General features: G+C 66.8%; 41 protein-coding genes. 24 read left to right on the top strand and 17 right to left on the bottom strand.

Going from position 1 to position 43,093, the window contains the following annotated elements; genetic code table 11:
* Nucleotides 1–751: HNH endonuclease signature motif containing protein (locus E3T33_RS12540; protein ID WP_166784489.1), on the top strand; the 751-nt coding region annotated here is incomplete at its 5' end.
* 115 nt (nt 752–866) lie between these two features.
* Here the strand turns inward: E3T33_RS12540 and E3T33_RS12545 are convergent.
* Entirely contained in the window at nt 867–1,856 is a 990-nt protein-coding gene (locus E3T33_RS12545; protein WP_241982939.1) for an NADP-dependent oxidoreductase, read from the bottom strand.
* Between the two features lie 34 nt (nt 1,857–1,890).
* Nucleotides 1,891–2,472 carry a YqaJ viral recombinase family protein gene (locus E3T33_RS12550; protein ID WP_241982942.1) on the bottom strand — a complete coding sequence of 194 codons (582 nt, stop codon included), beginning with the start codon at nt 2,470–2,472 and terminating at the stop codon, nt 1,891–1,893.
* A gap of 150 nt (nt 2,473–2,622) precedes the next feature.
* On the opposite strand from E3T33_RS12550, the gene E3T33_RS12555 reads away from it, so the two are divergent.
* Both E3T33_RS12555 and E3T33_RS12560 read left to right on the top strand, forming a co-directional pair.
* The gene (locus tag E3T33_RS12555; RefSeq protein WP_092324602.1) at nt 2,623–3,366 is read left to right on the top strand and encodes a response regulator transcription factor; all 744 of its coding nucleotides are present in this window, start codon (nt 2,623–2,625) and stop codon (nt 3,364–3,366) included.
* Nucleotides 3,366–4,889, top strand: a complete 1,524-nt coding sequence (locus tag E3T33_RS12560) for an ATP-binding protein (protein WP_092324604.1) — start codon at nt 3,366–3,368, stop codon at nt 4,887–4,889. Before E3T33_RS12555 ends, E3T33_RS12560 begins: the two co-directional genes overlap by 1 nt.
* 93 nt (nt 4,890–4,982) lie before the next feature.
* Here E3T33_RS12560 and E3T33_RS12565 read toward each other — a convergent pair whose 3' ends face one another.
* Together E3T33_RS12565 and E3T33_RS12570 are read right to left on the bottom strand one after the other, a co-directional pair.
* The gene (locus tag E3T33_RS12565; RefSeq protein WP_092324605.1) at nt 4,983–5,420 is read right to left on the bottom strand and encodes a MarR family transcriptional regulator; all 438 of its coding nucleotides are present in this window, start codon (nt 5,418–5,420) and stop codon (nt 4,983–4,985) included.
* Nucleotides 5,417–7,063: an MDR family MFS transporter gene (locus E3T33_RS12570; RefSeq protein ID WP_092324658.1), complete on the bottom strand. Its 1,647-nt coding sequence runs from the start codon at nt 7,061–7,063 to the stop codon at nt 5,417–5,419. Before E3T33_RS12570 ends, E3T33_RS12565 begins: the two co-directional genes overlap by 4 nt.
* A gap of 217 nt (nt 7,064–7,280) precedes the next feature.
* Here E3T33_RS12570 and E3T33_RS12575 point away from each other — a divergent pair, with 217 nt between their 5' ends.
* The 7 genes from E3T33_RS12575 to E3T33_RS12605 all read left to right on the top strand — a co-directional run bounded on the left by E3T33_RS12575 (nt 7,281) and on the right by E3T33_RS12605 (nt 14,711).
* Complete coding sequence (locus tag E3T33_RS12575; RefSeq protein ID WP_241982940.1) at nt 7,281–7,898, top strand: HAD hydrolase family protein; 618 nt, start codon at nt 7,281–7,283, stop codon at nt 7,896–7,898.
* 251 nt (nt 7,899–8,149) lie between these two features.
* Nucleotides 8,150–8,665: a 50S ribosomal protein L10 gene (gene rplJ / locus E3T33_RS12580; RefSeq protein WP_092324607.1), complete on the top strand. Its 516-nt coding sequence runs from the start codon at nt 8,150–8,152 to the stop codon at nt 8,663–8,665.
* 51 nt (nt 8,666–8,716) lie between these two features.
* Nucleotides 8,717–9,100, top strand: coding sequence for a 50S ribosomal protein L7/L12 (gene rplL / locus E3T33_RS12585; protein ID WP_092324608.1), 384 nt, complete (start codon nt 8,717–8,719; stop codon nt 9,098–9,100).
* 307 nt (nt 9,101–9,407) lie between these two features.
* On the top strand, nt 9,408–10,748 hold the full coding sequence (locus E3T33_RS12590; RefSeq protein WP_092324610.1) for an ABC transporter substrate-binding protein: 1,341 nt from the start codon (nt 9,408–9,410) through the stop codon (nt 10,746–10,748).
* A gap of 90 nt (nt 10,749–10,838) precedes the next feature.
* Nucleotides 10,839–11,810 carry a sugar ABC transporter permease gene (locus E3T33_RS12595; protein ID WP_092324611.1) on the top strand — a complete coding sequence of 324 codons (972 nt, stop codon included), beginning with the start codon at nt 10,839–10,841 and terminating at the stop codon, nt 11,808–11,810.
* Nucleotides 11,807–12,799 (top strand): carbohydrate ABC transporter permease, encoded by a 993-nt coding sequence (locus tag E3T33_RS12600; protein WP_092324613.1) that lies wholly within the window; start codon nt 11,807–11,809, stop codon nt 12,797–12,799. Before E3T33_RS12595 ends, E3T33_RS12600 begins: the two co-directional genes overlap by 4 nt.
* Nucleotides 12,800–12,848: 49 nt before the next feature.
* Nucleotides 12,849–14,711, top strand: a complete 1,863-nt coding sequence (locus E3T33_RS12605; protein WP_134575446.1) for an ABC transporter ATP-binding protein — start codon at nt 12,849–12,851, stop codon at nt 14,709–14,711.
* 113 nt (nt 14,712–14,824) lie between these two features.
* Here the strand turns inward: E3T33_RS12605 and E3T33_RS12610 are convergent, their stop codons facing one another.
* Both E3T33_RS12610 and E3T33_RS12615 read right to left on the bottom strand, forming a co-directional pair.
* Complete coding sequence (locus E3T33_RS12610) at nt 14,825–15,475, bottom strand: DUF305 domain-containing protein (protein WP_241976999.1); 651 nt, start codon at nt 15,473–15,475, stop codon at nt 14,825–14,827.
* A gap of 10 nt (nt 15,476–15,485) precedes the next feature.
* The gene (locus E3T33_RS12615; RefSeq protein ID WP_241982941.1) at nt 15,486–16,181 is read right to left on the bottom strand and encodes a DUF3105 domain-containing protein; all 696 of its coding nucleotides are present in this window, start codon (nt 16,179–16,181) and stop codon (nt 15,486–15,488) included.
* A gap of 222 nt (nt 16,182–16,403) precedes the next feature.
* On the opposite strand from E3T33_RS12615, the gene E3T33_RS12620 reads away from it, so the two are divergent.
* The 13 genes from E3T33_RS12620 (at nt 16,404) to nrdF (ending at nt 32,615) form a co-directional block, all read left to right on the top strand.
* Complete coding sequence (locus E3T33_RS12620; RefSeq protein WP_134575448.1) at nt 16,404–17,765, top strand: cystathionine beta-synthase; 1,362 nt, start codon at nt 16,404–16,406, stop codon at nt 17,763–17,765.
* Between the two features lie 18 nt (nt 17,766–17,783).
* A complete protein-coding gene (locus tag E3T33_RS12625) occupies nt 17,784–18,938 on the top strand; it encodes a cystathionine gamma-synthase (RefSeq protein ID WP_134575450.1) in 1,155 nt (384 codons plus the stop codon).
* A gap of 184 nt (nt 18,939–19,122) precedes the next feature.
* Nucleotides 19,123–20,142, top strand: a complete 1,020-nt coding sequence (locus tag E3T33_RS12630; RefSeq protein WP_092324622.1) for a LacI family DNA-binding transcriptional regulator — start codon at nt 19,123–19,125, stop codon at nt 20,140–20,142.
* Between the two features lie 260 nt (nt 20,143–20,402).
* Nucleotides 20,403–22,058 (top strand): ribulokinase, encoded by a 1,656-nt coding sequence (gene araB, locus E3T33_RS12635; protein WP_241982943.1) that lies wholly within the window; start codon nt 20,403–20,405, stop codon nt 22,056–22,058.
* The gene (locus tag E3T33_RS12640; RefSeq protein WP_092324625.1) at nt 22,055–22,765 is read left to right on the top strand and encodes an L-ribulose-5-phosphate 4-epimerase; all 711 of its coding nucleotides are present in this window, start codon (nt 22,055–22,057) and stop codon (nt 22,763–22,765) included. The genes araB and E3T33_RS12640 overlap by 4 nt, the downstream gene beginning before the upstream one ends.
* Nucleotides 22,765–24,282 (top strand): L-arabinose isomerase, encoded by a 1,518-nt coding sequence (araA, locus tag E3T33_RS12645; protein WP_092324626.1) that lies wholly within the window; start codon nt 22,765–22,767, stop codon nt 24,280–24,282. Before E3T33_RS12640 ends, araA begins: the two co-directional genes overlap by 1 nt.
* Before the next feature lie 71 nt (nt 24,283–24,353).
* Entirely contained in the window at nt 24,354–25,472 is a 1,119-nt protein-coding gene (gene chvE / locus E3T33_RS12650; protein ID WP_241977001.1) for a multiple monosaccharide ABC transporter substrate-binding protein, read from the top strand.
* A gap of 125 nt (nt 25,473–25,597) precedes the next feature.
* On the top strand, nt 25,598–27,127 hold the full coding sequence (gene mmsA, locus E3T33_RS12655; RefSeq protein ID WP_092324628.1) for a multiple monosaccharide ABC transporter ATP-binding protein: 1,530 nt from the start codon (nt 25,598–25,600) through the stop codon (nt 27,125–27,127).
* Between the two features lie 27 nt (nt 27,128–27,154).
* Entirely contained in the window at nt 27,155–28,378 is a 1,224-nt protein-coding gene (gene mmsB / locus E3T33_RS12660) for a multiple monosaccharide ABC transporter permease (protein ID WP_092324629.1), read from the top strand.
* Between the two features lie 338 nt (nt 28,379–28,716).
* Nucleotides 28,717–28,950: a glutaredoxin-like protein NrdH gene (nrdH, locus tag E3T33_RS12665; protein ID WP_092324631.1), complete on the top strand. Its 234-nt coding sequence runs from the start codon at nt 28,717–28,719 to the stop codon at nt 28,948–28,950.
* A 48-nt stretch (nt 28,951–28,998) separates the two neighbouring features.
* On the top strand, nt 28,999–29,403 hold the full coding sequence (gene nrdI, locus E3T33_RS12670; protein WP_092324632.1) for a class Ib ribonucleoside-diphosphate reductase assembly flavoprotein NrdI: 405 nt from the start codon (nt 28,999–29,001) through the stop codon (nt 29,401–29,403).
* 32 nt (nt 29,404–29,435) lie between these two features.
* Nucleotides 29,436–31,541: a class 1b ribonucleoside-diphosphate reductase subunit alpha gene (gene nrdE / locus E3T33_RS12675; RefSeq protein WP_092324662.1), complete on the top strand. Its 2,106-nt coding sequence runs from the start codon at nt 29,436–29,438 to the stop codon at nt 31,539–31,541.
* Between the two features lie 99 nt (nt 31,542–31,640).
* Nucleotides 31,641–32,615, top strand: a complete 975-nt coding sequence (gene nrdF / locus E3T33_RS12680) for a class 1b ribonucleoside-diphosphate reductase subunit beta (protein ID WP_092324634.1) — start codon at nt 31,641–31,643, stop codon at nt 32,613–32,615.
* Here the strand turns inward: nrdF and E3T33_RS12685 are convergent.
* The 6 genes from E3T33_RS12685 to E3T33_RS12710 all read right to left on the bottom strand — a co-directional run bounded on the left by E3T33_RS12685 (nt 32,612) and on the right by E3T33_RS12710 (nt 37,285).
* Entirely contained in the window at nt 32,612–33,031 is a 420-nt protein-coding gene (locus tag E3T33_RS12685; protein ID WP_092324635.1) for a DUF1801 domain-containing protein, read from the bottom strand. The two genes, nrdF and E3T33_RS12685, sit on opposite strands and share 4 nt — an antisense overlap.
* A gap of 155 nt (nt 33,032–33,186) precedes the next feature.
* Nucleotides 33,187–33,630, bottom strand: a complete 444-nt coding sequence (locus E3T33_RS12690; protein ID WP_092324637.1) for a VOC family protein — start codon at nt 33,628–33,630, stop codon at nt 33,187–33,189.
* A 37-nt stretch (nt 33,631–33,667) separates the two neighbouring features.
* Nucleotides 33,668–34,654 carry a C-terminal binding protein gene (locus E3T33_RS12695; RefSeq protein ID WP_134575457.1) on the bottom strand — a complete coding sequence of 329 codons (987 nt, stop codon included), beginning with the start codon at nt 34,652–34,654 and terminating at the stop codon, nt 33,668–33,670.
* A gap of 5 nt (nt 34,655–34,659) precedes the next feature.
* Entirely contained in the window at nt 34,660–35,424 is a 765-nt protein-coding gene (locus E3T33_RS12700) for an amino acid ABC transporter ATP-binding protein (protein ID WP_277870645.1), read from the bottom strand.
* Nucleotides 35,421–36,371 carry an amino acid ABC transporter permease gene (locus E3T33_RS12705; RefSeq protein ID WP_134575452.1) on the bottom strand — a complete coding sequence of 317 codons (951 nt, stop codon included), beginning with the start codon at nt 36,369–36,371 and terminating at the stop codon, nt 35,421–35,423. Before E3T33_RS12705 ends, E3T33_RS12700 begins: the two co-directional genes overlap by 4 nt.
* On the bottom strand, nt 36,371–37,285 hold the full coding sequence (locus E3T33_RS12710; RefSeq protein ID WP_092324642.1) for an ABC transporter substrate-binding protein: 915 nt from the start codon (nt 37,283–37,285) through the stop codon (nt 36,371–36,373). Before E3T33_RS12710 ends, E3T33_RS12705 begins: the two co-directional genes overlap by 1 nt.
* A gap of 115 nt (nt 37,286–37,400) precedes the next feature.
* On the opposite strand from E3T33_RS12710, the gene E3T33_RS12715 reads away from it, so the two are divergent.
* Complete coding sequence (locus E3T33_RS12715) at nt 37,401–39,044, top strand: thiamine pyrophosphate-dependent enzyme (protein WP_092324643.1); 1,644 nt, start codon at nt 37,401–37,403, stop codon at nt 39,042–39,044.
* Nucleotides 39,045–39,063: 19 nt separating this feature from the next.
* Here the strand turns inward: E3T33_RS12715 and E3T33_RS12720 are convergent, their stop codons facing one another.
* The 5 genes from E3T33_RS12720 to E3T33_RS12740 all read right to left on the bottom strand — a co-directional run.
* Nucleotides 39,064–39,747, bottom strand: a complete 684-nt coding sequence (locus E3T33_RS12720; protein ID WP_166784490.1) for a GntR family transcriptional regulator — start codon at nt 39,745–39,747, stop codon at nt 39,064–39,066.
* Nucleotides 39,748–39,757: 10 nt separating this feature from the next.
* A complete protein-coding gene (locus E3T33_RS15455) occupies nt 39,758–39,964 on the bottom strand; it encodes a hypothetical protein (RefSeq protein ID WP_092324647.1) in 207 nt (68 codons plus the stop codon).
* Between the two features lie 212 nt (nt 39,965–40,176).
* Nucleotides 40,177–40,965: a hypothetical protein gene (locus E3T33_RS12730; protein WP_134575454.1), complete on the bottom strand. Its 789-nt coding sequence runs from the start codon at nt 40,963–40,965 to the stop codon at nt 40,177–40,179.
* 297 nt (nt 40,966–41,262) lie between these two features.
* Entirely contained in the window at nt 41,263–42,126 is an 864-nt protein-coding gene (locus tag E3T33_RS12735) for a universal stress protein (RefSeq protein ID WP_092324650.1), read from the bottom strand.
* A gap of 37 nt (nt 42,127–42,163) precedes the next feature.
* Nucleotides 42,164–43,093 (bottom strand): hypothetical protein (locus E3T33_RS12740; RefSeq protein WP_347233209.1); only part of this gene is annotated, 930 nt, incomplete at its 5' end.

Here is a 43,093-nt window from a genome sequence, read left to right on the forward strand (position 1 = left end):
GCTGCAGCGCCTCTTCGACGCGTATCTCTCGCCCAAGTCCGCCCCGGTCGCGTTCCTCACCCCGGAGCAGGCGCAGGAAGAACTCGAACGGTCGGTGCTTGAACGGTCGGTGCTGGAACGGTCGGTGCTTGAGCGCGACGATCGCACCTTCGACCAGCGGCGGCACGACGTGCTCGCTGTCATCCTCGACGTCGCGGCGCGCAGCGCCGAGGCCCCCACCATCGGAGGCGCCGCCCCCACCGTTCTCGTCACCGTCCGGCAGAAAGACCTTCTTCAGGAGCAGGGAGTGGGCTGGATCGACGGCATCGAGACGCCGCTCTCAATGCGGGCCGTGAAGCAGAAGGTCTGCACCGGCGGCATCCAGCCCGTCGTCTTCGGCGACGAAAACGCGATCTGCTCGCTCGGTGTGCCCGACCGTTGCTTCAATCGGGAGCAACGCCGGGCGATCTCCGCCCGGGACGGTGGCTGCATCATCCCCGGCTGTCAGATCCCGGCCAGCTGGAGCGAGATCCACCACGTCATCCCGGATGCTTGGGGCGGCGACACCCACACCGATAACGGGGTGCTTCTCTGTTGGTTCCATCACAGAACGATCGAGACCTCCGGCTGGAAGATCCGCATGCTCCGAGGCGTTCCCCAGCTCAAGGCACCCCCCTGGCTCGACCCCGGCGGCGGCAAATGGCGCTACGTCACCACCTCCCGCACAAGGATCGCGGACGCACTCGATCTCCGCCTGGACCAATCGGACTAGGTGCCAGTCGGACTAGGTGCCAGTCGGACTGAGTGCCAGCCGGACCAGGTGCCAGCTGGACTTGGTGCTAGCCGGACCAGATGCTAACCGGACCAGGTGCCAGCCGGACCAGGTATCAGCGATCCGGCGAAACCCTCAGCACGATCTTGCCGCGAGTGTGTCCTTGCTCGAGCAGCCGGTGCGCCTCCGGACCCTCGGCGAGGTCGAACACTCGGTCGACATGCACGCGCACGGCTCCCTCGTCGATCAGCTGGGTGATCAGCTCCAGGGTGCGCGCGTCGGCGGCGACCTTGTATCCGGTGGCGCGGATGCCTGCGGCCGCGGCCTCGGCCATCATCGTCGGCCAGCTCCCGGTCGGCGCATTCACCAGAAGGCCGCCCGGCCGCAGCACCGCGAGCGACCTGCTGCCGGTCTGGTCGTGCACATTGCCGACCAGGTCGATCACGGAGTCGAGACCGGACAGCACCTCGTCGAAGCGCTGGTTCGTGTAGTCGACGACTTCGTCCGCGCCGAGTTCCCGCAGGAATTCAAGGCTCCTGGCCGAACCGGTCGCGATCACGTGGGCACCGAAGGCCTTGGCGAACTGCACCGCGAAGTGTCCCACGCCGCCGCTGCCGGCGTGGATGAGCATCCGTTGCCCCGGAGCGGCGGCAGCAACGTCGACGACCATGCCCCAGGCCGTGAGCGCGGCGAGCGGCACGGCCGCGGCTTCGATGTGGCTCAGGCGGGCGGGCTTCCGCGCGACGCTCATGCTCGACACGGGCACGTACTCGGCGTAGGTTCCCGGGGTGCGGGGCACCCGTGCCATCCCGTAGACCTCGTCGCCGGGCTGCAGGGGGAACGACTCGTAGGGCGCGCGCACGACCACGCCGCTGAAGTCGTTGCCGAGAATCGTCGGGTAGGCGGCGATGGCGGCCGAAGCGCCCTTCCCGGCCCTGGTCTTGGCATCGATCGGGTTGATCCCGGCCGCGATGACGCGCACGATGAGCTCGTCGCTGACCGCGATCGCCATCGGCACCTCCGCGAGGCGCAGTTCGTCGGGGTCGCCGGTTCGGTCGATCACGAGGGCGCGCATGGATGTAGGCAGGTCGGTGGCATGTCCCATGCCCCCAGTCTGCTCCATGGAGGGTGCCGGCGCCCTACCGAGCGGCCTGGCGGTTGAGCACGTCGATCAGGTCGTTGGCGAAGCCGACCAGGATGGCGATCTGGTCCTCGTCGCGTTCGATCCAGCGGCACTCCGGCTCCGCGCTGACGGGCACGAAGTCCAGGTGCTGCTCCCAGACGAGGAGCGTGCGTTCGGCGCCGAGCACGTACTGCTGCCACCAGACCTGGCGGAGGTACGAGCGCGGGATGCTCCGCCAGGGCTTGCTCGTCGTCTTGATCTCCGCAAGCTGAAGTGAGCCGTCGGACGAGTGCCCCACGCCGTCCGGCGTTGCGAGGTGCCGGGTCTGGCCGGCCGCATGGAAGAGGTTCGTGCTGGGTTCGATCCCGTGGTTGCGCAGCACCCAGGCGGCGATCTCCGGTTCCCGGGCACGTCCGTGGTCGGTGAAGGTGTTGCCGCTGAAGCCGGTGCCGTGGGTCTTGTCCCTGGCCGCGTTCCGCACGGATGCCGGGGTCGCCAGCTTGGCGGCATCCGTCGCCGTGATGCCCTGGCTGCGTGCCCGCAGCCAAGCGACCCGGTCGGTCGAGTCGGCCACGATTCGGGACAGGTGAGGGGCGATGCGGGGCCCCCGGGGTGACGGCGGCTCGGCCTCGTCGAAGAGGGAGAGCACCTGGACCGTCACCCCCCTATTCTGCACGCTCTCCGCTCACAGCGTGGGCGCGGGGCGCTCAAAGCTGATTCATAGAAAACTCTGGATACTAAGAGGATCATGACCACGCCCGCGAAGAACCCGTCCCATGGCCCGCGCCTGACCAAAGCCGACGGCAGCCCGATCCGGGTTCTCGTGGTCGACGACGAACCGATGCTGACCGACCTGCTCTCGATGGCGCTGCGCTACGAGGGCTGGGAGGTGCGCACCGCCGGAGAAGGGCGTCAGGCCCTGACCATCGCGCGGGAGTTCCGGCCCGACGCCATCGTGCTCGACATCATGCTGCCCGATATCGACGGACTGCAGGTGCTGCAGCGGGTGCGGGCCGACGGCCACGAGACGCCCGTGCTGTTCCTGACCGCGAAGGACGCCCTCTCCGACCGCATCGCCGGCCTCACCGCCGGGGGCGATGACTACGTCACCAAGCCGTTCAGCCTCGAGGAGGTGGTGGCCCGCCTGCGCGGGCTGATCCGCCGGTCCACCCTCTCCGTGACCGACTCCAGCGACCCGCGGATCACCGTCGGCGACCTCACCCTCGACGAGGACAGCTACGAGGTCTTCCGCGCGGGTGAGCCGGTGGAACTGACCGCCACCGAGTTCGAGCTGCTGCGCTTCCTCATGCGCAACCCCCGGCGCGTGCTGAGCAAGGCGCAGATCCTCGACCGGGTGTGGAGCTACGACTTCGGCGGTCGGTCATCCGTGGTCGAAATCTACATTTCCTACCTGCGTAAGAAGATCGACGCCGGCCGAGAGCCCATGATCCACACCGTCCGCGGCGCCGGCTACATGCTGAAGACCGCCTGATGGCGACGCGCAAGCCGCGCACGCCCTGGACACTGCGCCGGAGGCTCGTCCTGGCCGTCGTCGGCCTCCTGGCGCTGGTGAGCCTGGCCATTGGGCTGGCGAGCGTCGCGATCCTGCGAGCCTCCCTGCTCGACGGCCTCGATGGGCGCCTCGCATCCGCCGCCGACCGGTCGAGCGCTGTCCTCGGCAGCGACGGGGACGGCGACGAAGACCACCCGCGGCCCACGCCCTCGGCCGAGGTCATCCTGAACGGTCCGGCCCAACCGCCAGGGACGCTCGCCCTGGTCTTCGACGGCAACACGATCACGGCCGGCTACACCAACGACGAGAGCGGCGAAATCGAGTCGCTGACCGCCGAGCAGATCAAGCTCCTCGGTGAGAACCTCGACCAGTCGGCGCCGGTCACCATCGACCTCGGGGGAGGACTCGGGGACTATCGGGTCGTCGCGCAGACGAGCAGGACGGGCACGCTGTACATCCTCGGCTACCCGCTGTCCACGGTGAACGGCACGGCCGCCCAGTTGGCCGTGATCATCGGCGTGGTCTCGCTCATCGGCCTGCTCGTCGTCGCCGTCGTGGCGGCCTGGATCGTGCGGCTGGCGCTTCGCCCGCTCGACCGGGTGACCGACACCGCCGCGCGGGTGGCCGAACTGCCGCTCGACCGGGGTGCCGTCGACCTCGTCGACCGGGTGCCGGCCGCCGACACCGACCCGCGCACCGAGGTCGGCCGCGTGGGATCCGCGCTCAACCGGATGCTCGACCACGTCGACCTCGCCCTGGAAACGCGCCACGCCAGCGAGAGCAAGGTGCGCCAGTTCGTCGCGGATGCCAGCCACGAACTGCGCACGCCGCTGGCCTCCATCCGCGGCTACGCCGAGCTCACCCGCCGGAGCGGTCAGGAACTCCCGCCCGACGCCATCCGCTCGCTGGACCGGATCGAGTCCGAGTCCATCCGGATGTCCGGCCTGGTCGAAGACCTGCTGCTGCTGGCCCGCCTCGACGAGGGCCGCGAGCTCGAACGCGAGCCGGTTGACCTCACGCGCATGCTCGTCGACGCGGTCAGTGACGCGCACGCGGCCGGGCCCGAGCACAGCTGGAATCTCGACCTGCCGGAGGAGCCGATCGAGGTGACCGGGGACGCGAGCCGGCTGCACCAGGTGTTGGCCAACCTCCTGGCCAACGCCCGCGTGCACACGCCGCCGGGCACGAGCGTCACGACCGCGCTCGCCGCGGAGGGCGACCGCGCCGTCGTGACGGTGACGGATGACGGCCCCGGCATTCCCGAGAACCTGCGGTCGACCCTCTTCGAGCGGTTCGCCCGCGGCGACAGCTCACGCTTCCGGGGGACCGGCAGCACCGGTCTGGGGCTGGCCATCGCCCGGGCCGTCGTCACCGCGCACAGCGGCGAGATCACCGTCGAGAGCCGCGAGGGGTTCACCCGGTTCCGGGTGACGCTTCCCCTCGACCAGACGCAGGTCGGCAACCCCGATCTGCGGACCTCGGGCGCCTCGCATCACAACTGAGTTGCGGACAAACACCCTTCCCCGGGCCAGGGAAGGTACATTCTCCGCAACTCAACCCCTGGCGCACGCGGCCTTGGCTAGCGCGGCGCGGTACTACTGCGCGTCGGGCGCGTTCAGCCGGGCGATCAGCGCGGCGAACTGCCGGAGGTCCGCTTCGGGCCAGGTGCCCAGCCGCCGGTTCACCACGGCGATCTTGCCGGCGCGCAGCTCGGCCAGCTTCTGCTCCGCGGCGGGCGTCAGAGCGAGGAACCGGGCCCGGCCGTCGCTGGGGTCCGCCTGGATCTCGAGCAGGCCCAGCTCCTGGAGCTGAGCCGCCTGCCGGCTGACGACGCTGCGGTCAACGGTGAGGGCCTCGGCGACGGCGCTGGCATGGGTCGGGCCGCTGCGCGAAAGCAGACGCAGCAGCTTCAGCCCGAACGGCTGCAGGGCCGGGTCGATGCTCAGCGCGGCATCCCGGATACTCCTCCGGATGAGGCCGGCGAGGATGTTCATCTGCTCCTCGACCTCCGCGAGTGCCTCGGCCGTGGTCATTTCACGACTTCGATCGACCCGGTCGGGTGCGCCTCACCGACCGGGGGCAGGGCTGCGGCCGCGGCGCTCACCTCGATCAGGATGTCTTCCGCGTCTTCGATCTCGCGCTGGTGCACGGATCCTTCGGTCTGTGCGAGTTCAATCGCGTTCTTGCGCCCGAGCGGAAGGTTGGGCAGGAGCGCGACCATGATCAGGGTGACCACGGCCAGCGGGGCCCCGAGCAGGAAGACGGTGCCGACGCCCGAGCCGTACGAGGATTCGACGAGCACGCGGATGGCGTCCGGAAGCTCCGACACGTGGGGGATCGCCCCGCTGCCGAGGGCCTTGCCCGCGGCGACCTGGTCGGCGGGGCTGAGCGAGCCGATGCCGTCCGTGATCGTCGAGGCGACCGTGCTGCCGAGCACCGAGCCGAGCACCGAGATGCCGATCGTGCCGCCGATGCTGCGGAAGAACGTCACGGCGCTGGTGGCCACGCCGAGGTTCTTCACCTCGATGGCGTTCTGCACGACCAGGACGAGGTTCTGCATGAGCATCCCGAGGCCGGCGCCGAGGACGAACATGTACATTCCGACGAGCACGAGGTTCGTGTCGTACTGAAGCGTGCCGAGAAGCAGCAGGCCGGCGATGACGAGCACGCTCCCCCAGACCAGGATCGCCTTCCATTTGCCGGTGCGGCTGACCATGCTTCCGAAGACGGTCGACGAGATGAGCAGGCCGCCCATCATCGGGATGGTCAGCAGGCCCGACTGGGTGGGGGTCGCGCCGCGCGCAAGCTGCATGTACTGGCTCAGGAACACCGAGGTGCCGAACATGGCGACGCCCACCGACAGGCTGGCCACGGTGGCCAGGGTGAAGGTGCGGTCCTTGAACAGGTCGAGCGGGATGATCGGCTCCTTCGCCCTGAACTCCACGAACACGGCGGCGATCAGCAGGGCAGCCGCGCCGGCCACCATGACGAAGGACTGGGCGGATGCCCACTCGAACTGGTTGCCGGCCTGGGTCACCCAGATCAGGAGCAGGGAGACCCCGGCCGCGATGAGCACGGCGCCGAGGTAATCGATGCGGGCGACGCGCCTGGGCCGCTTGGGCAGGTGCAGCGTCATCTGCAGCAGGATGATGGCGATCATGGCGATCGGCAGCGCGATGAAGAAGTTCCAGCGCCAGCCGAACGCATCCGTCACAACGCCGCCGAGCAGCGGGCCGCCGACGGTGCCGAGGGCCATCACGCCGCCGAACAGGCCCGCGTACTTGCCGCGGTCCCGGGGGCTGATGATGTCGGCCATGATGATCTGGCTGAGCGCCGCGAGGCCGCCGGCGCCGAGGCCCTGCAGCACGCGGAATCCGATCAGTGTGTTGGTGTCCTGCGAGAAACCGGCCAGGGCCGACCCGATCACGAAGATCGCCAGCGCGAGCTGGATGAGCAGCTTGCGGTTGAACAGGTCGGCGAATTTACCCCAGATGGGCGTGCTGACGGCAGTGGCGAGGAGCGTCCCGGTGACGACCCAGGTGTACGCGGACTGGTCGCCCCCCAGATCCGCGATGATGAGCGGCAGTGACGTGGCCACGACCGTGCCGGCCAGGATCGCGACGAACATGCCGAGCAGGAGGCCGGAGAGGGCCTCCAGAATCTGGCGCTGGGTCATGGTTCCGTCGGTGGTGACGGGGTGCGTGGGGGCCCGGCGGACCTTCTGCGTTCTGGGTGACATCTTGCTCCTGCTGATAATTGACAAGAGTCAACCATAACCATGTAGTGGACCTGTGTCAACTACATGGCCGGGTCGGCGGCGGCGCCCCGAACGGCATCCGCTCGCCCGGCCCGCGTATGCTGTAGGCCGTTCTATTTAGCCGGAGGAAGCCCCTGTGACGAACTACCCCCGCCTGGTGGCATTCGACCTGGATGACACTCTGGCCCCGTCGAAATCACCGCTCGACCCGCGCATGGCCGCGCTGATGCTGCGCCTGCTCGACGTGGCGGAGGTCTGCGTGATCTCCGGCGGGCAGCTCGCGCAGTTCCGGATGCAGGTCGTCGACACCCTCGAGGGTGCCACCGCCTCCCAGCTCGAACGACTGCACCTCATGCCCACCTGCGGCACGCAGTACTACCGCTTCTCGGACGGCGTCCTGGCGCAGGTCTACGCGCAGAGCCTCTTCGCTGACGAGAAGAAGAACCGGCTGCGCGCGGCCGTGCAGGCCCTGTTGCCCGACCTCGAGGTGCGCTCCGGCGGGTCGACGTCCGTCGACATCACTCGGCGCGGCATCGACAAGGCCTACGGGATGACGCAACTCGCCGAGCTGACCGGCGTGCCCCTGGATGACATGCTCTTCGTCGGTGACCGGCTCGACCCGGACGGAAACGACTACCCGGTGAAGGCGCTCGGCGTCGCATGCCACTCGGTCCGCGACTGGCAGGACACCGCGGGATACCTCGAGACGCTCATTCCCACCCTCCTGGCAACACCCGCCCGGGCCGGAGCCTGAGCCGGAGCGGCGGCGGGGTGCCGATTTGCACCCGGGCCGCCGCATCCGGTAGCGTGGGCAACAGCCAAAGACCGCCGGTTATTGCCTTGCCCAGAGATGGACAGAGCAATCGAAGGTTCATTCACGTGAACGGCCCGCGCAGGAATCGAAGTAGAAGTGCAGTGAAAGCTGCTCCCGCTCCGGCCTTGCGCTGGAGCTTTTTTCATGTCTGCGCCCCGGGCTACCGGCACATGAAAACTAAGAGGAGCGCCATGGCGAACAAGGAAGCAACGGTCGCCGAGCTTACGGAGAAATTCGAGAGCTCGACCGCCGTTCTGCTCACCGAGTACCGCGGTCTCACTGTTGCGAAGCTCAAGGAGCTGCGCACGTCCATCAGTGAGGACGCCACGTACGCCGTGGTAAAGAACACGCTGACCAAGATTGCGGCCAACAAGGCCGGCATCTCGTCGTTCGACGACGAGCTTGTCGGTCCGTCCGCAATCGCATTCGTGCACGGAGACCCTGTCGCCGTCGCGAAGACCCTGCGTGCCTTTACCAAGGCAAACCCTCTCCTGGTGGTTAAGGGCGGTTACTTCGACGGTAACCCGCTGACCGCCGCAGAGGTAGGCAAGCTCGCCGACCTCGAGTCCCGTGAGGTGCTGCTGGCCAAGCTGGCCGGCGCCTTCAAGGCCTCGCTGTTCGGAGCCGCATATCTGTTCAACGCACCGCTGTCGAAGGCTGTTCGCACCATCGACGCGCTGCGTGAGAAGCAGGAGTCCGCGAACTAGGCATCGGCCTGGCATCGCGGTGAGTAACTAAGAAACTATAAGGAGAAAATCATGGCAAAGCTTTCCACTGAAGAACTGCTTGAGCAGTTCAAGGGCCTGACCCTCATCGAACTCTCCGAGTTCGTCAAGGCGTTCGAGGAGACCTTCGAGGTCACCGCCGCTGCTCCGGTCGCCGTTGCCGGCGCTGCCGGTCCCGCCGCCGCTGCTGAAGAGGTCGAAGAGCAGACCGCTTTCGACGTCATCCTTGACGCCGTCGGCGACAAGAAGATCCAGGTCATCAAGGTTGTGCGCGAGCTCACCGCCCTGGGCCTCGGCGAGGCCAAGGCAGTCGTCGACGGCGCTCCGAAGGCCGTCCTCGAAGGCGTCTCGAAGGAAGCAGCCGAAAAGGGCAAGGCTGCCCTCGAGGCTGCCGGCGCCACCGTCATCCTCAAGTAGTCACGCCCCGCAAGGGGTACTGATTGAGGCGTGACCGGCGTTAGCCGTGTGAACGCCGAGGGCGTCACATCCGTATGGATGCGGCGCCCTCGCTTCGTTAACCGGTGCCGGCCCTTCGGGGGAATCGGGCGCTGATCGGGCGATCCCCTGCCCCCGCTCGAGGGTATCGATTTGGCATCCACTCGCCGCAGGCCTTGCCGCGCTCGCGCGCCGCCTCTAGGTTGGTGGGCGAAAGGCTTGCCATGCGTTCGGCAGATCCTTGAGGCCACGTGGAAGCGCTTTCTTATACTCAACGAGGAGGAATCGCATGAGCGTGAAGAATCATCCCCGACTCATCATCCCGACCGCCGCTCTCGCCGCCATCGGGCTCGCCCTGACCGGCTGCACGGGCGACACCGCCGGGGGAGACAAGGCGAACACCGAGTGTGCCGACTACGACGCCTACGGGACGTTCGACTCCGGCACGGAGGTCAACATCTACGGCACGATCCTCGAGGTTGAGGCCGACCGCCTGCAGGCGTCCTGGAAGGACTTCGAAACCTGCACCGGCATCGACGTCGTGTACGAGGGCAGCGCCGAGTTCGAGGAGCAGATCAACGTTCGGGTCCAGGGCGGGAAACCGCCGGACCTCGGGATCACGCCCCAGCCCGGACTCGTGGCCGACCTGGCCCGGTCAGGCGCGCTGTTGCCGGCGCCGAAGGCCGTCGCGGACAACGTAAAGGAGTTCTGGTCCGAGGACTGGGCCGGTTACGGCACGGTCGACGGGGAACTCGTCGGTTCGCCGCTGATGGCGAGCGTCAAGGGCTACGTCTGGTACTCGCCCTCCACGTTCAAGGACAACGGCTGGGAGGTTCCCACCACCCTCGACGAGCTCAGCGCCCTCACCGACAAGATCGCCAAGACCGAGACCAAGCCGTGGTGCGTCGGCTTCGCCTCAGGAGTCGCAACGGGCTGGCCCGGAACGGACTGGGTGGAGGACATGGTGCTTCGCCTGTCTGGACCCGAGGTGTACGACCAGTGGGTCACCCACGAGATCCCGTTCAACGACCCGGCCATCGCCGAGGCCTTCGACGAGGTCGGTGGCTTCATCAAGGACGAAGCCAACGTGAACGGCGGCCTCGGCGCGATCAACTCGATCGCGACAACGGAGTTCGGTGACGCCGGGCTGCCCGTGCTCGAGGGAACGTGCGCCCTGCACCACCAGGCCACCTTCTACGAGGGCTTCTGGCCCGATGGAACAGAGGTCGCACCGGATGGTGACGTGTGGGCGTTCATCCTCCCCGGAACCGAGGCGGACGCGAACGCGGTCACCGGCGGTGGCGAGATCGTCGCAGCCTTCAGCGACTCGAAGGAGACCGTCGCGGTGCAGACCTACCTGTCGAGCGACACCTGGGCGAACAACCGGGTGAAGCTGGGCGGCGTGATCAGCGCCAACAAGGGCCTCGACCCGGACAACGCGAGCAGTGAGCTGCTCTCGACCAGCGTCGAGATCCTGCAGAACCCGGACACGACGTTCCGCTTCGACGCGTCGGACCTCATGCCAGGCGCCGTGGGTGCCGGATCGTTCTGGAAGGGAATGGTCGACTGGATCGGCGGCAAGAGCACCGCCGCGACCCTCGACTTCATCGAGGGAACCTGGCCCAAGTAGCAGCCCGGACCTCGGGGGCCGTGCGGCATCCGCCACGCGGCCCCCGAGGGCAACTCGCGTGACAGCACTCAATGGGGAGACGGATTTCTCGTGACCACAACCGATCTCATCGGCAAGATCATCCAGGTCCTCGTGGGCCTCGCCGCCTTCGCGGCGGTCCTCGGGCTCGTCCTGTTCTTCATCGACCGGGCGCCCAAGAAGGGCCGGGACGTCATCCAGCTGGTCGCGTTCCTGCTGCCGGCCATGATCCTGGTCGCCATCGGGCTGGTCTACCCGGCGATCCGAACGACCATCACCGCCTTCGGCGACAAGTCAGGCAACTTCATCGGCCTGGACAACTTCGTCTGGATGTTCACCCAGCCCGAGGCGCTGATCACCCTCCGCAACACCGTCATCTGGGTGATTCTCGTCCCGCTGGTGTCCACGATCGTCGGGCTCGCCTACGCCGTCTTCATCGACAAGTCGCGGGGGGAGAGGATCTACAAGGTCCTCGTCTTCATGCCGCTGGCCATTTCGTTCGTCGGCGCCGGCATCATCTGGAAGTTCGTCTACGAATACCGTCCGGCCGAGCGGGACCAGATCGGCCTGCTCAACCAGTTCCTCGTCTGGTTCGGCCAGGAGCCCGTGCTCTGGCTGCAGACGGAGCCGGTCAACACCCTGCTGCTCATCGTGGTGCTGATCTGGGTGGAGACCGGGTTCGCCATGGTCGTGCTGTCGGCCTCGATCAAGGGCGTCCCGGTCGAGCAGGTCGAGGCTGCGGAACTCGACGGGACGAACGCGTGGCAGCGCTTCCGCAACGTGACGCTGCCCAGCATCCGCGGCGGCCTCGTCGTCGTTGTGACGACCATCACCATCGCCACGCTGAAGGTCTTCGACATTGTGCGGACGATGACCGGCGGCAACTTCAACACCAGCGTGGTCGCCAACGAGATGTACACGCAGGCGTTCCGCGCGGTCCAGCCGGGCCGTGGCGCCGCGCTGGCCCTCATCCTGTTCGTGATGGTCCTGCCGATTGTGATCTACAACGTTCGCGTCATGCGTCAGCAGAAGGAGATCCGATGAGCGACAACGTGGTCGACCTGCCTCTTCCCGGCGCCGCCAAGCCCCGGGACACCACCTTCGAGGTCGCCGCCGCCGACCTCACCAAGGCCGGCCGGGTCAAGCGACGCCTCACCTCCCGGACCGCGACCATCGCCTCCCTGGTGATCGCCGTCATCTGGACGATCCCCACCTTCGGTCTCCTGCTGTCCTCGTTCCGGCCGGAGGAGCTGATCCGGACGACGGGATGGTGGACGATCTTCCAGAATCCCGGTTTCACCCTCGACAACTACCGGGACGTGCTGTTCTCCTCGAGTTCGTCGGCGCCGCAGCTGGGCAGTTACTTCGTCAACTCCCTGGCGATCAGCATCCCGGCCACGATCTTCCCGCTGGTGCTCGCCTCGATGGCCGCGTACGCCTTCGCGTGGATCAAGTTCAAGTGGAGCGGCGCGCTCTTCGTGTTCATCTTCGCGCTGCAGATCGTGCCGATCCAGATGGCGCTGATCCCGCTGCTTCAGATGTTCACCACGGCGCTCCAGCCGATGCAGGACCAGATTCACGCCGTCATCCCGATCATCCCGGAAGACACCTACCTGCAGGTCTGGGTCGCGCACACGATCTTCGCCCTGCCGCTGGCCATCTTCCTGCTGCACAACTTCATCTCGGATATTCCCTCGGAAGTGATCGAGGCTGCCAAGGTCGACGGGGCGAGCCACAGCCAGTTGTTCTTCCAGATCGTGCTGCCGCTGGCCCTGCCGGCCATTGCCTCCTTCGCGATCTTCCAGTTCCTCTGGGTCTGGAACGACCTGCTCGTGGCGCTCGTCTTCTCCGGCGGCACGGCGGATGTCGCGCCGCTGACCCAGCGATTGGCCGAGCTCAGTGGAAACCGAGGCCAGGACTGGCAACGCCTGACGGCTGGGGCATTCGTGTCTCTCGTGGTGCCGCTGATCGTGTTCTTCAGCCTGCAGCGATACTTCGTCCGCGGCCTGCTCGCGGGGTCGACCAAGGGGTAGCTCCCCGGCGGGGGAATGGCGGGTCGGCCATCGCGCTTAGGGTAAGCGTATGAGTGGAATGCACGGCGGCGGCAGGTCGCGCTCCCGCGTGAGCGGCGGGGATGTGGCGGCCCAGCGCGCCGAGAATGCCGAGGCTCCGCGCATCCCGAATCTGCTCCGGCGGATACTCGGACTGTTCGCGCCGCACCGCCCGGCCCTCATCGTCACGATCGTGCTCGTGCTCATCGGCGCCGCGATGTCGGTGCTCCCGCCGCTGCTCACCCAGCGCGCCTTCGATGAGGGGCTCTTCCCTCAGGACGGCCCGCCGGACCTCGAGCGGCTGGCCTTCCTCGTCGGGCTGATGATCGCTGTCTACCTCGGCAGCGTGCTGCTCGGCGTCTGGCAGACCTGGCTGACGTCCACCGTCGGCAACACCGTGATGGGCGCCCTCCGGGTGCGCCTGTTCACCCATCTTCAGGCGATGGAACTCAGCTTCTTCACGAAGACCAAGACCGGCGTCATCCAGTCGCGCCTGCAGAACGACGTCGGCGGCGTGGCCGGCGTGCTCACCAACACGATCTCCAGCGTGCTCGGCAACATCGTCACCGTGATCGCCGCGTTCGTGGCCATGCTGCTGCTCAACTGGCAGCTGACGATCGTCGCCGTCATCCTGATGCCCATCCTCGTGATCGCGCAGCGCCGGGTGGGCCAGGTGCGTGCCCGGATCGCCTCGAAGACGCAGGAATCGCTCTCCGACATGACCGCGATCACCCAGGAGACCCTGAGCGTCTCCGGCATCCTGCTCTCGAAGAGCTTCACCCGGCAGCAGACGGAGATCAGGCGCTACGCCGACGAGAACGACAACCAGATCCGGCTGCAAATCAGCCAGCAGATGAGCGGCCAGTGGTTCTTCGCGATGGTCAGCCTGTTCCTCTCCAGCATCCCGGTCATCGTGTACCTCGTGGCCGGCGCGCTCATGGTCAACGGCCAGACGGACGTCACCCCCGGCACGATCGTCGCCTTCACGACCGTGCAGGCCCGGCTCCTGTTCCCGCTCCTCGGGCTGATGCGGGTCGCGCTCGACCTGCAGACCTCGAGCGCGCTGTTCGCCCGGATCTTCCAGTACCTTGACCTGGTTCCGGCGATCAGCGACGCACCGGCGGCGGCGGCCGTGCCGGCCGAGGGCCCGGATGTCGGCCGGGTCGAGTTCGACCGGGTCACCTTCCGCTACCCGGATGCCGCCGCCGACTCCCGCCCCACCCTCGACGACGTCTCCCTCACGATCGAGCCCGGCGAGTTCGCGGCCTTCGTCGGACCGTCCGGGGCCGGCAAGACCACCGTCTCCTATCTCATCCCGCGGTTCTACGAGGTCGCGGCCGGGCGAGTGCTGTTCTCCGGCGTCGACGTGCGGGAACTGGAACAGAAGTCGCTCGTCTCCCACATCGGCATCGTCAGCCAGGAGACCTACCTCTTCCACGCGACAATCGCCGAGAACCTGCGCTACGCGAAGCCCGACGCGACACCTGAAGAGCTCGAGACGGCCGCGCGGGCCGCGAACATCCACGACACGATCGCATCCTTTCCCGACACCTACGACACGGTGGTGGGTGAGCGCGGCTACCGCCTGTCCGGCGGCGAGAAGCAGCGGATCGCGATCGCGCGGGTGCTGCTCAAGAACCCGGAAGTGCTCATCCTCGACGAGGCGACGAGCGCCCTGGACTCCATCTCGGAGCGCGTCGTGCAGGAGGCGCTCGACACCGCCAGCCGCGGGCGCACCACCATCGCCATCGCGCACCGCCTCTCGACCATCGTCACCGCCGACGTCATCTTCGTCGTCGACGGGGGCCGGATTGTCGAACGCGGCAGGCACGCCGAGCTGCTCGCGGCGAACGGCGTGTACGCCCGCCTCTACTCGGAGCAGATCACCGACTGACGCTCTCTCCATGCCAGCGCTCCGAGCGGGTTGAGTTGCGGAAAAAGTACCTTCAAAGTCGCCACGAAGGTACTTTTTCCGCAACTCAACCAGGGTGGCGCGCGGGAGCCCGGCTAGGCGCGGGCGGCGAGCATGCTCGTCATGAGCTCGATCTCGGAGTTCTGGCTGGTGACCACGGCCTGCGCGAACGACCGCACCGGCCCGTTGTCGCTGCGGTCGAGCACACCCTCGGCCATCTCGACCGCCCCCTGGTGGTGAGCGATCATCAGGGTCAGGAAGATCCGTTCGGCCTGCGTCCCGGATGCCGCGGTCAGCTCGGCAACCTGGGCGTCGGTGGCCAGCCCCGGCATGGCCTGGCCCTCGCCCGCCGCCGCCGAATGACCGTGCTCCTCGCCGGAGCGGCCCGCGCGGGTCATCCACATCATCGCCGGCTCGCGGCCGGCCTGGGGCAGGCCCCACTGGGTGAGCCAGCCGAAGAGCTGGCCGGACTGCTGCGCCTGGGTCGCGGCGATGTCGTAGGCGAGCAGGCGCACAGCCGGGTCATCCGTGCGGTCGCGCACGACCAGCGCCAGCTGGACGCCCTGGTTGTGGTGCACCTGCATATCGCGGGCGAATCCGGCCTCCGCGCTGGTGCCGGAGGGCGGGGCGTCGGCGAGCGTGCTCAGCCGGCCGAGCGAGAACGAGGCGATCCCGACGACGGCGGCGATCGCGACGACGGCGAGGATCACGGCAACGCGTGCGGGAAGACCCGGGATCCGAGGCACCGGAGTCGGCCTAGGAGACCTTGCCGGGGGCATCGATTCCCCCGGTGCACGGTGCTCCGATCTCCGGGGCGAGGCCGCCCTGCCAGTACTCCTCGAAGAACGCGGGGATGCGCTTGTCCGAGGCCGAGTCGAGCTGCAGCTGTGCATTCCAGCCGCTGAGCACGATCGGCGAGGGCAGGTCGTCAGCGGGGGAGAGCACGACGAAGGTGGAGGGCACCTGCAGCCGGAGCGACTCGAGCTCGGCCTTGCTGATCGTGGGGTCGTAGGTCACCCAGATCGCGCCGTGCTCGAGCGCGTGCACCGCATTCTCGTTGGGGACCGGCTCCGTGTAGACGCCGCAGTTCAACCAGGTCGCGCTGTGCTCTCCGCCGGTGGGCGGGGTCTCCGGGTAGTCAACCGGCGTTTCCACGTGCCCGGCGGGATTCTTGAACGTCTCCACGCCCTCGATCGAGGCGCCCTCGCTGCCTGGCTTGTACGTCGCATCCGGGGCCTTCTGCGGAGTCATGACCACGGACAGGACCACGATCGTGATGACCGCGAGGGCCGCGGCGATTCCGGCGATGAGCCAGATCCGGCGCCGGCGGGCGCTCCGCTTCTGCTGCCGGTGGTACTCCTCGAGCTTCTTCGCACGCTGCGCGGCACGCTGCTGCTTGACGCTCGCGGCGCTGGCGTTCGGCGGCGTGGCGGACGGTGGTGCAGGGGTCACGATGGGCCTCTCTCGGTGGACTTCAATTCTATCCGAACGCATCCGCTCGCCCTCTGGGCTGCCTTCGGGGTCTCTCACAGCCACTTCACAGTCTGGTGGCTGCCTTCGGCCGTCAAGAGAACGTCAATAGAATGGGACCGTGTTCGACTGGGCGTCGTGCCCGTGTTGCCCCCCCCCCCCCCTGGCCTGGATGCCCGGCGTTGCCCCACGACGAAGGGTCCCATGAAAATCGCAGACACCATCCTTGACCTGATCGGCAACACCCCGCTGGTGAAGCTGCACAAGGTCACGGACGGCATTGCCGCCACGGTGCTCGTCAAGCTCGAATACCTGAACCCCGGGGGCTCCTCCAAGGACCGCATCGCGGTGCGCATCATTGATGCGGCCGAGCGCGACGGGCGCTTGTTGCCGGGCGGAACGATCGTCGAACCCACGTCCGGCAACACCGGCGTCGGCCTCGCCCTCGTCGCCCAGCAGCGCGGCTACAGGTGCGTCTTCGTGCTGCCGGACAAGGTCGGCGAGGACAAACGCAATGTGCTCACGGCCTACGGCGCCGAGATCGTCGTCACGCCGACATCCGTCGCCCCCGACCACCCCGACTCCTACTACAGCGTCTCCGACCGGCTCGCGCGGGAGATCCCCGGTGCGTTCAAGCCCAACCAGTACGCCAACCCGAACGGCCCGCTCAGCCACTACGAGACCACCGGCCCTGAGATCTGGCGCGACACCGACGGCACGGTGACCCATTTCGTCGCCGGCGTCGGCACCGGCGGCACCATCACCGGAACCGGGCGTTACCTGCGCGAGGTGTCGGATGACCGCGTGCGGATCATCGGCGCCGACCCGGAGGGCTCCGTCTACTCCGGCGGCACCGGCCGGCCGTACCTCGTCGAGGGCGTCGGCGAGGACTTCTGGCCGGCGGCCTACGATCCCACCGTCGTGCACGAGGTCATCGCCGTGTCCGACGCCGACTCCTTCGCCATGACCCGCAGGCTCGCCCTCGAAGAGGGCATCCTGGTCGGCGGGTCGAGCGGCATGGCCGTCGTCGCCGCGCTGCGGGCAGCGAAATCCCTCACCGCAGACGACGTTGTCGTCGTGCTCCTGCCCGACGGCGGCCGCGGCTACCTGGGCAAGATCTTCAACGACGGCTGGATGCGCAGCTACGGTTTCAGCAACGCGCGGGCCGGGCACACCGTCGCCAACCTGCTCACCTCTAAGGCGGGCACGCCCGCGTTCGTCTACGTGCGCCCGAGCGACACCGTGCACGACGCGATCCAGGCGATGACCTCGTCCAGCGTCTCCCAGCTGCTGGTGCTGGCCACCAAGCCCCCGGTCGTCATGGGCGAAGTCGTCGGTGCGCTGGACGAGCGGCGCCTGATGGACCTCGTCTTCTCCGGTGAAGCCAAACTCACCGACAAGGTCAGTGCGGTCGTGGGCGATCCGCTGCCCCTGATCGGCGTCCAGGAGCCGGTCGCGGCCGCTCGGGCCGCGTTCGCGCACAACGACGCACTGCTCGTCACCGACGGCGGCAAACCGCTGGGCGTCATCACCCGCCACGATCTGCTCACCTACCTGAGCGCTTAGACAGAGAGAAGAATCCCCATGGCCAGGAAGCACAAATTCGACACCGTCGCCATCCACGCCGGGCAGGCGTTCGACCCGACGACAGGCGCGGTCATCCCGCCGATCTACCAGACCTCGACCTTCGTACAGGAGAGCATCGGCGAACTCCGCGGCGGCTATGAATACAGCCGCGGCGGAAACCCCACCCGCACCGCGCTGGAGACCCTGCTCGCAGCCCTCGAGGGCGGCAAGCACGGACTCTCCTTCGCCAGCGGCCTCGCCGCGGAAGACACCCTGTTGCGGGCGATCCTCTCACCCGGCGACCACATCGTGCTCGGCAACGACGTCTACGGCGGCACGCACCGGCTGATCGAGCGCGTGCACGGTCCGTGGGGCGTGCGCAACACCACCGTGGAAATGTCCGACCTGCGCGCGGTCGAGCAGGCGATCATCCCGGGGGAGACCAGGGTGCTCTGGGTCGAGACGCCCAGCAACCCGCTGATGAAGATCAGCGACATCGCCGAGCTGGCCGACATCGGCCATCGCGCCGGTCTCGTCGTCGTCGTCGACAACACGTTCGCCTCGCCCGCCCTGCAGCACCCGCTGGCGCACGGCGCGGATGTCGTCGTGCACTCGACGACGAAGTACCTGGGCGGCCACTCCGATGTGCTCGGCGGCGCGCTCATCATCAACGACGACGAGCTGGCCGAGAAGGCCAGGTTCCTGCAGTTCGCGGCCGGCCCGGTCTCCGCCCCGCTCGACGCCTGGCTCACCATCCGCGGAATCAAGACGCTGTCCGTGCGGATGGACCGCCACTGCAGCAACGCGCAGGCGATCGCCGAACACCTGGACAGGCATCCCGCGATCAGCGCCGTCTACTACCCCGGCCTGCCCGGCCACCCCGGCCACGAACTGGCCAAACAGCAGATGAGCGGCTTCGGCGGGATGATCTCGATCGCCTTCGCCGGCGGCGCGAAGGCGGCGCGCAAGTTCGCCGAGTCGATGACGCTGTTCCAGCTGGCCGAGTCCCTCGGCGGCGTGGAGTCGCTCGTGAACTACCCGTCCGAGATGACGCATGCCTCGGTACGCGGCACAGCCCTCGAGGTGCCCGACAACGTCGTGCGACTGTCCGTCGGTATCGAGGACATCGCCGACCTGATCGACGACCTGGACCGCGCCCTGCCCCGCAAATAGCGGCTCTGCCAGGAAGGCGCCGTCGGCCCGGCGGCCGGCGCGCCTCGGGGAGCATATGCCCGCGGCGGCATCCGACGAATTCGCCGCGCTGTCGGCGGAATAATTCATGTGACCGTCACATTCGCCGTGCATAATTGACGTGCGCTCACAGTTGTGACCGTGCACATGCGAGCAAGGTATCTCCGTGACCGTCGAATTGCCCAAGGGGCGTGCGCCCAGCATCCGGGATGTCGCGCGCCTCTCCGGTGTCTCGCACCAGACCGTCTCGCGCGTGCTCAACAACCATCCGAGCATCAAAGCGTCCACAAAGGCGCGTGTGCTGCAGGTGATGGAGGAGCTCCAGTACCGGCCGAACCGTGCCGCACGCGCGCTGTCCCGGGGGCGGTCGCGCACGATCGGCATCCTGTCGGCGTCGAGCGATCAGTACGGCCCCGCCAGCAGCATCGCCGCGATCCAGAACGCGGCCCGGGAAGCCGGGTACTACGTCAACACCGCCAATCTCGCCTCGGGTGACCGGGCGTCGATCGAGGAGGCACTGAACCACCTGATGCTCCAGGCCGTGGAGGGGATCGTGGTCATCGCGCCCCAGGTGCGGGTCTTCGACGTGCTCGCGCAGCTGTCGATCGACGTTCCGTATGTGACGCTGCAGTCCACCGGGCGGCTGGACGACCATGCCCTCTCGGTCGACCAGATCGCCGGAGCGCGGCTCGCCACCCGCCATCTGATCGACCTCGGCCATCGCAACATCTACCACCTGGCCGGCCCGCAGGACTGGATCGAGGCCGAGGCGCGGATGCGCGGATTCCTCGACGAGATGGGAGCCAGGGACGTGCCCACCACCGCGCCGATCCTCGGCGACTGGACCGCCGACTTCGGCTACCACGCCGGCCGGGAGTTATTGCGGGTGCGCGACTTCACGGCGATCTTCTCGTCGAACGACCAAATGGCCCTGGGCCTGATTCACGCGGCCCGGGAGGCCGGCCTGGACGTGCCGGGGGACCTGAGCGTCGTCGGCTTCGATGACATTCCCGAGGCGGCGCATTTCTGGCCGCCCCTCACCACGGTGCGTCAGGATTTCCCGGAACTGGGCCGGCGCTGCATCGCCCTGCTCCTCCGCAGTCTCGGCGGCGAAGCCGAGGGCTACCCCGGCACCATCGTGCCGGAGCTCATCGTGCGCGCCTCCACCGCGCCGCCGTCGTTCTAGCCAACCGAATTCGAACGCGCAACAGGTGCCCGCCCGCCTCACCGTGAGGGCGTTACCAAAACGAGATGTTTCGGGGTTGACAGGCAAATCATGGTGTCGGCTAAAGTGACAAGATCAAATGTGACCGTTCACATTGGACCGCAACATTGCCGCATCAGCGGCACCTCAGACAAGGGAGTCGATTCGTGAGCACGACCGTCGCGCAGCCAGACGCTGTTTCGTCAGCACGCGAAGAGTCGCACAGCGACGAGTCGTACGTCCTGGGGGTCGACTACGGAACTCTGTCCGGGCGCGCGGTCGTGGTGCGGGTCTCCGACGGAGCCGAACTGGGCTCCGCCACGCTCGATTATGCGCACGCGGTCATGGACACGACCCTCGCCGCCACGGGCGCCGCGCTCCCGCCCGAGTGGGCGCTGCAGGTGCCCCAGGACTACGTCGACGTGCTCAAGACCGCCGTGCCCGCCGCGGTGGCCAACGCCGGAATCGACCCCGCCCGGGTCATCGGCATCGGCACCGACTTCACCGCCTGCACCATGGTGCCGGTGCTCGCCGACGGCACCCCGCTCTGCGAGCTGCCGGAGTACGCCGGCCGTCCGCACGCCTACGTCAAGCTGTGGAAGCACCACTCGGCGCAGTCGCAGGCCGACCGGATCAACGACCTCGCGGCCCTGCGCGGCGAGGGCTGGCTGCCGCGCTACGGCGGCCTCATCTCCAGCGAGTGGGAATTCGCCAAGGGCCTCGAGCTCCTCGAAGAAGATCCCGAGCTGTACAACCGGATGGACCACTGGGTCGAAGCCGCCGACTGGATCGTCTGGCAGCTGACCGGCACCTACGTGCGCAACGCCTGCACCGCCGGCTACAAGGGCATCCTGCAGGACGGCGCCTACCCCAGCGAGGACTTCCTCGGCGCGCTGAACCCGGACTTCGCCCGGTTCGCCAACGACAAGGTCGCGCATGAGGTCGGCCAGCTCGGCGATGCCGCCGGCACGCTCTCGGCGGAGGCGGCCGCCTGGACGGGGCTGCCGGCGGGAATTGCCGTCGCGGTCGGCAACGTCGACGCGCACGTCACCGGCCCGGCCGCGCAGGCCGTCGAACCCGGCCAGATGGTCGCCATCATGGGCACGTCGACCTGCCACGTCATGAACTCCGACCACCTCACCGAGGTGCCCGGCATGTGCGGCGTCGTCGACGGCGGCATCGTCTCGGGCCTCTACGGCTACGAGGCCGGTCAGTCCGGCGTGGGCGACATCTTCGCCTGGTACGTGGGCAACCAGGTCCCGGCCCGGTACTTCACCGAAGCCGCGGCAGCGGGCCTGAGCGTGCACCAGTACCTCACCGAACTGATCAAGGACCAGCCCATCGGCGGCCACGGCCTGGTCGCCCTCGACTGGCACAGCGGCAACCGTTCGGTGCTCGTCGACCACGAACTCTCCGGCCTGGTCATCGGCACGACGCTGACCACGCGGACCGAGGAAATCTACCGGGCCCTGCTCGAGGCCACCGCGTTCGGCACCCGCGTGATCGTCGAGACCTTCAACGCGAGCGCCGTGCCCGTGACCGAGTTCATCGTCGCCGGCGGGCTGCTGAAGAACGCGTTCCTGATGCAGACCTACAGCGACATCCTGCGCCTGCCGATCTCGACCATCGCCAGCGAACAGGGCCCCGCGCTCGGCTCGGCAATCCACGCCGCCGCCGCGGCCGGTGCGTACCCGGATGTGCGCGCCGCCGGCCAGGCGATGGGCAAGCTCAACAAGAACGTCTACACCCCGAACGAAGAATCCTCCCTGGCCTACGACAAGCTGTTCGCCGAATACTCGCTGCTGCACGACTACTTCGGGCGCGGCACGAACAACGTCATGCACCGGCTCAAGGCGCTCAAGCGCGAGGCCGCCACGACGGCGGAGGCATCGGTATGAGCACCTACGGCCCGCAGATCGAGGTGGCGATCGCCCGCGTGCGCGCGGACGTCGCCCGCCTGCACTCCGAACTCACCCGCTACGGGCTGGTCGTCTCGACCGGCGGCAACGTCTCCGGTCGCGTGCCGGGCGCAGACCTGTTCGTGATCAAGCCGAGCGGCGTCGACTACGCCGATCTCGCGCCCGAGAACATGATCCTCTGCGGCCTGGATGGAGTCGTCATCCCGGACACTCCCGGCGCCGAACGATCGCCATCCAGCGACACCGCCGCGCACGCATACGTCTACCGGAATATGGCGGATGTCGGTGGTGTCGTGCACACGCACTCCACCTACGCGACCGCCTGGGCCGCCCGCGGCGAGTCGATCCCGTGCGTGATCACGGCCATGGCCGACGAGTTCGGCGGGGACATCCCGGTGGGCCCGTTCGCGATCATCGGCGACGACTCGATCGGCCGCGGGATCGTCGGAATCCTCACCGGCCACCGCTCCCGCGCGGTCCTGATGCAGAACCACGGCCCGTTCACGATCGGCAAGGACGCCAGGGACGCCGTCAAGGCCGCCGTGATGGTCGAGGATGTCGCCCGCACGGTGCACATCGCCCGCCAGGCCGGGGAACTCATCCCGCTCCCGCAGGCCGCCATCGACACCCTCTTCGACCGATACCAGAACGTCTACGGACAAGCACCGCAGGGAGCGATTCTCTAATGCCAGAACTCTCCACCACCCTGGACCACTACGAGGTCTGGTTCCTCACCGGCAGCCAGAACCTCTACGGCGAGGAGACCCTGCGCCAGGTGGCCGATCAGTCCCAGGCCATCGCCGCAGCCCTCGGCGCGAGCAGTGACATCCCGGTGAAGGTCGTCTGGAAGCCCGTGCTCAAGGACTCCGAGTCGATCCGCCGCGCCGCGCTCGACGCCAACGCGTCCGACCACGTCATCGGGCTCATCGCCTGGATGCACACCTTCTCGCCCGCGAAGATGTGGATCGCCGGGCTCGACGCCCTGCGGAAGCCGCTGCTGCACCTGCACACGCAGGCCAACGTCGAGCTGCCGTGGGCGGAGATCGACTTCGACTTCATGAACCTGAACCAGGCCGCGCACGGCGACCGCGAGTTCGGCTACATCCAGACCCGGCTGGGTGTCGCGCGCAAGACCGTGGTCGGCCACGTGTCCAACCCGGTCGTCAGCGCGAGCATCGGCACCTGGACCCGCGCGGCCGCCGGCTGGGCGGCATCCCGCACGATGAAGCTTGCCCGGTTCGGCGACAACATGCGCTACGTCGCGGTCACCGAGGGCGACAAAACCGAGGCCGAACTGCGGTTCGGCGTGCAGGTGAACACCTGGCCGGTCAACGAGCTTGCCGAGGCCGTGCACTCCGCCTCCGACGCCGACATCGACGCCCTCGTCGCCGAGTACGAGGACCTCTACGACGTCGTCCCCGAGCTCCGCAGCGGCGGCGGCCGGCACGACTCCCTGCGCTACGGCGCCGCGATCGAACTGGGCCTCAAGTCCTTCCTCGAGGCCGGCGGATTCAGCGCCTTCACCACGAACTTTGAAGACCTCGGCGCCCTCCGCCAGCTGCCCGGCCTGGCCGTGCAGCGCCTGATGGCGCAGGGCTACGGGTTCGGTGCGGAAGGCGACTGGAAGACCGCCATTCTCGTGCGCGTCGCCAACGTGATGGGCTCCGGCCTGCCCGGCGGCGCCAGCCTGATGGAGGACTACACCTACGACCTCACCCCGGATTCCGAGCTCATCCTCGGCGCACACATGCTCGAGGTCAGCCCGTCGCTGACCACCTCGCGGGCCAGCCTGGAGATCCACCCGCTCGGCATCGGCGGCAAGGAGGACCCGGTCCGCCTGGTCTTCAACGCCGACCCGGGACCCGCCGTGGTCGTGGCCATGTCCGACATGCGCGACCGGTTCCGGCTCGTGGCCAACGTCGTCGAGGTCGTCGAACCGACCGAGGCGCTGCCGAACCTCCCGGTCGGCCGTGCGGTCTGGCGCCCGGAGCCCGACTTCCAGACATCCGCCGCCGCCTGGCTCACCGCCGGCGCGGCCCACCACACCGTCATGTCGACCGCCGTCGGCATCGAGGTGTTCCACGATTTCGCCGAGATCGCTCGCACCGAGCTTCTCGTGATCGATAAAGCCACCACCCTGCGCGATTTCACGCGCGAGGTGCGTTGGAACCAGGCCTACTACCGACTGGCACAAGGCCTGTAATCCCACCTCCCGCACCACCTCACGCACATTTGACATCAATGTCGATCAAATAAAAAACGAAAGGAAACACAGTGAAGAAGAAAGCACTCTTCGCAATCGTGGCCGCTGGCGCCATGGTTGTCTCGCTGGCTGCCTGCTCCCCCGGGACCGACGGAGGCTCCGGCGAGGGCGACGGCGGTCTCATCGGCGTCGCGATGCCGACCAAGAGCTCCGAGCGGTGGATCGCTGACGGCAACGCCGTCAAGAGCCAGCTCGAAGAACAGGGCTTCAAGGTCGACCTCCAGTACGCGGAGGACGACATCCCCACTCAGGTCTCGCAGATCGAGAACATGATCACCAAGGGCGCGGAAGCCCTGATCATCGCCTCGATCGACGGCACCACGCTCACGAGCGTGCTGCAGGATGCCGCGGATGCGGACATCCCCGTCATCGCGTACGACCGCCTCATCCGCGACACCGAGAACGTCAACTACTACGCGTCGTTCGACAACTTCAAGGTCGGCCAGCAGCAGGCAACCTCGCTGCTGAACGGACTTGGCCTCACCGACCTCGAGGGCAAGGCTGCCGCCGACGCTCCCAAGGGCCCGTTCAACATCGAGCTGTTCGCCGGCTCGCTGGATGACAACAACGCCTTCTTCTTCTTCGACGGCGCCATGGACGTGCTCCAGCCGCTGATCGACGACAAGACCCTCGTCGTCAAGAGCAAGCAGACCAAGATCGAACAGGTTGCCACGCTCCGCTGGGACGGCGAAACCGCGCAGAGCCGCATGGAGGACATCCTGACCTCCACGTACTCCGACGGTTCCAAGGTCAACGCGGTGCTGTCGCCCTATGACGGCATCTCGCGCGGTATCATCTCCGCACTCGAGGGCGCGGGATACTCGACCGGAGCCGAATGGCCGATCATCTCGGGCCAGGACGCCGAGCTCGACTCGGTCAAGGCCATCAACGGCGGCGAGCAGTACAGCACCATCTTCAAGGACACGCGCAAGCTCGCTTCCGTGGCCGTGGACATGGCTGTTGCCCTGCTGAACGGCGACAAGCCCGAGGTCAACAACACCAAGGACTACGACAACGGCAAGAAGGTCGTCGACTCGTACCTGCTCGACTCGCAGATCGTGGTGAAGGACAACGTCAACAAGGTCCTGGTTGATTCCGGCTACTGGACCGAGAAGGAAATCAACGGCTAACAACTTCGGATCGCTCGGAGTAGTCGAGTGCATTCCGGCCGGTGGGGGAGTAGTTTTGCAACACCCACCGGCCGGACGGCACGACCAGGCAAGGAAGCAGAACGGCGAATGAAGAAGGTACTGACGTGACCACCAACATCCTTGAGATGCGCAGCATCACAAAGACCTTCCCGGGCGTGAAGGCGCTGTCGACGGTGACGCTGGACGTCGCACGCGGCGAGGTCCACGCCATCTGCGGGGAAAACGGGGCCGGCAAGTCGACGCTGATGAAGGTGCTCAGCGGTGTGTACCCGCACGGTACCTACGACGGCGACATCGTCTTCGAAGACGAGGTGGTCCAGTTCAAGGACATCCGGGACTCGGAGGCCAAGGGAATCGTCATCATTCACCAGGAGCTGGCACTCAGCCCCTACCTCTCCATCGCGGAGAACATCTTTCTCAACAACGAACAGAAGGGCGCGCTGGGCCTCATCGATTGGGACAAGACCAATCACGAGGCTGCCACGCTGCTCGCCCGGGTGGGCCTGCGGGAGAACCCGACCACCCGGATCATGGACATCGGCGTCGGCAAGCAGCAGCTCGTCGAGATCGCCAAGGCCTTGTCCAAGCGGGTCAAGCTCCTCATCCTGGACGAGCCGACGGCGGCCCTCAACGACGAGGACTCCGACCACCTGCTGGACCTGATCCTGCACCTCAAGGGCCAGGGAATCACGTCGATCATCATCAGCCACAAGCTCAACGAGATCAAGAAGGTCTCCGACGCGGTCACGATCATTCGAGACGGGAAGGCCATCGAGACGATTGCCAAGACCGACGTCACGGAAGAACGCATCATCAAGGACATGGTCGGCCGCGACCTCGAGCACCGCTACCCCGACCACACGCCGCACATCGGCGAGGAGATCCTCCGCGTCGAGGACTGGACGGCATACCACCCCCAGGATACCTCGCGCCTGGTCGTCGATGCGGTGAACCTCAACGTGCGCGCCGGGGAAATCGTGGGAATCGCCGGGCTGATGGGGGCGGGGCGCACCGAGTTCGCCATGAGCCTGTTCGGCCAGTCCTACGGCAGCAAGATCACCGGCCGGGTGTTCAAGCACGGCAAGGAGATCAAAACGCGGACGGTGTCCGAAGCCATCGACAACGGCATCGCGTACGCCACCGAGGACCGCAAGACCTACGGCCTGAACCTCATCGAAGACATCAAGCGGAACATCTCGATGGCGTCGCTGAAGAAGCTCGAGAAAGCGGGCCTCGTGAACGACAACGAGGAATACCGGGTGGCCAACGAATACCGCACGAGCATGAACATCAAGGCCCCGAACGTGCTCGTCAAGACCGGCAAGCTCTCCGGCGGCAACCAGCAGAAGGTCGTTCTCTCCAAGTGGATCTATTCCGACCCGGATGTCCTGATCCTCGACGAGCCCACCCGAGGGATCGACGTCGGCGCGAAGTACGAGATCTACACGATCATCAACAAGCTCGCAGCCCAGGGCAAGGGCGTCATCGTCATCTCGTCCGAGCTGCCGGAACTGCTCGGCATCAGCGACCGGATCTACACGATTTCCGAGGGCCGGATCACGGGGGAGTTCCCGATCAAGGAAGCCACCCCGGAGACCCTCATCAAGCACATGACCATGGAAAAGGCCCGCTAGCGTCGGCGCTGCGGAAGAGGAGAAACAATGAGTGATCTCGACACCAAGCCGGCAGCGGACACCAAGCCGGCCGTTGCACGGGCGGCCTCGCGGCTGACCCACGTCATCGCCGACCTGGGCAAGAACGGCATCTTCATCGCCCTGATCCTGGTGGTGCTGCTGTTCGCCTTCCTGACCGACGGCATTCTGCTTCGGCCGCAGAACATCTCCAACCTGATCGTGCAGAACGGGTACATCCTCGTGCTCGCCGTGGGCATGGTCATGGTGATCATCGCGGGCCACATCGACCTCTCGGTCGGTTCCGTTGCCGCCTTCGTGGGTGCCTGCTCGGGTGTCTTCGCGGTGCACTGGGGTCTGCCGTGGTGGCTGTCGATCATCCTCTCGCTCGGCATCGGCGCCCTGGTCGGCGTGTGGCAGGGGTTCTGGATCGCGTACGTGGGCATTCCCGCATTCATCGTGACCCTGGCCGGCATGCTCATCTTCCGCGGACTCGCCCTCGTCGTGCTGGGCAACTCGAACATCGGGTCGTTCCCGAGCGAATACCGGGCACTCGGAAACGGATTCCTCACCGACCTGTTCGGCGAATACGAGCTTGATCCGCTCACCCTCGGCATCGCCGCGCTGGCCATCCTCGCCCTCATCACACAGCAGGTTCGCACGCGAATCGGCCGTCAGAAGTACAGCCAGGAGGTCGAGCCGCTGGCCTGGTTCATCGTCAAGCTTGCGCTCATCACGCTGGCCATCGGCTTCTTCGCGTACGCCCTGGCCGCGTACAAGGGTGTACCGGTGACCCTGATCGTGCTGGCCGTGCTGGTCATGGTCTACGGCACGGTGATGACGCGCACGGTCTTCGGCCGCCACATCTACGCCATCGGCGGCAACCGTCACGCGGCGGAGCTGTCCGGCATCAAGACTCGCAAGGTCGACTTCTACCTGTTCGTGAACATGGGGACCCTGGCCGCCCTGGCCGGCCTGATCTTCACGGCGCGGTTGAACCTGGCCGGCCCGAAGGCCGGTGACGGCTTCGAACTGGAGGCCATTTCGGCCGCGTTCATCGGCGGGGCCGCCGTCACCGGCGGCGTCGGCACCATCGGCGGGGCCATCATCGGTGGCCTGATCATCGGTGTGCTGAACAACGGCATGTCGATCCTCGGCATCGGCATCGAATGGCAGCAGGCCGTCAAGGGCCTGGTGCTCCTCCTCGCGGTCGCCTTCGACGTGTACAACAAGCGACGGGCGGGCGGCCACTGACGCGCGGCATCCGTTGAGCGCTGGGCCCCGGTCGTCTTCGGATGCCGGGGCCTTTTGCATGCCGCCGCGACACGCCGCCGTGAATTCCACAGGCAAACAGGCCACCCCCTTTCGGGCCTGTGGATAACTCCCTGCGGCACCGCGGAAAATGGCTCAACCGGGCCGGGCGAGGCTGTGTAGAACCGGTGGAATGTCGGTGGATAACCACATAATTGTAATTACTGCATGTAGTGGCCGTGCCCGGACACAATCACTAGATGTAGTATTGAAGCATCGGTTCGGCGCATATGCCGAACACCTGAATCCACACCTTGTGAGCAATGAGAGAGGCCCCAGCGATGGCAATTACGGTCTACACCAAGCCTTCCTGCGTGCAGTGCACGGCGACATACCGTGCCCTGGACAACAAGGGCATCGAGTACGAGATCTTCGACCTGTCGGTCGACGAGAAGGCACTCGAAGCGGTCAAGGCCCTGGGCTACCTGCAGGCCCCCGTCGTCATCACCGACGAGGACCACTGGTCCGGTTTCCGCCCGGACAAGATCAACGAGCTGGCAGCACGCATCGCGTAGTTTCCACACGTCCGTCCGACCAGCTCCCGACCACCGAGGGGGTGCCCAATGACTGAGCTCGTCTATTTCTCCAGCACGTCCGGCAACACTCGCCGGTTCGTGGAGAAGCTCGGCCTTCCCGCGGCACGCATCCCTCTCTATGCCAGGGACGAGCCGCTGAAGGTCGACGAACCCTATGTGCTCTGCATCCCGACCTACGGCGGGGGCGGCCAGGGGGGAGCGGTCCCCAAACAGGTGATCCGGTTTCTCAATGATGAGAAGAACCGCTCGCTGATCCGCGGCGTCATCAGCGCCGGCAACACGAATTTCGGCGAGGCGTACTGCCTCGCCGGGGACATCATCGCCGAGAAGTGCCAGGTGCCCCACCTGTATCGATTTGAAGTATTCGGAACGCCGGATGATGTGCGCATCGTCCACGAAGGATTGGAATCATTTTGGAAGCAACAGCCGTGAAGTCGCAGCTCTCCCCGTCTGTCGGCGCGGAGATGGATTACCACTCCCTCAATGCCATGCTCAACCTGTACGGCCCGAACGGGGAAATCCAGTTCGAGAAGGACCGTGAAGCGGCGCGGGAGTACTTCCTGCAGCACGTCAACCAGAACACGGTTTTCTTCCACAGCCTGCGCGAACGCCTCGACTACCTGGTCGAGAAGGAGTACTACGAACAGGCCGTGCTCGACATGTACACGTTCGAGTTCATCACGAAGCTCAACGACCTGGCCTACTCGAAGAAGTTCCGCTTCCAGACCTTCCTCGGTGCGTTCAAGTACTACACCTCGTACACGCTGAAGACCTTCGACGGCAAGCGTTACCTCGAGCGCTTCGAGGACCGCGTCGTGATGACATCCCTCGGCCTCGCCCAGGGCGACGAGAAGCTCGCGGTGTCCCTCGTCGAGGAGATCATCGCCGGGCGGTTCCAGCCGGCCACCCCGACCTTCCTCAACTCGGGCAAGGCGCAGCGCGGTGAACTCGTTTCCTGCTTCCTGCTGCGCATCGAAGACAACATGGAGTCGATCTCCCGCGCCATCAACTCCTCGCTGCAGCTGTCCAAGCGCGGCGGTGGCGTCGCGCTGCTCCTCACGAACATCCGTGAGGCCGGAGCGCCGATCAAGCAGATCGAGAACCAGTCCAGCGGCATCATCCCCGTGATGAAGCTGCTCGAAGACTCCTTCAGCTATGCCAACCAGCTCGGCGCCCGCCAGGGTGCCGGCGCGGTCTACCTGCACGCGCACCACCCCGACATCATGCGCTTCCTCGACACCAAGCGTGAGAACGCCGACGAGAAGATCCGCATCAAGACGCTCTCCCTCGGCGTTGTCGTGCCCGACATCACCTTCGAGCTCGCAAAGAAGGACGAGGACATGTACCTGTTCTCGCCCTACGACGTCGAGCGCGTCTACGGCGTGCCGTTCGCGGACATCTCGGTCAGCGAGAAGTATCACGAGATGGTCGACGACCCGCGCATCAAGAAGTCGAAGATGAAGGCCCGCGACTTCTTCCAGACGCTCGCGGAGATCCAGTTCGAGTCCGGCTACCCGTACATCATGTTCGAGGACACGGTCAACGCTGCGAACCCGATCAAGGGCCGCATCAACATGTCGAACCTGTGCTCGGAGATCCTCCAGGTCGCCACCCCGACGACCTACAACGAGGACCTGTCGTACGACAAGATCGGCAAGGACATCTCCTGCAACCTCGGGTCGATGAACATCGCCCTGTCGATGGATTCGCCCGACTTCGGCCAGACGGTCGAGACCGCGATCCGCGGCCTCAACTCGGTGTCGGAGCAGAGCCACATCTCCTCGGTCCGTTCGATCGAAGACGGCAACGACAAGTCGCACGCGATCGGCCTCGGCCAGATGAACCTGCACGGCTACCTCGCCCGTGAGCGCATCTTCTACGGCAGCGAAGAGGGCATCGACTTCACCAACATCTACTTCTACACGGTGGTGTTCCACGCGCTGCGTGCCTCGAACAAGCTGGCCATCGAGCGCGGGCGTGCCTTCGACGGTTTCGAAGACTCGACCTACGCATCCGGTGCCTTCTTCGACAAGTACACCGACCAGGCCTGGACGCCGGCGACCCCGCGGGTCTCCGAACTGTTCGAGACCTCCGGCGTTGCGATCCCGACCCAGGCCGACTGGGCCGAGCTGAAGGCGTCGATCATGGAGCACGGGATCTACAACCAGAACCTGCAGGCCGTGCCGCCGACCGGGTCCATCTCGTACATCAACAACTCGACCTCGTCGATCCACCCGATCGCCTCGAAGATCGAGATCCGCAAGGAAGGCAAGCTCGGCCGCGTCTACTACCCGGCGCCGTTCCTCACGAACGACAACCTGGACTACTACCAGGACGCGTACGAGATCGGCGCAGAGAAGATCATCGACACCTACGCGGCCGCCACCCAGCACGTCGACCAGGGCCTGTCGCTGACGCTGTTCTTCAAGGACACTGCCACCACCCGCGACATCAACAAGGCGCAGATCTACGCCTGGCGCAAGGGCATCAAGACCATCTACTACATCCGTCTCCGCCAGCTCGCGCTGGAAGGGACCGAGGTGGACGGCTGCGTCTCTTGTATGCTTTAAGGCTGCAGCCTTAACGGATGCACCGGTGGTCGAGCTTGTCGAGACCACGAATGCCGATCTCGACAAGCTCGATTTACGAACCACTGAAGGAAGAAACCCATGATTGACAAGCTCAAGCTGGTCTCCCACGTTGACGCGATCAACTGGAACAAGATCGAGGACGAAAAGGACGTCGAGGTCTGGAACCGCCTCGTCAACAACTTCTGGCTGCCCGAGAAGATCCCCCTCTCGAACGACGTCCAGTCCTGGAACACGCTCACCCCGATCGAGCAGCAGCTGACCATGCGCGTGTTCACCGGCCTGACCCTGCTCGACACGATCCAGGGCACCGTCGGCGCCGTCTCGCTCATCCCCGACGCGATCACCCCGCACGAGGAAGCCGTCTACACGAACATCGCGTTCATGGAGTCGGTGCACGCGAAGAGCTACTCGTCGATCTTCTCGACGCTGGCTTCCACAAAGGAGATCGACGAAGCGTTCCGCTGGTCGACCGAGAACGTGAACCTGCAGAAGAAGGCCTCCATCGTGATGGAGTACTACCAGGGCGACGACCCCCTCAAGCGCAAGGTCGCCTCGACCCTGCTCGAGTCGTTCCTCTTCTACTCGGGCTTCTACCTGCCGATGTACTGGTCGAGCCGCGCCAAGCTCACCAACACGGCCGACCTCATCCGCCTGATCATCCGGGATGAAGCGGTGCACGGCTACTACATCGGCTACAAGTTTCAGAAGGGTCTCGAACGGGTCTCCCAGGAGCGCCGCGACGAGATCAAGGACTACACGTTCAACTTGATGTTCGAGCTCTACGAGAACGAGATCCAGTACACGCAGGACCTCTACGACGAGGTCGGCCTGACCGAAGACGTCAAGAAGTTCCTGCACTACAACGCCAACAAGGCGCTGATGAACCTCGGCTACGAGCCGATGTTCCCGAAGTCGGTCACCGACGTGAACCCGGCGATCCTGTCGGCCCTGTCACCGAACGCCGACGAGAACCACGACTTCTTCTCCGGGTCGGGCTCCTCGTACGTCATCGGCAAGGCCGTCAACACCGAAGACTCGGACTGGGACTTCTAAGCGGGGTCGTCGCCGCGGGACCAGGCGATCGCGACGAGGCGACGCAGCACGTCGAGGTCGATGTCGTCGAGCGTCTTCACGTAGACGCACCCCGCGCCCTCGGTGTACGCGCCGAGCTGCGGAAGGAGCGCGGCGCCCTCGGGGAGGTCTTTGAGCCCGTAGATCGACAGTTGCGCCTTGCGCGGCGAGAATCCGGTCTTCATCCAGTCGCCGCGCGTGCGGGGATTCGCGGGCGACACGTAGCGATAGCTCCCGTAGCCCACAATCGACGAACCCCACATGACGGGGTCGGCGCCCGTCACCTCGCGGAAGATCGCGTCGAGGGCCTTGCCGTCCTCGCGGCGGCGGGCGGGCGTCGCCGCGTCGAGGAAGTTCTCGACGGAGGAATCCGTCGGCTGCGTCTTGTTTTCGGCCATGGCCTCATTAAAGCGCGTGCGCCCCTTGCCCGCTCTGCTTGGTCTGAGATTGAGACTTCCGGTCGAGTTTGCCCGGTGTACCGGTCAAACTCGACCGGAACTGGCCAGGTCGACGCAGGGTGCGCCCATCCGGGCGGATCAGCGAACCGGCACAGTCAGCGAACCGGCACAGTGAGCCGCGAAGTGAAGCGAATGAGGTACCCGTCCGGGTCCTGCACCAGGAACTGGGACACTCCGGCCTCGGTGCTGCCGGTCTGGTACCACTTGTCTTCGGGGGCCATGAAGAGCGGCCAGCCCGATGCCGCGAGGCGTTCGACCAGGGGCGTGATCGCCGGCACCGAGACCTGGAAATTCACGCCGCGGCCCAGGGGCCTTTCGAGGGTGTCGGCGACCCAATTCCGACCGACTCCGATCTGCTCGAGCATGATCTGCGCCGTTCCGTACTGAAGGTAGGCGAAACCCTCCTGCGGACGGTCGTAGAGGATCTCGAAACCGCACAGAGCAACCCAGAAATCCAGGCTCGTGGCGAGATCGGTGATCAGGAGCTCGGGGACGAGGCCAGGGAACGCGGGGGCAGTATCTCCCGATGCGGAGTTCATGTCTCCCAGTATGGGGCGGCAGCGGCAGCGGCACGCGTCAGCGCGGGTCAACCACCGGCGCCGTCTCGGGCTCGCCCGTCTCGAACAGCGAGATGACGTTCTGCGCCTGGATGCGGATGTACTCCGCCAGCGTGTGGTCGGAGAGGAACCCGACGTGCGGCGTGACGATCGTGCGCTCGTGGGTGACGAGCGGGTGATCGGCCGGCGCCGGCTCGACGTCCAGCACGTCCAGGCCGGCGGCGGTGATCCGGCCGCTGTCGAGCGCCTCAACCAGGGCGGGCGTGTCGATCAGCTGCCCGCGGCTCACGTTGACCAGGTAGCTGCCGGGCTTCATCCTGGAGATCGAGTCGGCATTGATGATCCGGTTCGTTTCCGGCGTCAACGGCAGGTGCAGGGAGAGCACGTCGGCGGAGGCAAGCACCTCGTCGAAACTCGCCAACCGCACGCCCAGCGACGCCAGACGCGCCGCGGCCTCCGGGTTCCGCGCGAGGTGCGGATCGTAACCGACGATCTCGCCGAACAGGGGAGACGCGAACTCGGCCAGCTTCGCGCCGATCCGGCCCAGCCCGATCAGCCCGAGCGTCTTCTGGCTGAGGCGGGCAGGGCTCACGGCCGGGCGCGCGTTCCAGTCCACGCCGATGACGCGCTCGAAGAACGGCAGGTCCCGTGCCGTCGCCAGGATGAGCCCGAGCGCGTGCGTCGCGACCTCCTCGGTGGCGACACCGGGCAGGTTGGTCACCCAGACGCCGGCTGCCCGCGCCGCGTCGAGGTCGATGTGGTCGAAACCCATCGAGACGAGCGAGATGATGCGCAGGTCCGGCAGGCCCGCGATCACGCGTTCCGGAATCGGCGCATACCCGACGAGCAGGGCTTGGGCGCCCTGGGCCTCGGCGAGGATGCGATCCGGGTCGAGGGTCTCGAGGAATCGAACCTCGAAGCCGTGCTGCTCGAGCAAGCGGATGCCCGGGGTCGGGTCGATGTCCTCGTTGTCGGTGTAGATCGCGAGGGGTTTCTGCTCCGGCACGGCGGTCACAGGACCTTCGAGAGGAACGCCTGCGTGCGGCGGTGCTGCGGGTTACCGAGCACGTCCCTCGGGGCGCCCTGCTCGACAACGACGCCGGCGTCCATGAAGACGAGGTGGTCGCCGACCTCGCGGGCGAAGCCGACCTCGTGGGTGACTACGATCATGGTCATTCCGCTGTCGGCCAGGTCGCGCATGACATCGAGCACCTCGCCGACCAGTTCCGGGTCGAGGGCGCTGGTCGGCTCATCGAACAACATGAGCTTGGGCTTCATCGCGAGGGCACGGGCGATCGCGACGCGCTGCTGCTGGCCGCCGGAGAGCTGCGACGGAAACTTGTGCGCCTGGTCGGCGAGACCCACGCGCTCCAGCAGCTGCATGGCGCGCTCCCGGGCATCCTTCTTCTGCTCGCGCAGCACGTCGACCGGAGCCAGCATCACGTTCTGCAGCGCGGTCATGTGGGCGAAGAGGTTGAAGCGCTGGAACACCATGCCGATGTCGCGCCGCTGGTCGGCCACCTCGTTCTCGTTCAGCTCATACAGCTTGCCGGCGCGCTCCCGGTAGCCGACGAGTTGGCCGTCGACGGACAGCCGGCCCGCGTCGATGCGTTCCAGGTGGTTGATGCAGCGCAGGAGGGTGGACTTGCCCGAGCCGGACGGCCCGAGGAGGCAGAAGACCTGGCCGGTGCGAACCTCGAGGTCGATCCCCTTGAGCACCTCGACGTGGCCGAAGGACTTGTGGACGTTTTCCGCTGTGACCATCGGCGTTGTCATGAGGCCGCTCCACCTTTCGTTCCGACGGGCTGGGCGCCGGGTGCCGCCGCCGGCGACGTGACCCGTCCCGGCGTGAGATTCCTCAGCACGCGCTGGCGCCGAGGCGCAGCGCCAGCGACCCCGCGGGCGAACCGTTTCTCCAGCTGCATCTGGATCAGGGTCGAGATCGTCGTCAGGACGAGGTACCAGATGCTGGCGACGATGAGCAGTTCGAAGATGTAGAAGTTGCGCGCGGAAATCGTCTGCGCCCGGTTCAGCAGGTCCGGCGCCGCGATCACCGTGACCAGCGACGTCATCTTCAGCATGGTGATGAGTTCGTTGCCCATCGGCGGAATGATGACCCGCATGGCCTGGGGCAGAACGATCTTGAACATGGTCGACCGGCGGCGCATCCCGAGGGCCATGGCGGCCTCGCTCTGGCCGTGGTCGACCGACAGGATGCCGCCGCGAACGATCTCCGCCATGTAGGCGCCCTCATTCAGACCGAGTCCGAGCAGCGCCGCCACGAAGGCAGTGATCACCGTGTTCGTGTCGAGACTGAACTCGCCCATCCCGAGCCTCGGGAAGAACAGGGCCAGGTTGAACCAGAGAAGCAGCTGAACGAGCACCGGTGTGCCGCGGAATGCCCAGATGTAGCCCCCGGCCACCGAGTTCAGCACCCTGTTCGGCGACAGGCGCATGACTGCCACCGCCACTCCGAGGACGACTCCGATGATCATCGAGAGCACGGTCAGGGAAATGGTGACCCAGAGCCCGCTGAGGATGGTCGGGCCGAACAGGTTCTCCCCGACAACAGACCAGTCGAGGTTGTCGTTCGTGGCGACGGCGTAGAGGAGTGCAACCAGCACGGTGACCACGATGACGCCCGAGATCTGCTGTCCCCAGTGCCGTACCGGGATGGCGCGGATCGGGGTTTTGGCATCGGTGGAAGCCGGCTGGCCGCTCATTACAGGGTGCCGCCGTTGACCGTGACCTCGGTGACCGCGCCGGAGCCCAGGTCGTGCTCGTCGAGGATGGACTTGTACGTGCCGTCGGCGATCAGCTTCTCGATGGTCGCCTTGACCGCGTCCCGAAGGTCGGAGTCTTCCTTGGCGAACATCGGCCCCATGACAACGGGCAGGAGAGGCTCGTCGTTGCCGATCTCAAACTTGCCGCTGCCTCCCTCCGCCTGGGCGTTGAAGCGGGCGACGGCATCCTGGGAGAAGGAGGCGTCGGCGCGTCCGCTGCGCACCTGCAGCATGGCGTCGGCGTCGGTGGCGAGTGCGGTCACAACGATCGGGTCGTCGGCGCACTCCTCGGTGTTGAACTTCTCCAGCAGGCTGACCTGGGTGGACGCCTCCAGGGCGGCGACCTTCAGACCGCACATGTCCTCGATGCCCTTGATGCTCTTGGGGTTGCCGGCCGGGACGACGATGCCCTGTCCGGTCAGGAAGTAATCGACGAAGTCGTACTTCGCCTGACGCGCCTTGGTGTCGGTCATGGCCGCGACGACGACGTCGATTCGCTTGGCGTCGAGAGCGGGGAGCAGTCCGTCGAAGGCCATGTTCGTGATGTCGACTGTGAGGCCGAGCTCGTCTCCGATGGCCTGGAACAGTGCCATGTCGAGGCCGATGACGGTGGTGTTGTCTGCGTCGAGGTACTCGAAGGGCGGGTAGAACGCCTCGGTGCCGATCTTGAGCACGCCGGCCTCCTTGATGTCTGCGGGAAGCATGCCGCGCAGGGCGCTGTCCGCGTCCTTGGCAGGAGCCTTGTCCGCCGACGAGGCCGCGCCTCCCGCGGAACACCCGGCCAGCATCGTCGCGGCGACCGCGAAGGTGACACCGAGAACGACTGCCTTGTTGCGCTTATTCATAGACCTCATGGCTCCTCCTTGAGCAGTGATGTCAGTCACCACTTCACGTGATGATCAAACGATATTGCATGGTTGTTCTACATTATGACGGCAATTCGCAGAATTGTCCTACGATGGAGCAATCATGACGATAACTGAGACTGACGAGACCCCGACCTCCCTTCATCGCAATGGCGGGGCGGCGGTCGCCGAGACCCTTCAGGAGCACGGCGTCGACACGATTTTCGGCATCCCGGGCACGCACAACCTCGAGATCTACCGGCACCTCGTGCGCCTGGGCATCAGGCCCGTCACGCATCGTCACGAGCAAGGGGCCGGCTACGCCGCCGACGGCTACAGCCAGGTCGCGGGCAAACCCGGGGTCGTCATCACGACCAGCGGCCCGGGCACCCTCAACGCGATGGTCGCGGCCGGCACCTCGTACGCGGAATCCCGGCCCGTGCTGATCATCTCCTCCGGGCTCCCCTCCGGCACCGAACACCTCGACGGCGGCGAACTCCACGAGACGAAGGACACCCTCGCCGCCATGGCGAGCATGACCGAGTGGAGCACGCGGGCGACAACCCCCGAGGAAGCAACCGAGGCCATCGCGCATGCCTTCGAGGTCATGCGCACGGGTCGCCCGCGCCCGGTCTACGTCGAGATCCCGAGCGACGTGCTTGCGCAGGAGTGGGACGGCGAGGTCGCCCGAGCCGGCGACGTGCTGACCCCCGCAGTCGACGAATCCCTGGTGCGGCAGGCAGCCCTGCTACTCCTCGGCGCCACTCGGCCGGCGATCATCGCCGGCGGCGGATCCCGTGGGGCCGACGCGCAGCTGCGCCGGCTCGCCGAGCGCCTCACGGCGCCCGTGATCTCGACCTGCAACGGCAAGGGAGTGCTGCCCGAGGGCCACCCGCTCTCCCTGGGCGCGAACATCCGCCTGAGGTCTGCTCAGGACTGGCTGAATGCCAGCGACGCGCTGCTGGTCGTGGGCAGCGAACTGGGCGACTCCGACCTGTGGGAGGGCAGGATCACCTCGCCGAACGTGATCCGCATCGACATTGCCGAGAGTCAGTTGGCCCTGAACGCACCGGCGCGGATCGCCATCCGCGCGGATGCCGCGGATGCCCTCGAGGCCATCGACGAGGCCATCGACGCGGTCCTCGGCCGGCACGGCGCCCCCGCCGATTCCGCCGAGCCACACATGGCGTCCCGCGAGCTGGACGAACTCAAGGCGACGCTCACGGTCGAGGCCCTGGCCGACGGCGAGACCTGGTTCGAGCTGAACTCCGAACTCCGCACGGCGCTGCCCGCTGACACGATCATCACCGGCGACTCCTCGCAGGTGACCTACTTCGGAACGGTGCACTTCTTCCCGGTGCCGAACAAGAACTCGTTCCTCTACATGCCTCGCGTGGCAACCCTCGGCTACGCCCTCCCCGCCGCGATCGGCGCGAAGGTTGCCCGGCCCGACGCGCCGGTCATCGCCCTCCTCGGGGATGGCGCGCTCATGTTCTCGGTCCAGGAGCTGGTCACGGCGGTCGAGCAGGGCCTCTCGATCGTCGTCGTCGTCGCGAACAACGGCGGCTACCGCGAGATCCGGGACCAGCAGGCGGCACGCGGGATCGCCCCGGTCGGGGTCGACCTGCACGTTCCCGACCTGGTGGCCCTGGCGAACGCGATCGGCGCGACCGGCGAGCGGGCCGAAAACGCCCAGGATGCCGCGGCCAGGGCCCGGGCGGCCCTCGGCCGTCGGGGCCCGACGGTGATCAGCCTCGACTTCCCCTAGGGGTGCCGAGGCAGGAGCGTCAGGCTTCGACCGCGTCGAGCCGGGCGTGCAGCCGGCGAATCGTTTCGTCGATGTGGTCTTCCACGCAGCGTGCCGCTGCAGCGTTGTCCTGGGCGGCGATCGCCGCGTAGATGCGGCGGTGCTCATCGAGGAACGACGCATCCGCTGCGTAGTCGAGCCGGGATGACGCGAGGGCGTTGAGGTAAAACGAGAGCTCCACCGCGAGCTGGGCGTAGAAGGCGTCGATGCGCTCGCTGCCGAAATTACGAACGGTGGCGGCGTGGAAGGCGAGGTCCTTCTCGACAATGTCGCGGTCGTCGCCGGCGTCCGCGGCGAGTTCCAGGTCGTCCAGGGCCGTCTTGATTCCGGCGATGACCTCGGCGCTGGCGGGCAGGGAGACCGCGCCCACCTCAAGTCCGCGACGAGCGTCGTAGAGGTTGATCAGCGCATCCTTGGTCGGCTCCGCGACGATGGCCCCGCGGTGCATTTCATGGCGGATGAGACGACTCTGGCCGAGCAGCAACACGGCCTCGCGAACCGTGTTCCGGGAGACTCCGAGAGTCGTGGCGATCGTGTTTTCTCGCAGCGGAGTGCCGGGTTTCAGGCTGCCGTCCAGGATCAGGGTAGTGATGTGGTCGCGCACGTGTTCCGCCGTGCTGACGCGCTGGAAGGACATCTTCGTCAGACCCTGCATGGACGCCATGGACGCCATTCTACGGGTGACTCGCCGAATTGTTGTACGGTCCAACAGCTGGACCTCGACCGGCGCCCGCCGGGGGGAGCGTCACGAGGGACTCCGCGACGATCTCTTCCAGTACGGTCAGGTCGACCTTGCCGAGGTCGCCCAGGTAGAGGCATACGACACCCGCCCTGTGCGGGCCGAGACGCTCGAGCTGCGCGGCGTACGTTTTGCCGGCCATCGCTGCTCCTTGTCGTCCGTTCCGCGAATGCTAATGCACAGGGGCCCGCGGGGACCATGGGCCGGCGAGGATTCCCAGCCCAGGCCCCGTGCGAGCCCGGGTGGGCGACGGATGTCCCCACCGCTGGGAGTTGCAGAGCGCCCGGATACGCCGGAAGGCCGGGAACCCCACGGGTTCCCGGCCTTCGGCAGTGTCAGCGGGTGAGACGGAGGCTAGTTTCCTCCGGTCTCGACCTCGGCGTGTGCGCCGCCGGTGGCGTGCGTGTCGGAGAGGATCCGCTCGGCGATCGTCTGGACGGTCTTGCCGTACTCGCCGGCCAGCGCCGACGTCTCGACGTTCTGCAGGGCGGCGGCGCGGTCGGCGTCGGACGCATCCTTCACCGCCGTCAGGTCGGTCTGCAGCGACTCCGGGAGCTTGTCGAAGAGCACCGGGTTGTCCAGGAGCTTCTGGGCGATCTTCTCCACGGACTGGCCCTTCGCGCCGGCCTCCGCCTGGTCACCCTGGAGGACGGTTCGCAGGCCGTCCAGCGGGTGGGCGGGGTCGGCCTGGATCTCCTGGGCGAACTCCTTCACCTGTTCGCCGTAGCCGCCGGCCAGTGCCGTGGCGGTGATCGTCGTGGCGAGCGTGGTGCGGTCGGCCTCGGATGCTTCCTTCAGGGAGGTCAGGTCGGTCTGCAGCTTCTCGGGCAGGCGCTCGAAGAGTGCCGCGTGGCCGGACAGGGTCTCGGCGACGTTCTGTGCCTTGTCGCCGATGTCCGTGCCTTCGGACAGGTCGGCGCGCAGCTCCACCTTCAGCGCGGCCAGGACGGCGCCCTTGGTCCCGGCGTGCACCGAAGAGCTGCTGCTCGACTCGGTGTCGGATGACGCGTTCAGCGGCGCGGCGGTCGCGCCCTGGGCTCCAACGCCCAGCAGCGCGCCCGCGGCCAGGGCGGATGCGGCGCCAATGGCCACGCGCTTCGTGCGGGTGGCGGAGGTGCGGGTGGAGATCGTGTTCTTGTTCATTGTGGATCCTTTCGATTGCCTGCGGCCCGTCCGGCGATGATCCGACGGGGGCCGCACGTGGTCACCCGGCGAGTTTAGGGACGCGCCGGATGCCGAGCCTCCGTGGATGCTGGGAGCCGCGAAAAACGGGCTGCCGCCGTACGCCGGGCGTTTCACCGCTCCCGCGGGAGAAATAGCCTCTGAGCTGGGATTACGGGAAGGCGTCCTGGCTCGTTCGGGCCCGGAGGCAGCGCACTGGTGACTGCGATTTTGCTCTGCGGGCGCGGTGCCCTACGACAGGCCGAACGAGACGTGCGCTCAGGTTTCCGGCGGCGCGCTGATGACGATCGTCGGCGACACGATGTTCAGCACGAGCGCGTGGCTCACCGACCCCAGCAGGAGGCGTTCGACCCCGTGCAGGCCGTGGTTGCCCACGACGAGCACAGCCGCGCCGCGGGAGGCTTCCAGCAGGGCCGGCTGCGGTGGGCCGTGCATCAGCGTGCCCCGCACCGGGAGCTCGGGCCAGGCATCCGTCACCTTCGTCACGGATTCATTCAGGATCTGCTGGTGAGTGTCCTCGAGGGAATCGAGGAAGTCCTGGCTCGGCACGGGGTCCAGGGAATCCGGGCCCTGCCAGACCGGGGGCTCCTGCCAGGCGTGGATGATGCGGAGCGGCTGGTGGGACCGGCTCGCATGCTCCGCGGCGAACGCCACGGCGGCGTCGGAGGCCGTCGATCCGTCGATGCCGACGACCACTCCTGACCGGGTCGCACTGTCGGTCTCCGGCACGATCGCGACCGGGCCGCGTGCGCTCGCGGCGAGCCGTGCGCCCACCGACCACTCGAATCGCAGCTTCGAGCCCTCGCGCCGGTGCGTCCCGACGACGACGAGCCGGTTCGGTGCAGAGCGCCGTCGGAGTTCGCCGATCGGGTCGCCCCGCACGAATTCGGATTCCACGCGCAGGTCCGGATGCGCCAGCCGCACCTCGGCCGCGGCATCCTCGAGCGCCGCCCGCGCCGCATCGACCATGGAGTCGTCGACGATGTAGTCCGTGATTCCGATGGAGTCTTCCAGGACGCGCACGAGCGTGAGATCACCGCCGGACGCCCACCGGGCCGCCCACTCGAGGGCGGAGCGCGCCGGCGCCGAGCCGTCCCAGGCCACGATCGTCGTCTCAGTCATGTTGTCCTCCCGAGCACGACACTACGCGCCATCGGCCTCAGCGGAGCGGAGAAAGCCGGGCGAAGAAGTTCGGTTCCTCGCACGCCTGGCCGCCGGCGAGGTTGAGGCACTGGTCGAGGTAGGAAGGGAACGGCTCGGTATCGGTCGACCCGAACCAGCGAGTGTAGAAGCGCCAGAAGTTCAGGTTGCCAAACGCCGAGCAGGAATCCCCGTCGGTGCCCGGCCGGGCCAGCAGCGCGGAATTGGGCTGGTACGGCGTGTAGTTGTACAGGTTCGCGGTGGCCTGGTTCTGAATCCCTACCGGCTCGGCGCCGCACGCGGCATCCGGGTGGAAGCCCACGTCGACCGTGCCGATCTTGTAGGCGCGCTCCGGCTCCTGGGTGTACTGGCGGAATTGCCAGGCCGCGCGGTAGACCTGATTGAAGAACCCGAAGTACCGGGCGTCGCAGTCGGCCGTGTCGGGGCAGGCGTAGCCGGTGGCGCGCAGATAACCGGATGCGGTCGGCCGGGTGATCAGGGATTGTTCCTTCTGCATCAGCACGAGCAGCACCCGGGGGCTGATCGTGCAGGCTCGGGCGACCTTGGCGATGATGCGGCTGGCCGGCTCGTTGCGGGCGGCGGCATAGCGCGTGCAGTGGCCGGAGCCCTGGTTCGGCTGGGCGGTCGTGCTTTCGCGGTACTCCCAGAGGCAGCTCGAGGAATCGGCGGGGGAGCACGTGCGCGCCTCGAGGAAGGCCTGGATTTCCTCTTCCGTCATGGCCGAGGGGTTGAAGAAGTTGTAGTCGCTGATGATCAACCCGGGGTTGAACGCGACGGGGGCGGCGCGCTCCTCGGCGCGGTCCACGGCCGCGGGCACCGCCAGCGCGGCAACGAGTGCCACCAGCATGGCGACGGCAATCAGCACCGGCGCGCGCCACCGGCGCCGGGGCGGCGCGGGCACCCGCCGCCGTGTCGTGGACCTGGCGGG

Origin of the sequence: Cryobacterium sp. TMT1-2-1, from assembly GCF_004403955.1 — a bacterium.
Taxonomy (GTDB): Bacteria; Actinomycetota; Actinomycetes; order Actinomycetales; family Microbacteriaceae; genus Cryobacterium; species Cryobacterium psychrotolerans.

Bases quoted from the DNA above. Each gene is read 5' to 3' on its own strand.
- E3T33_RS12545 (WP_241982939.1), bottom strand. From the start codon at position 1,856: ATGGGACATGCCACCGACCTGCCTACATCCATGCGCGCCCTCGTGATC.
- E3T33_RS12555 (WP_092324602.1), top strand. From the start codon at position 2,623: ATGACCACGCCCGCGAAGAACCCGTCCCATGGCCCGCGCCTGACCAAA.
- E3T33_RS12560 (WP_092324604.1), top strand. From the start codon at position 3,366: ATGGCGACGCGCAAGCCGCGCACGCCCTGGACACTGCGCCGGAGGCTC.
- E3T33_RS12565 (WP_092324605.1), bottom strand. From the start codon at position 5,420: ATGACCACGGCCGAGGCACTCGCGGAGGTCGAGGAGCAGATGAACATC.
- E3T33_RS12570 (WP_092324658.1), bottom strand. From the start codon at position 7,063: ATGACCCAGCGCCAGATTCTGGAGGCCCTCTCCGGCCTCCTGCTCGGC.
- rplJ (WP_092324607.1), top strand. From the start codon at position 8,150: ATGGCGAACAAGGAAGCAACGGTCGCCGAGCTTACGGAGAAATTCGAG.
- rplL (WP_092324608.1), top strand. From the start codon at position 8,717: ATGGCAAAGCTTTCCACTGAAGAACTGCTTGAGCAGTTCAAGGGCCTG.
- E3T33_RS12590 (WP_092324610.1), top strand. From the start codon at position 9,408: ATGAGCGTGAAGAATCATCCCCGACTCATCATCCCGACCGCCGCTCTC.
- E3T33_RS12600 (WP_092324613.1), top strand. From the start codon at position 11,807: ATGAGCGACAACGTGGTCGACCTGCCTCTTCCCGGCGCCGCCAAGCCC.
- E3T33_RS12605 (WP_134575446.1), top strand. From the start codon at position 12,849: ATGAGTGGAATGCACGGCGGCGGCAGGTCGCGCTCCCGCGTGAGCGGC.
- E3T33_RS12620 (WP_134575448.1), top strand. From the start codon at position 16,404: ATGAAAATCGCAGACACCATCCTTGACCTGATCGGCAACACCCCGCTG.
- E3T33_RS12625 (WP_134575450.1), top strand. From the start codon at position 17,784: ATGGCCAGGAAGCACAAATTCGACACCGTCGCCATCCACGCCGGGCAG.
- E3T33_RS12640 (WP_092324625.1), top strand. From the start codon at position 22,055: ATGAGCACCTACGGCCCGCAGATCGAGGTGGCGATCGCCCGCGTGCGC.
- araA (WP_092324626.1), top strand. From the start codon at position 22,765: ATGCCAGAACTCTCCACCACCCTGGACCACTACGAGGTCTGGTTCCTC.
- mmsB (WP_092324629.1), top strand. From the start codon at position 27,155: ATGAGTGATCTCGACACCAAGCCGGCAGCGGACACCAAGCCGGCCGTT.
- nrdH (WP_092324631.1), top strand. From the start codon at position 28,717: ATGGCAATTACGGTCTACACCAAGCCTTCCTGCGTGCAGTGCACGGCG.
- nrdI (WP_092324632.1), top strand. From the start codon at position 28,999: ATGACTGAGCTCGTCTATTTCTCCAGCACGTCCGGCAACACTCGCCGG.
- nrdE (WP_092324662.1), top strand. From the start codon at position 29,436: ATGGATTACCACTCCCTCAATGCCATGCTCAACCTGTACGGCCCGAAC.
- nrdF (WP_092324634.1), top strand. From the start codon at position 31,641: ATGATTGACAAGCTCAAGCTGGTCTCCCACGTTGACGCGATCAACTGG.
- E3T33_RS12685 (WP_092324635.1), bottom strand. From the start codon at position 33,031: ATGGCCGAAAACAAGACGCAGCCGACGGATTCCTCCGTCGAGAACTTC.
- E3T33_RS12690 (WP_092324637.1), bottom strand. From the start codon at position 33,630: ATGAACTCCGCATCGGGAGATACTGCCCCCGCGTTCCCTGGCCTCGTC.
- E3T33_RS12700 (WP_277870645.1), bottom strand. From the start codon at position 35,424: ATGACAACGCCGATGGTCACAGCGGAAAACGTCCACAAGTCCTTCGGC.
- E3T33_RS12705 (WP_134575452.1), bottom strand. From the start codon at position 36,371: ATGAGCGGCCAGCCGGCTTCCACCGATGCCAAAACCCCGATCCGCGCC.
- E3T33_RS12710 (WP_092324642.1), bottom strand. From the start codon at position 37,285: ATGAGGTCTATGAATAAGCGCAACAAGGCAGTCGTTCTCGGTGTCACC.
- E3T33_RS12715 (WP_092324643.1), top strand. From the start codon at position 37,401: ATGACGATAACTGAGACTGACGAGACCCCGACCTCCCTTCATCGCAAT.
- E3T33_RS12720 (WP_166784490.1), bottom strand. From the start codon at position 39,747: ATGGCGTCCATGCAGGGTCTGACGAAGATGTCCTTCCAGCGCGTCAGC.
- E3T33_RS15455 (WP_092324647.1), bottom strand. From the start codon at position 39,964: ATGGCCGGCAAAACGTACGCCGCGCAGCTCGAGCGTCTCGGCCCGCAC.
- E3T33_RS12730 (WP_134575454.1), bottom strand. From the start codon at position 40,965: ATGAACAAGAACACGATCTCCACCCGCACCTCCGCCACCCGCACGAAG.
- E3T33_RS12735 (WP_092324650.1), bottom strand. From the start codon at position 42,126: ATGACTGAGACGACGATCGTGGCCTGGGACGGCTCGGCGCCGGCGCGC.